This is a genomic window from Ensifer soli (genome assembly GCF_041928815.1).
Classification (GTDB): Bacteria; Pseudomonadota; Alphaproteobacteria; order Rhizobiales; family Rhizobiaceae; genus JBHFEI01.
In genome coordinates this window covers 1-55,393 of the sequence record NZ_JBHFEI010000020.1, presented here as the reverse complement: position 1 = coordinate 55,393, position 55,393 = coordinate 1, and the positions used below count along the sequence as shown (strand labels likewise).

General features: G+C 60.9%; 50 protein-coding genes, 9 pseudogenes and 2 other annotated features. Of the genes and pseudogenes, 45 read left to right on the top strand and 14 right to left on the bottom strand.

Features of this window, described 5'->3' with window-relative positions:
• Window positions 1–91: 91 nt before the first annotated feature.
• The 3 genes from ACEVQ6_RS21270 to ACEVQ6_RS21260 form a co-directional block, all read right to left on the bottom strand.
• The gene (locus tag ACEVQ6_RS21270; RefSeq protein ID WP_374891048.1) at window positions 92–718 is read right to left on the bottom strand and encodes a hypothetical protein; all 627 of its coding nucleotides are present in this window, start codon (window positions 716–718) and stop codon (window positions 92–94) included.
• Between the two features lie 91 nt (window positions 719–809).
• Window positions 810–950, bottom strand: coding sequence for a hypothetical protein (locus ACEVQ6_RS21265; protein ID WP_374891047.1), 141 nt, complete (start codon window positions 948–950; stop codon window positions 810–812).
• 11 nt (window positions 951–961) lie between these two features.
• Complete coding sequence (locus ACEVQ6_RS21260) at window positions 962–1,432, bottom strand: Hsp20 family protein (RefSeq protein WP_374891046.1); 471 nt, start codon at window positions 1,430–1,432, stop codon at window positions 962–964.
• A gap of 576 nt (window positions 1,433–2,008) precedes the next feature.
• On the opposite strand from ACEVQ6_RS21260, the pseudogene ACEVQ6_RS21255 reads away from it, so the two are divergent.
• The 3 genes and pseudogenes from ACEVQ6_RS21255 to ACEVQ6_RS21245 all read left to right on the top strand — a co-directional run.
• A pseudogene (locus ACEVQ6_RS21255) lies at window positions 2,009–2,766 on the top strand (ImuA family protein).
• The gene (locus ACEVQ6_RS21250) at window positions 2,684–4,198 is read left to right on the top strand and encodes a Y-family DNA polymerase (protein WP_374891045.1); all 1,515 of its coding nucleotides are present in this window, start codon (window positions 2,684–2,686) and stop codon (window positions 4,196–4,198) included. Before ACEVQ6_RS21255 ends, ACEVQ6_RS21250 begins: the two are co-directional and overlap by 83 nt.
• Window positions 4,195–4,464: pseudogene (locus tag ACEVQ6_RS21245) on the top strand (PHP domain-containing protein); the annotation flags it as partial. The gene ACEVQ6_RS21250 and the pseudogene ACEVQ6_RS21245, both read left to right, overlap by 4 nt.
• Here the strand turns inward: ACEVQ6_RS21245 and ACEVQ6_RS21240 are convergent.
• A complete protein-coding gene (locus ACEVQ6_RS21240; RefSeq protein WP_374891053.1) occupies window positions 4,450–4,683 on the bottom strand; it encodes an ABC transporter substrate-binding protein in 234 nt (77 codons plus the stop codon). The pseudogene ACEVQ6_RS21245 and the gene ACEVQ6_RS21240 overlap by 15 nt on opposite strands.
• 331 nt (window positions 4,684–5,014) lie before the next feature.
• Between ACEVQ6_RS21240 and ACEVQ6_RS21235 the strand changes: the two genes are divergently transcribed.
• The 3 genes from ACEVQ6_RS21235 (at window position 5,015) to ACEVQ6_RS21225 (ending at window position 7,227) form a co-directional block, all read left to right on the top strand.
• Window positions 5,015–5,650, top strand: coding sequence for a TetR/AcrR family transcriptional regulator (locus tag ACEVQ6_RS21235; RefSeq protein ID WP_374891044.1), 636 nt, complete (start codon window positions 5,015–5,017; stop codon window positions 5,648–5,650).
• Entirely contained in the window at window positions 5,647–6,102 is a 456-nt protein-coding gene (locus ACEVQ6_RS21230) for a cupin domain-containing protein (protein ID WP_374891043.1), read from the top strand. The genes ACEVQ6_RS21235 and ACEVQ6_RS21230 overlap by 4 nt, the downstream gene beginning before the upstream one ends.
• 540 nt (window positions 6,103–6,642) lie before the next feature.
• Complete coding sequence (locus ACEVQ6_RS21225; protein ID WP_374891042.1) at window positions 6,643–7,227, top strand: hypothetical protein; 585 nt, start codon at window positions 6,643–6,645, stop codon at window positions 7,225–7,227.
• A gap of 287 nt (window positions 7,228–7,514) precedes the next feature.
• Here the strand turns inward: ACEVQ6_RS21225 and ACEVQ6_RS21220 are convergent, their stop codons facing one another.
• The 3 genes and pseudogenes from ACEVQ6_RS21220 to ACEVQ6_RS21210 form a co-directional block, all read right to left on the bottom strand.
• Window positions 7,515–8,183 carry an NAD(P)-dependent oxidoreductase gene (locus ACEVQ6_RS21220; protein WP_374891041.1) on the bottom strand — a complete coding sequence of 223 codons (669 nt, stop codon included), beginning with the start codon at window positions 8,181–8,183 and terminating at the stop codon, window positions 7,515–7,517.
• A 70-nt stretch (window positions 8,184–8,253) separates the two neighbouring features.
• Window positions 8,254–8,726: pseudogene (locus tag ACEVQ6_RS21215) on the bottom strand (SRPBCC family protein).
• Window positions 8,727–8,764: 38 nt separating this feature from the next.
• Window positions 8,765–9,634: an SDR family oxidoreductase gene (locus ACEVQ6_RS21210; RefSeq protein ID WP_374891040.1), complete on the bottom strand. Its 870-nt coding sequence runs from the start codon at window positions 9,632–9,634 to the stop codon at window positions 8,765–8,767.
• A gap of 102 nt (window positions 9,635–9,736) precedes the next feature.
• On the opposite strand from ACEVQ6_RS21210, the gene ACEVQ6_RS21205 reads away from it, so the two are divergent.
• Window positions 9,737–10,627, top strand: a complete 891-nt coding sequence (locus ACEVQ6_RS21205) for a LysR family transcriptional regulator (RefSeq protein WP_374891039.1) — start codon at window positions 9,737–9,739, stop codon at window positions 10,625–10,627.
• 12 nt (window positions 10,628–10,639) lie between these two features.
• Here ACEVQ6_RS21205 and ACEVQ6_RS21200 read toward each other — a convergent pair whose 3' ends face one another.
• Window positions 10,640–11,542, bottom strand: coding sequence for an AraC family transcriptional regulator (locus ACEVQ6_RS21200; protein ID WP_374891052.1), 903 nt, complete (start codon window positions 11,540–11,542; stop codon window positions 10,640–10,642).
• A 97-nt stretch (window positions 11,543–11,639) separates the two neighbouring features.
• Here ACEVQ6_RS21200 and ACEVQ6_RS21195 point away from each other — a divergent pair, with 97 nt between their 5' ends.
• The 5 genes and pseudogenes from ACEVQ6_RS21195 to ACEVQ6_RS21175 all read left to right on the top strand — a co-directional run.
• Window positions 11,640–12,398 (top strand): SDR family oxidoreductase, encoded by a 759-nt coding sequence (locus ACEVQ6_RS21195; RefSeq protein WP_374891038.1) that lies wholly within the window; start codon window positions 11,640–11,642, stop codon window positions 12,396–12,398.
• Between the two features lie 39 nt (window positions 12,399–12,437).
• Entirely contained in the window at window positions 12,438–13,382 is a 945-nt protein-coding gene (locus tag ACEVQ6_RS21190; protein WP_374891037.1) for an alpha/beta hydrolase family protein, read from the top strand.
• Window positions 13,383–13,571: 189 nt separating this feature from the next.
• A pseudogene (locus tag ACEVQ6_RS21185) lies at window positions 13,572–14,314 on the top strand (IS3 family transposase); the annotation flags it as partial.
• Window positions 13,856–13,972, top strand: a sequence feature (AL1L pseudoknot). (Overlaps the previous pseudogene by 117 nt.)
• A 103-nt stretch (window positions 14,315–14,417) precedes the next feature.
• Window positions 14,418–14,906: pseudogene (locus tag ACEVQ6_RS21180) on the top strand (IS3 family transposase); the annotation flags it as partial.
• A gap of 37 nt (window positions 14,907–14,943) precedes the next feature.
• A pseudogene (locus ACEVQ6_RS21175) lies at window positions 14,944–15,120 on the top strand (IS481 family transposase); the annotation flags it as partial.
• Window positions 15,121–15,292: 172 nt separating this feature from the next.
• Here the strand turns inward: ACEVQ6_RS21175 and ACEVQ6_RS21170 are convergent.
• Window positions 15,293–15,552: pseudogene (locus tag ACEVQ6_RS21170) on the bottom strand (hypothetical protein); the annotation flags it as partial.
• 163 nt (window positions 15,553–15,715) lie between these two features.
• On the opposite strand from ACEVQ6_RS21170, the gene ACEVQ6_RS21165 reads away from it, so the two are divergent.
• The 3 genes from ACEVQ6_RS21165 to ACEVQ6_RS21155 all read left to right on the top strand — a co-directional run bounded on the left by ACEVQ6_RS21165 (window position 15,716) and on the right by ACEVQ6_RS21155 (window position 18,843).
• The gene (locus tag ACEVQ6_RS21165) at window positions 15,716–16,693 is read left to right on the top strand and encodes an AraC family transcriptional regulator (RefSeq protein WP_374891036.1); all 978 of its coding nucleotides are present in this window, start codon (window positions 15,716–15,718) and stop codon (window positions 16,691–16,693) included.
• Between the two features lie 335 nt (window positions 16,694–17,028).
• Window positions 17,029–17,988, top strand: coding sequence for an alpha/beta fold hydrolase (locus tag ACEVQ6_RS21160; RefSeq protein WP_374891035.1), 960 nt, complete (start codon window positions 17,029–17,031; stop codon window positions 17,986–17,988).
• Window positions 17,989–18,060: 72 nt separating this feature from the next.
• A complete protein-coding gene (locus ACEVQ6_RS21155; protein ID WP_374891034.1) occupies window positions 18,061–18,843 on the top strand; it encodes an IclR family transcriptional regulator in 783 nt (260 codons plus the stop codon).
• Between the two features lie 31 nt (window positions 18,844–18,874).
• Here ACEVQ6_RS21155 and ACEVQ6_RS21150 read toward each other — a convergent pair whose 3' ends face one another.
• Window positions 18,875–19,681: an IclR family transcriptional regulator gene (locus tag ACEVQ6_RS21150; RefSeq protein WP_374891033.1), complete on the bottom strand. Its 807-nt coding sequence runs from the start codon at window positions 19,679–19,681 to the stop codon at window positions 18,875–18,877.
• A gap of 170 nt (window positions 19,682–19,851) precedes the next feature.
• On the opposite strand from ACEVQ6_RS21150, the gene ACEVQ6_RS21145 reads away from it, so the two are divergent.
• From ACEVQ6_RS21145 to ACEVQ6_RS21070, 16 genes are all read left to right on the top strand, one after another.
• Window positions 19,852–20,241: a hypothetical protein gene (locus tag ACEVQ6_RS21145; protein WP_374891032.1), complete on the top strand. Its 390-nt coding sequence runs from the start codon at window positions 19,852–19,854 to the stop codon at window positions 20,239–20,241.
• 28 nt (window positions 20,242–20,269) lie between these two features.
• Window positions 20,270–21,118: an alpha/beta fold hydrolase gene (locus tag ACEVQ6_RS21140; protein WP_374891031.1), complete on the top strand. Its 849-nt coding sequence runs from the start codon at window positions 20,270–20,272 to the stop codon at window positions 21,116–21,118.
• Window positions 21,119–21,312: 194 nt separating this feature from the next.
• On the top strand, window positions 21,313–22,083 hold the full coding sequence (gene attM, locus ACEVQ6_RS21135) for an AttM family quorum-quenching N-acyl homoserine lactonase (RefSeq protein WP_374891051.1): 771 nt from the start codon (window positions 21,313–21,315) through the stop codon (window positions 22,081–22,083).
• Window positions 22,084–22,126: 43 nt separating this feature from the next.
• Entirely contained in the window at window positions 22,127–23,293 is a 1,167-nt protein-coding gene (locus ACEVQ6_RS21130) for an ABC transporter substrate-binding protein (RefSeq protein ID WP_374891030.1), read from the top strand.
• A gap of 88 nt (window positions 23,294–23,381) precedes the next feature.
• Entirely contained in the window at window positions 23,382–25,199 is a 1,818-nt protein-coding gene (locus tag ACEVQ6_RS21125; protein WP_374891029.1) for a sugar ABC transporter ATP-binding protein, read from the top strand.
• A complete protein-coding gene (locus ACEVQ6_RS21120; RefSeq protein ID WP_374891028.1) occupies window positions 25,196–26,593 on the top strand; it encodes an ABC transporter permease in 1,398 nt (465 codons plus the stop codon). Before ACEVQ6_RS21125 ends, ACEVQ6_RS21120 begins: the two co-directional genes overlap by 4 nt.
• Complete coding sequence (locus ACEVQ6_RS21115) at window positions 26,590–27,954, top strand: ABC transporter permease (RefSeq protein WP_374891027.1); 1,365 nt, start codon at window positions 26,590–26,592, stop codon at window positions 27,952–27,954. The genes ACEVQ6_RS21120 and ACEVQ6_RS21115 overlap by 4 nt, the downstream gene beginning before the upstream one ends.
• A gap of 47 nt (window positions 27,955–28,001) precedes the next feature.
• A complete protein-coding gene (locus ACEVQ6_RS21110) occupies window positions 28,002–28,703 on the top strand; it encodes a bacteriorhodopsin (protein WP_374891026.1) in 702 nt (233 codons plus the stop codon).
• Between the two features lie 48 nt (window positions 28,704–28,751).
• Complete coding sequence (locus ACEVQ6_RS21105; RefSeq protein ID WP_374891025.1) at window positions 28,752–30,425, top strand: flotillin family protein; 1,674 nt, start codon at window positions 28,752–28,754, stop codon at window positions 30,423–30,425.
• 60 nt (window positions 30,426–30,485) lie between these two features.
• Window positions 30,486–30,914 carry a hypothetical protein gene (locus ACEVQ6_RS21100; RefSeq protein ID WP_374891024.1) on the top strand — a complete coding sequence of 143 codons (429 nt, stop codon included), beginning with the start codon at window positions 30,486–30,488 and terminating at the stop codon, window positions 30,912–30,914.
• Window positions 30,911–32,824: a sodium:solute symporter family protein gene (locus ACEVQ6_RS21095; RefSeq protein WP_374891023.1), complete on the top strand. Its 1,914-nt coding sequence runs from the start codon at window positions 30,911–30,913 to the stop codon at window positions 32,822–32,824. Before ACEVQ6_RS21100 ends, ACEVQ6_RS21095 begins: the two co-directional genes overlap by 4 nt.
• Window positions 32,825–32,891: 67 nt before the next feature.
• On the top strand, window positions 32,892–34,052 hold the full coding sequence (locus tag ACEVQ6_RS21090; RefSeq protein WP_374891022.1) for an iron-containing alcohol dehydrogenase: 1,161 nt from the start codon (window positions 32,892–32,894) through the stop codon (window positions 34,050–34,052).
• Window positions 34,053–34,146: 94 nt separating this feature from the next.
• On the top strand, window positions 34,147–35,604 hold the full coding sequence (locus ACEVQ6_RS21085) for an NAD-dependent succinate-semialdehyde dehydrogenase (protein WP_374891021.1): 1,458 nt from the start codon (window positions 34,147–34,149) through the stop codon (window positions 35,602–35,604).
• Window positions 35,605–35,692: 88 nt separating this feature from the next.
• Window positions 35,693–35,989, top strand: coding sequence for a hypothetical protein (locus ACEVQ6_RS21080; RefSeq protein WP_374891020.1), 297 nt, complete (start codon window positions 35,693–35,695; stop codon window positions 35,987–35,989).
• Between the two features lie 24 nt (window positions 35,990–36,013).
• Entirely contained in the window at window positions 36,014–37,036 is a 1,023-nt protein-coding gene (locus ACEVQ6_RS21075; RefSeq protein WP_374891019.1) for an alcohol dehydrogenase catalytic domain-containing protein, read from the top strand.
• 62 nt (window positions 37,037–37,098) lie between these two features.
• On the top strand, window positions 37,099–38,187 hold the full coding sequence (locus ACEVQ6_RS21070; RefSeq protein ID WP_374891018.1) for an ABC transporter ATP-binding protein: 1,089 nt from the start codon (window positions 37,099–37,101) through the stop codon (window positions 38,185–38,187).
• Between the two features lie 131 nt (window positions 38,188–38,318).
• Here ACEVQ6_RS21070 and ACEVQ6_RS21065 read toward each other — a convergent pair whose 3' ends face one another.
• Window positions 38,319–39,014 carry a GntR family transcriptional regulator gene (locus ACEVQ6_RS21065; protein WP_374891017.1) on the bottom strand — a complete coding sequence of 232 codons (696 nt, stop codon included), beginning with the start codon at window positions 39,012–39,014 and terminating at the stop codon, window positions 38,319–38,321.
• A 345-nt stretch (window positions 39,015–39,359) separates the two neighbouring features.
• Between ACEVQ6_RS21065 and ACEVQ6_RS21060 the strand changes: the two genes are divergently transcribed.
• The 8 genes from ACEVQ6_RS21060 to ACEVQ6_RS21025 all read left to right on the top strand — a co-directional run bounded on the left by ACEVQ6_RS21060 (window position 39,360) and on the right by ACEVQ6_RS21025 (window position 47,866).
• Window positions 39,360–40,064 carry a GntR family transcriptional regulator gene (locus ACEVQ6_RS21060; RefSeq protein WP_374891016.1) on the top strand — a complete coding sequence of 235 codons (705 nt, stop codon included), beginning with the start codon at window positions 39,360–39,362 and terminating at the stop codon, window positions 40,062–40,064.
• Window positions 40,065–40,081: 17 nt separating this feature from the next.
• On the top strand, window positions 40,082–41,254 hold the full coding sequence (locus tag ACEVQ6_RS21055) for a mandelate racemase/muconate lactonizing enzyme family protein (protein ID WP_374891015.1): 1,173 nt from the start codon (window positions 40,082–40,084) through the stop codon (window positions 41,252–41,254).
• Between the two features lie 82 nt (window positions 41,255–41,336).
• A complete protein-coding gene (locus ACEVQ6_RS21050; RefSeq protein ID WP_374891014.1) occupies window positions 41,337–42,056 on the top strand; it encodes a cysteine hydrolase family protein in 720 nt (239 codons plus the stop codon).
• A gap of 79 nt (window positions 42,057–42,135) precedes the next feature.
• Window positions 42,136–42,696 (top strand): type 1 glutamine amidotransferase domain-containing protein, encoded by a 561-nt coding sequence (locus ACEVQ6_RS21045; RefSeq protein WP_374891013.1) that lies wholly within the window; start codon window positions 42,136–42,138, stop codon window positions 42,694–42,696.
• Window positions 42,697–42,796: 100 nt separating this feature from the next.
• Window positions 42,797–44,446, top strand: coding sequence for a GMC family oxidoreductase (locus tag ACEVQ6_RS21040; protein WP_374891012.1), 1,650 nt, complete (start codon window positions 42,797–42,799; stop codon window positions 44,444–44,446).
• Window positions 44,447–44,500: 54 nt separating this feature from the next.
• Window positions 44,501–45,196 carry a gluconate 2-dehydrogenase subunit 3 family protein gene (locus ACEVQ6_RS21035; RefSeq protein ID WP_374891011.1) on the top strand — a complete coding sequence of 232 codons (696 nt, stop codon included), beginning with the start codon at window positions 44,501–44,503 and terminating at the stop codon, window positions 45,194–45,196.
• A gap of 9 nt (window positions 45,197–45,205) precedes the next feature.
• Window positions 45,206–46,780 carry a sugar ABC transporter ATP-binding protein gene (locus ACEVQ6_RS21030; RefSeq protein WP_374891010.1) on the top strand — a complete coding sequence of 525 codons (1,575 nt, stop codon included), beginning with the start codon at window positions 45,206–45,208 and terminating at the stop codon, window positions 46,778–46,780.
• A gap of 6 nt (window positions 46,781–46,786) precedes the next feature.
• Complete coding sequence (locus ACEVQ6_RS21025; RefSeq protein ID WP_374891009.1) at window positions 46,787–47,866, top strand: ABC transporter permease; 1,080 nt, start codon at window positions 46,787–46,789, stop codon at window positions 47,864–47,866.
• Window positions 47,867–47,886: 20 nt separating this feature from the next.
• Here ACEVQ6_RS21025 and ACEVQ6_RS21020 read toward each other — a convergent pair whose 3' ends face one another.
• Window positions 47,887–48,063, bottom strand: a complete 177-nt coding sequence (locus ACEVQ6_RS21020; protein WP_374891008.1) for a hypothetical protein — start codon at window positions 48,061–48,063, stop codon at window positions 47,887–47,889.
• On the opposite strand from ACEVQ6_RS21020, the gene ACEVQ6_RS21015 reads away from it, so the two are divergent.
• Window positions 48,062–48,874: an ABC transporter permease gene (locus ACEVQ6_RS21015; protein WP_374891007.1), complete on the top strand. Its 813-nt coding sequence runs from the start codon at window positions 48,062–48,064 to the stop codon at window positions 48,872–48,874. The two genes, ACEVQ6_RS21020 and ACEVQ6_RS21015, sit on opposite strands and share 2 nt — an antisense overlap.
• A 14-nt stretch (window positions 48,875–48,888) precedes the next feature.
• Window positions 48,889–49,845: a sugar kinase gene (locus ACEVQ6_RS21010; RefSeq protein ID WP_374891006.1), complete on the top strand. Its 957-nt coding sequence runs from the start codon at window positions 48,889–48,891 to the stop codon at window positions 49,843–49,845.
• A gap of 23 nt (window positions 49,846–49,868) precedes the next feature.
• Here the strand turns inward: ACEVQ6_RS21010 and ACEVQ6_RS21005 are convergent, their stop codons facing one another.
• Window positions 49,869–50,738: an SMP-30/gluconolactonase/LRE family protein gene (locus ACEVQ6_RS21005; RefSeq protein WP_374891005.1), complete on the bottom strand. Its 870-nt coding sequence runs from the start codon at window positions 50,736–50,738 to the stop codon at window positions 49,869–49,871.
• A gap of 81 nt (window positions 50,739–50,819) precedes the next feature.
• Window positions 50,820–51,956, bottom strand: a complete 1,137-nt coding sequence (locus ACEVQ6_RS21000; protein ID WP_374891004.1) for a sugar ABC transporter substrate-binding protein — start codon at window positions 51,954–51,956, stop codon at window positions 50,820–50,822.
• 262 nt (window positions 51,957–52,218) lie between these two features.
• Between ACEVQ6_RS21000 and ACEVQ6_RS20995 the strand changes: the two genes are divergently transcribed.
• From ACEVQ6_RS20995 to ACEVQ6_RS20980, 4 genes and pseudogenes are all read left to right on the top strand, one after another.
• A complete protein-coding gene (locus tag ACEVQ6_RS20995; protein ID WP_374891003.1) occupies window positions 52,219–53,226 on the top strand; it encodes a dihydroxyacetone kinase subunit DhaK in 1,008 nt (335 codons plus the stop codon).
• Entirely contained in the window at window positions 53,223–53,894 is a 672-nt protein-coding gene (gene dhaL, locus ACEVQ6_RS20990) for a dihydroxyacetone kinase subunit DhaL (protein WP_374891002.1), read from the top strand. The genes ACEVQ6_RS20995 and dhaL overlap by 4 nt, the downstream gene beginning before the upstream one ends.
• Before the next feature lie 12 nt (window positions 53,895–53,906).
• Window positions 53,907–54,649: pseudogene (locus tag ACEVQ6_RS20985) on the top strand (IS3 family transposase); the annotation flags it as partial.
• Window positions 54,191–54,307, top strand: a sequence feature (AL1L pseudoknot). (Overlaps the previous pseudogene by 117 nt.)
• A 103-nt stretch (window positions 54,650–54,752) precedes the next feature.
• Window positions 54,753–55,241: pseudogene (locus ACEVQ6_RS20980) on the top strand (IS3 family transposase); the annotation flags it as partial.
• Between the last annotated feature and the right edge of the window lie 152 nt (window positions 55,242–55,393).

Genomic DNA, 55,393 nt, shown 5'->3' with positions numbered 1-55,393 from the left:
AGGTAGTCCGTATCGGCTCGAGAACAAGCCTATCGGGTGCCTTGCGAGGCAAACTCCTCGTCATCTCCCGGCATCATCATGCTTCAACTGATCATCGCAGCAGTCCATCGAGATCGAAATCCTCCCAGCCCCGGAGGCCGGGTGCGGGATCTTGTGAGGGCTCGTCTGCTTTTTTCGCTGGCTTCTTTTTCTTCGCCAGTCGCGTCACCTTTGCCTGATAGGCGGCCTTCGCTCTCTTTTCCGCCTTCGCCTCAGCATCCTCGACACGCCACTCGTCGATGGCGCCCCGGTCAAGAAGATCCTCGACAAGCTTTGGATCGAAGACGTGGAAGGTTATCTGGCGGGCGCGTCCTGCGAGCCTCACGGTCCTTGTCCCGGCGCTCGGAAGACGGCCGTCTGCCAGCCAGCGATGCCGCTCGCTTGCCTTCATGCCGAGGATGTCCTGGATCTCGCGCGGAATGACGGGCAGTGACGGCGCCTCTTCCACCGCCTGGGAGACGACAGATGCCGCTGCGGTAAAGGCGGGCCTTGCATCGGCTGGCATGGCGAGAACAAGATCTACACCTTCGAGCGACACAGCCTTCCTGGAGACAGCCGGAAGGCGTGCCTGTATCTCCTGGAGGAGGCCCTTGGCCCGCACGGAGGACCCCATGGTAATAGCCGCCGACAGGGTCCATGTCCTGATCAGCTCGATGTCGTTCTTCTCGTGTTTCGCCATGCCGCCTAGATGGTGCGATACATCATGGCGGTCAATACGCCCGACCCTAGTGCAAAACGATACAGGGAACGCCGAAGCGCTCCCTGCTGCTTCACCTCGAAGGCTGCAGTGAAACCTGCGCCTTCATCTTCTCAAGCACACGGGCGATAGGGTTTCCATCGGGGGCTGTCAGCTTGCGCCCTCGGCGTTTGCGGATTTTAACCACGAAGTTTTTGACGGAACGTTTCTTCATGGTGTCACGCCTCAGGCGACCTGCCGTTCCGCTTCTATCTGCAGTGGCGCGGTTTGTCCGGCCGACGTGCCGATCGTGATCTTGCGTGGCTTCATGGCCTCCGGGATCTCGCGCTTCAGCAGAATGCGAAGAAGGCCGTTTACCAGCGAGGCATCTTCTACCTTCACATGATCGGCTAGTTCGAAGCGACGCTCGAACGAGCGACCAGCGATCCCGCGATGCAGATATTCCCCATCCTTGGCTTCGGCCTTCTGACCTGTGACAATCAGGACGTTGCGTTCCTGCGTGATGTCGAGATCGGAATCGCCAAAGCCTGCGACCGCCATTTCGATCCGGTAGTCGTTGTCGCTCGTCTTGACGATGTCGTAGGGCGGCCACGTGTCGATCGCCTGCAGGCGCTGCGCGTTGTTCAAAAGATTGAACACGCGGTCGAAGCCAACGCTGGAGCGATAGAGCGGTGCAAAATCAAGATCGTTCCTCATAACCAAATCCTCCGTAAAGCGAGATGGAAAGGAGACGCGGAAACTTGCGTCCCCGGTTGTGTCAGCCCCTGTCGGCGACTGGCGAACTTGATCTGGTTTCGACGAAAACGCGCTTCAAGAGGGGTGATAAAAAAATCCATTGCGCGAAATCATGGAAGCTTCTGATGCGGGCTCGCGCGCCGGGGGCTGTCGGTCCCGGTTTCCGGCTTATGCCGTCGCTATGCTAAACCTCCTGCGGCAACCCTTTTGACCGGTCTTGCGAGAGGCGAACTGCCTTCGCGGTTCCCGCTTCGGCTGGTATGCCCTTCCGTTTGTTAGTTGCGGCGCGATCCGTAGCGACTGAAACGTCGCGGTGTCACCCGACTTTGAAAAAATGAGTCGCTTCAGATGCTTGCGGCAAGAAGGGCTAAAGCCATGATCCAAGAACGATTCTCGACATATTAGTTTACAGGCATCCGATCTACTCCGCCTGAGGGCAGCTTGACTCTTTCCTTCGGCCGGAACAAAAGAAGAACATTGGCAATTCTGCGGGACATGATGTCCTGTTCAACGCGAGCCGAGGGAGGTCCGTGAACGATGTCGCGTGTCCATAACCCTCGGATGATCGAGGAACTCAGGGATCGCATCGCCCACCTGGAGGGCGGTGTTGCCAGGCGACCTGCCGTCCTTCCGTTCGGCGTGCGCGACATCGACGACTGCCTGCCGGGAGGAGGTCTTTCCCATGGCGCCCTGCACGAGATCGCTGGTGGAGGTGGCGGCACGGTCGATGGCGCGGCGGCAGCGTTGTTTGCAGCCGGAATTGCCGCGCGCTCGAAGGGCAAGGTGCTCTGGTGCCTGACGCGGCCTGACCTCTTTTTCCCGGCGCTTGCGCGGCCGGTCTTCATCCGGACCGCGTGATCTTCTGCGAAGGTGACAAGGATGAGGACGTCCTGGCATCCATGGAAGAAGGTTTGTCATTCGGCGGACTGGGAGCCGGGGTCGGGGAGCTCGTGCGGCTTCCAATGGTCTCCTCGCAGCGGCTCCAGCTGGCGGCCGAGAAATCCGGGACGATGGCGCTTGTCGTGCGACGATGGCGGCGACAGACGGAGGCGTCGGACTTCGGCAATCCAACGGCCTCGACCACACGATGGAGGGTGAGCGTGCTGCCGTCGCAGGAACTGCCGGTGGCAGGGGTCGGCCGGGCCCGGTGGCTGGCGGAATTGATGCGCGTGAAGGCAGGCGAGTGTGCTGAGTTCGAGATAGGAGCCTGTGATGCCAAGGGTCGTGTGTGTCTACTTCCCTCATCTTCCCACCGACAGGATCAGGCGGCATGGCGAGGCAGCCGTGCCAGCTGACCAGCCGCTCGTCGTCATCTCGAGGTCAGGCTCGAAACGGTGGATCTCGGCTGCCGACACGGCCGCGCGCAAACTCGGCCTGAAGCTCGGCATGCCGGCAAGCAAGGCGCAGGCAATCGTGGCCGGCCTGACGATGATCGATGCCGATCCTGCTGCCGACGCTGCTGCTTTGGAGAGACTGGCGCTGTGGGCGCTGCGGCAATACAGCCCGGTCGTGGCCGTCGATGGCGTTGACGGGATTGTCATGGACACCGAAGGCGCCGATCACCTGCAGGGCGGCGAGGACCTCTTGATCTCCGGCCTGGTCAACGGATTAAGGGGGCGTGGCCTGACGGCACGTGCTGCGGTCGCCGATACCTGGGGCGCTGCGCATGCCATCACCCGCCTGACGTCGGCTGGAACGACAGTCGTTCCGGTAGGCGGCGTTGTGAAAGCGGTGACTGGCCTGTCGATCCACTGCCTGCGTCTTCCACCAGACACGATCCATGGGCTGCGGGTAATGGGTGTCGAGACGGTCGGCGAACTTTCCGCGATGCCGCGCGCACCGTTGACACTGAGATACGGTCCCGAAGTCGGCAGACGTCTCGACCAGCTGTTCGGCCGTGTCGCCGAGCCCATCGAGCCGCTGCGAACGCCGGAACTGATCGAAGTGGCCCGGAATTTCCAGGAGCCGATCGGTGCTGCGGAAACGATTGCAAAATATGTTCGGCGCCTCGTCGGCGAGCTAACGGCAAGGCTCGAACAAAAGGGTCTGGGTGTCCGGCGCTCGGACCTCGTGATCCATCGTGTCGACAACACGCGCCAGTCCATCCGGGCCGGCCTGGCAAAACCAGTCCGCGACCCCGCACGTCTGTCGAAACTGCTTTGCGACCGGATTGAAAAGATCGATCCCGGCTTCGGTATCGAACGGATGGTGCTTGTAGCGATCATGGCGGAGCCTCTGGAAGAGCGTCAGGTCGCTTCTTCGCTTGTGGCAGAGCAGGTGGTCGACGTCACGCCACTGGTCGACATTCTCGGCAATCGCGGCCAGCGCCTTTACCGTGTCACGCCGGTGGCCTCCGATGTCCCGGAACGGTCCATGCGGCGTATCGGACCAACAGACGACGAGACCGGCGCGACCTGGGCCGCAAAGTGGCCGCGACCATCGCGCTTGCTGGCGAACCCGGAACGGATCGACGTCACGGCGCTCCTCCCTGACCAGCCACCGGCCGTGTTTACCTGGCGGGGCAAACGCCGGCGCGTCAGACGCGCCGATGGTCCAGAGCGGATCTTCGGAGAGTGGTGGATCCGGCCAAGGGAACACGCGGCTGTGCGAGATTACTTCGTTGTCGAGGACGAGGGAGGCGAGCGATATTGGGTCTATCGCGCCGGCGACGGCGTGGACGCGGACACGGGATCGCATCAGTGGTTCCTGCACGGGGTGTTCGGATGAGATATGCCGAGCTCCAGGTCGCCACGCATTTCTCCTTCCTGCGCGGAGCAAGTTCGGCGGAAGAACTGTTTGCCACCGCGGCAGCCCTCGGGATCGATGCCCTTGGCGTTGTCGATCGCAACTCGCTCGCCGGGATCGTGCGGGCATGGGAGGCGGCAAAGACCACAGGCGTGAGACTGGTCGTCGGTTGTCGTCTCGATCTCTCGGACGGCATGTCGCTTCTGGTCTACCCCACCGATCGACTAGCCTATTCAAGGCTGACCCGTGGAACGCGGGTCCTGGTAGACGATCGCATTCTTGTATTCAGGTTTCAGGAGATCAGCCCAGCTCTGGGGCACGTTCTTGACCAGTTGCGTATTGACGAGGAAGGCAACCGAAAGCGTATGCACGGTAAACCACTGGCCATCTTTTTCACGCAGGGATTGGGGAAGACGGTCGAAGTTCACCGGCTTGAAGCCTTCGACGACGCCAGCTGCTCGCGCCATCCACTGATGACGTGCGGTCGTGGGTCGGACGATACAGATGCGCCGAGGGCGAATTGGAAGGGGCCGACGACGCGCCCGAAACGCTCGATGATCAGCTTGCCTGCGGTGAGATTGTAGACCACCCCGACATCGAAGGCGGGGCGGACGAAGCTTTCCGCGAAGCTGCCGAGTAGCATTAGGTCGACGCTAGAGCCGCCTGCTTCGCTGGCGGTCTCCTTGTTGGCGCACGCTCACGGATCACCGCCACATATTGGTGGCACATCGCGAGACATCAATTGACATGGCTCCAAATTCGTGACACATACTGAGACACGAATTTGGAGATTTTGCTTTGTCCCTGACGCGCGCCTACAACAGCCCAAAACGGGCGGCACAGTTCCAGGAAACCCGGGAGGCAATACTTTCAGCCTTGTTCTCCCTGATGGAGTCCGTGGAGAACCCGGACGACATCGGCATGGACGCAATCGCCGCCGAAGCAGGTGTGCAGCGTCGGACGATCTTCAGGCACTTCGAAAACAAGGAAGAACTGCTGCGGGCATTCTGGCCATGGCTCAATGCCCGCATCGGGGCCTCGATCAAACCGGTGACCCGGGAAGATATTTCTGACGGGCCGCGTCAGGCGTTTCCCCTTTTCGATGAACATGATGCCGCCATGCGGGCCGCGCTGCACTCGCGGACCGGACGTGAGATGCGGGCGGGCACTATTGCGAACCGGCGCCGCGACTTCTCGGCGGCCCTCGCTCCTGCCCTCGATAAATTATCGCAATCGGAACGCCAGAAGATCGAAGCCCTTGCGCACCTGCTCTACTCCGCCTCCGCTTGGGAGGTTCTCAAAGATTATGGCGGTCTCGACGGCACCCAGGCCGGAGAGGCCGCTTCCTGGGCACTCGAATTGATCCTGTCCGCGATCAACTCGGGCGAGACTGCGGCGGACGAAACCATCGCAGCCAAAGGAGATAAGCGATGACAATCGATGCAAATCCTCCCTCCAAGGCCGATTGCCGTTGGGTGGTCGCCGACAAGATACGCTTTTTGGGCAACCTCCCAGGTTCGTCAATCGAGCTTCTGGACATCGAGGTGCCAGCGGGATCTGGAACACCGCCTCACACACACGATTCAGCGGAGCTCTTTTACGTGCTGGAAGGCGAACTAACCGTGCGGCAGTTTGGTTCAGAAATGCCACCCGTGGTCATCCATGCTGGACCTGGAACATCGGTGAGGATACCGTCTCGCGTACCTCACAACTATGTCAATGAAAGCGGCAATCCGGTGCGCATGCTGGTCATGCTTGAGGCAAGCATGGTCGCTTTCTTTCGCGATATAGGATCGGCCGAGCCAGCAGGCGGCCCCCCGGACTTTCGGCGAATTGGCGCTGCAATGGAGAGACATGGCATCGAGGCACTTGCCAGCGCGGCCTGAAGCCGCGACGCTCTGATCACACCGGCACCAAGTGCCGGTGCGGATGCTTGTCGCCAAGATCTGCCGGCTAGTACGAGGCAATGGCTGTCAAAGCATGGGTCACACCGACCAGCCGTTTGGCGGCATTGAGTTTGAGGGCGCTTTGATCACGGCGATGATCGGCTCCGGCTTCCCACCTTGAAGCGTTGCACGGATAGAGTCTTCGATTGCGGTTGCATCATGCTGCCGTAAAACCAGATGTTCGGCCGGCACAGCCCCTCGGTTTTGCTGCGGTCTGACATGGACGCGTCCCGGTCAAAGGCCGTGTGCCACGCCGCGTTGCGGCAGGATCACCGCCTCGTTGCAAGGCAGGCTCGCGTCCGGCGCAGCCCGCCGGTGGCAGGCAGCACCATTCGCAAACCTTCCTCGCTCCTCCTGGCAATGCCCTGACCTTGGGCCGGGCCGCTGATTCCCATGTCCTTTTGCCCGCACCCGAGAGGCTGAGCCGGACGACAACCGGCACCCCGGGCTTCGCTGAAACATCGCTCAAAGGATCCGATCATGGCAACGCTCAACCGCTCCACCCAGAAGACCCGCCCCAACAAATCCCAGCGCGCCACCACCCTGGAAATGGTCAGGCACGCCTGCCCAGATGCAGCCCAGGCCCACCGCATCTCCGAAAGCTTCGGCCTCGCCCTCATCGACAGTGACGGGATCCGCGACCTCCACCGCGGCCAGCTGATCGAAAGCGCAGACGCGCTGAAGGACGGCCTCGCCGAAAAGGCCATGCAGATCCATATGCAGCGCATCGTCGGATCGTTCGTCGGTTCCGCCTACGGCGCCGGGCAATTCTACTCACGCGCGGTGACCGAGGCCCGCGATCTCACCGCGAAGCTTTCCAACGATACCAGGGACGAGGATCTCGACGGACCGGTTGGCTTCGACAGCCGTGCGCAGCGCAAGCGCGAGTTTGCAGCCGACATGGGCCTGCAGGCCCATGTGCTTCGCATGGCAGCCGAAGGTGTCGTCTCGGCCTACGAAGACATCATCGGCGAAACCTGGAAGCCTTATGAGCGCACGGTTGAGCAACCTGCGCAATCCGTCGACACACAAGCCGCAACCGCCCAGATGGCGGCTTTCGAATAGGATCATCGCGGGGCTTCGGCCCCGCCGTTTCCAATCCCGGACGCTGTCGCGACTTTTTTAGGAAAGAAAAAAGGGCCGACGGAAAACCGCGGCCCATAAAGTATGAAGGTCATGGACCTCCAGAGGGGAACAGCTGCTGCGGCGGAACTGGGAGGAAGCCGCCATCTGCATCAGCTGAGGGCACTATGCACACGTTTTGACCATGACGCACCTCATTTTTGTGCAGTTTAGCTATGCATCGGCGCTGTGCGCGGCCGTGCCTGATTGTTTGACGTCCGTCGCCAAGTCTACCAGGAGATGAGTGGCGTCTCATGAAGCCATTTGTCAGTGTCGCACTGATCGAGCACAAAAGTCGCAACGTCTTCTCGCGAGATCGAACCGCCGTGGAATGTGTCGAAGCTCGTCAACGCACGCACAGGCTTCCCGCCGGGCTTGTTGTTCAGGATGGAAGGGCGGACGATCGTCCAGGCAAGCTCGCTGTTCCGGATGATGGACTCCTGACGGTCCTTGTCGGCATAGACCTTACGCAGGAGGAGCGGGAAGATCAGATTGTCGAACAGGAAGCCGCCGTGCCCAGCGCTGTCGCCGGCGGCGATACCGGTGATGGCGACAAGGCGCTTCACCCCCTCTGCCTTCATCGCATCGACGAGTGCCCGGGTCGCAGTCGAAAGGAGCGTAACCTCGCGGAACGGACTAGCGGGTGTGCCAAGCGCACTGATGACAGTGTCGCGGCCTTTTACTGCCTGACACAGTGCCTCTTCATCGCGGGCATCGCCGACAACGATCCTGGCTCCAACCAAATCAGCGGCTTTCTCCGGCGAGCGAACGAGTGCGGTAACATCGTAACCACGAGCGACAGCCTGTCTGACGATTTGGCGAGCGGTCGGACCCGTGGCGCCAAGGATCAGGATCTTCGGCAGGTTGGTTGGATTTATTTCTGTTGGAGAGGTGAGCATGGAAGTGGTCCTCGTGAAAGGCAGGGCGCCCCTCATGAGGCCGCCTCATTGGTTTCGATGATGGTGGAATTCAGAGCCTTCCCTCTGCCACGAGTTCGCGGGTCCGCTTGAGCGTCGACAGCAGGGCCGATCTGTATCCCTTGTCGCTGTCGAACTGCGCCTTCTCGGCCTGCTCTTCAGGTCCGCCGGGCTCTTTGTCGCGCAATCCGAGATAGCAGTAGAATTTCAGCTGCAGCGCGCCTGCTTCATCCTCGAAGAGCTCGTTGATGATGGCGCCCTCGCGGGGTCCGGTCGCCTGAAAGAACGTGACCTTGCTCTGCGGTTTCAGGGTGATGATCTCCCTGATGTCAGAGCCCGCGATCGTCGCTTCACAACGAAATGGGTCGCACTTTCCTCGGCGACGTCGCAGCGGGTGCAGAGGCCCGGTGGCAAAAACAGGCGCGCGTCGCGCGCTTTCAGTTCAAGGCCCTTCCAGACCTGCTCTCGGGTGAGCGTGGTTTCGCCTTCAGGATTTACGGGAACGGTTGCGGTCGAATAGATCATGACGATGGTCCTTGTTGTGAGATGTGGGGCGGCCTGCCTCAGGCGGAGGCCGCGGTTTCCAAAGCGAAGGCGCGATAGGAGCGAAGCGGGCGGCCGAGCAGAGCCGTCAGGCGCTCGACGTCCCCCTCGTCATGCAGCATGCCGTCGGTCAGGAACCGCTCGCCCATCATGCGCATGTCGTAGGCCATCCAGGCGGGCATGAACTGCTTGAGGTTTTGCTCGAAGGCCGCTGTATCGCCACCGCCATAGCTGATGGGGCGTCCCAGGATGTTCGACCAGATGGAAGCGATATCCGCTCCGGTCAGTGTTTCGGGGCCGACCAGATTGATGCGGGTGAGGGGAAGGGGCTGTGCAGCCTGTTCGCGACGCAGCAGTTCCAGGGCAGCGATCTCGGCAATATCACGCACGTCGATCATGGCGAGGCCCTTGTCACCCACCGGCATCGGGTAAACGCCATAGCCGGTGATGACATCCTTGATCGTCAAATCGTTCTGGATGAAGTAGGCCGGCCGCAGGATCGTGGCGGCCATGCCCATTTGCTCGATCATGCGCTCCACGGCGAACTTGCCGGCGAAGTGCGGGACATTCACGTAGACGTCGGCATGGATCACCGACAGGTAGGCGATGCGCTCGATGCCAGCCGACCGCGCCACGTTGAGGGCGATCAGAGCCTGGGTGAATTCGTCCGGTACGACAGCGTTCAGGAGAAAGAGCGTAGAGACGCCGTCGAATGCGCCGCGCATCGAGTCCACGTCGAGGAAGTCGCCCTTCACGACGGCAACACCTGCCGGGAAGTCTGCCTTGGAGGGGTCGCGGACAAGGGCACGAACGTCTGCACCATTGTTGACGAGGTGCTGGATGACTTGCGCGCCGATATTGCCTGTGGCGCCGGTAACAAGGATGGTCATGGGAGTGTCTCCGGTTGTTTGCTTGACACCCCGAATATGGATGGTTCACTGTTGGCCCGATAGACGGTCAATTTAGACGCACTGTCCCACAGGTGGAACACTATGGACCTGCTCGCTCTTGCCGACTTCAACCTCGTCGCGCGCCATGGCGGCTTTGGCAAAGCGGCGCGCGCCACCGGGCGGCCGAAGGCAACCCTGTCGCGGCGCGTGGCGGAACTGGAGGCGGCCCTCCAGCTTCGGCTGTTCGAACGCGGCGCGCGCACGCTGAAACTTACGGAAGAAGGGCGCGCGCTTTCCGAGCGGACAGCCCGCCTGCTGACCGAGCTGGACGAAACTGCGGCGGCGATTGCTTCCGGTGCGGAAAAGCCCCGCGGCCGATTGCGGATCAGTGCGCCACTCCTCTTGTCGCAGACCGCGATGGGAAAGATCGCCGCGGGTTTTGCGCTGAAATACCCGGATGTAAGACTTGAAATCACCACGGAAGATCGCGCCGTCGACATGATCGAGGAGGGGTATGACCTCGTGATCCGCGTCAACCCCGCGCCTGACGAAAGCCTCGTCGGTCGCGCCTTTCTCCATGATCGCCTGGTTGTCGTGGCACGTCCCGATCTCGCCCGCCCGAAGGGCGGTCAATCAGTCCCGTGCGTCGTCCGGGGAGGGGCAGGCGCGGAGACCTGGAATGTCATGACCTCCGAAGGGCCTGCTAAGATCAGGGTCGATCCCGTCCTCGTCCTGTCGTCCCTCATTATGGTTCGGGATGCGGTGAGGGCAGGCGTCGGGGCCGCACGCCTGCCGATCTCGCTGGTCAGCCACGATATCGGTGATGGGACATTGCAGCACTGGGGCGACATCGAAGGCTCCGAGATCGCGCTCTGGGCGCTTTACCCGTCGCGGCGTCTCCTGAGCGCGCGGGTCTCTGCCTTCCTCGATTTCCTGAAGCAGGCCTTCCCGAAGGGAACACCCGAAGAACTGGCCGCTTATATCGGCGGATAAGGATCGGACGCGCTAAACCGCAGCAGCAACAGCGCGCGAATAGGCACCAGGCGGCATCCCTACATGCCGATTGAAGGCAACGCTGAAGGCGCTGGTCGATCCATAGCCGACGCGCTCGGCAATGTCCGCTATGGGTAAATCCTCGCGGAGGAACTCCTTTGCCAGTACCATACGCCATCCCGTCGCGTATTCCATCGGTGCTACCCCAACTTCCTTGCGGAAACGATCGAAGAAGGTCGAGCGAGACATCGCAGCCTCTTGGGCAAGCGTTTCCACCGTCATGCTGCGACCCGGATCTGCATGGATCCGGCGCAGTGTTGGTGCCAGCATCGGATCTGCCATGCCCCGCAGGAGGCCCGGCGGCGCTTTGGCGTTGGCTGCTGATCGTAGCGCGTCGATGAACAACACTTCGAGTAACCGGTGAAGCACCATCTCACGCGCGACACGGTCAGCTCGCGTCTCCTCATTGATCATTCGGACGAGAGTCATCAGTCGCTCTTCACCATGAACATGGATGACCTCCGTCAGCAGCGATACGAGAAGAGCCTTGTCATCCGAGCCGAACGCGCAATGCCCGACCAGTGCCTTGATCTCCGTCGGCGCCTCCGGGTCGCCCAGGCGAAACACACCGGGGCTGGTTTCCAGACGTTGTGCAAGGGCGCCGCGTGGCGGCGGCTCCATGCTGCTCATCGTGAACGAGAAGATCTTTGGGACCAGGACGAAGTCACCTGCAGTGAGCACCATTGGGTCACGACCGGCGATCGTCATCAGGCAACGGCCCTCGACCACGGCGCAGTAGAAAGGGCTTCCAATCTCCGTGCGCTCAACCAGCCACTGGCCACCGCCCGTGACCAGCTTCGAGATCGACGGGCTTGGCTTGAGTAGTGAGACAACTTCGGCGACAGGGTCGGTCATCATTCGGACTTTCGCTAAACACTCTCGGACATGCGCATATAGCAAGTCCGGGCGATCAGGTCCATCTTCAGCTCATTCAAATGTCAGGAGAAAGAACATGCCAAAGATCCTCATCACCGGTTGCTCATCCGGCTTCGGCCTCGCCATCGCACAGAAATTCGTAGATGCCGGGTGGCATGTCGTCGCGACCATGCGCACGCCGCGAACCGACTTGCTTCCGTCGAACGACCGGCTCGAAATCCTGCCGCTCGATATCACGAACCCGGATAGCATCGCGAAGGCTATCGAAGCCGCCGGCCCAATCGATGCGCTGGTCAACAATGCCGGCGTCGGCATGCTCAATGTGCTGGAAGGCTCGGAGATGTCGAAGATCCGCGAACTGTTCGAAACGAACGTGTTCGGTGCGATGGCGATGACCAAAGCCGTACTCCCGCAGATGCGGGCCCGTCGCTCAGGCGTCATCGTCAATGTCAGCTCCGCCGTCACGATAAGGCCGTTGCCCGCGCTCTCGGTCTACAGCGCCAGCAAGGCGGCCCTCAACGCATTCACGGAGAGCCTTGCGCTCGAAGCGGCACTGTTTGGCATTCGCGCCAAACTTGTTTTGCCTGGCTCGGCGCCGACGACCGGCTTCGGCAAGAATGCTGTCTCGCGCATGGGCATGGAAATTCCCGAGCCATATGCCGCCTTCGTCAACGACTACATGACGAAGCTGCGTTCGGGCGCGCAAGTCACCACGGCCGACGCGGTTGCAGAGGCGGTCTGGCGGTCTGTGACGGAGATCAACGCGCCGATGAAGATCCCCGCCGGCGCTGACGCGGAAACCTCGTTCCGCGAGGCGGGCAATCGACTCGCCTGAACATCACCATCCGAAATCCACCCTTGAAGGTCCAGACCCATGAACAATCTGATCAATCTCGCCAAGCATATTCCAACGCCTGAAGCCACGCTCACCGTGGCCTACACGCCGATACGCCTTCCGATGCCAGGGCGCCAGACGCTCGAATTGCGTCTGACCGCGCCCGCAAGCGGCGACGAGCTGCCGATCCTGCTGCTGTCGCACGGCTACGGCCCTTCCAACTATATCCCTTCAAAGGACGGTTACGCTCCCCTTGTCCAGTTCTGGGCGGAGAGAGGGTTCGTCGTCATCCAGCCGACGCATGCGAGTTCGCGGGTGGGCGGCCTGCCCTCGGATGCACCCGGTGCACCGTTCTTCTGGCGTGAGCGTGTCGAGGAGATGATGGCGATCCTGGACCAGTTGCCGGAGATCGAGCGGCAAGCGCCGGCCGTCGCCGGCCGGATGGACCATTCGCGCATCGGCGCAGTCGGTCATTCCTTCGGCGGCCACACGGTTGGGCTCCTGCTCGGCGCGCAGGTGGATGGAGAGGATTTTTCCGATCCACGCATTTCGGCAGGCGTTCTCCTGACAACGCCGGGGCGTGGCGGTAAGGATATGACGCCTGAAAGTGCTTTGCGGTTTCCGTTCTTCGACGTCGACTTCTCGACGCTCTCGACACGCGGCCTCGTCGTTTGCGGTGATATGGACAACCCGCACTTTACGACGCGCGGCCCTGAGTGGCATGCAGACGTGTTTCATGACGCGCCAGGCGCGGTCGCCATGCTGATGATGCACGGCGTCGGGCATGGTCTCGGGGGGATCGCAGCGCTCGACGCAAAGGAAACGGAGACGGAAACACCAGACGTGCTGGAAGCGACACGGCGTCTGACGCTCGCCTGGCTTCAAAGCGCACTCGGCGCGGACGAAGGCGCTTGGCCGAGAGCGTGCCTCGCACTTGAAAGCGAAGCCGCCCCGCTTGCGACGGTCACGGAGAAGCAGCTGTAGCCGCAGAGGCAGGTGGCTCGGTTGAAGCCGCGCCAGTGATGAGACATCGGGCGCCATGTACTGGCGCTCGATGCGATCTGCAGGATCCGCGGGTAGCGCGGCAGATCCTGACGTTCGGCTAGCTTGCCACGGTCTCTTCTGAACCGCGCCGAGTTTGCCGGAGACTCCAACTCGTGAGAAGTAGGGTCTATGACAAGCAAGACGACGAACAAGTTTTCTCCTGAAGTCCGCGCCCGCGCCGTTCGAATGGTTGTCGATCATGAAGCAGAGCATCCTTCGCGGTGGGCGGCCGTGTCTTCCATAGCCGCCAAGATCGGCTGCTCGGCGCATACGCTCAATGAATGGGTGAAGAGGGCTGAGGTGGACAGCGGCAAGCGAGCTGGCCTGCCGAGTGACGTCGCCGAGAAGATGAAGGCTCTGGAGCGGGAGAACCGCGAGCTTCGTCAGGCCAACGAGATTTTGCGCAAAGCCTCTGCGTATTTTGCGATGGCGGTGCTCGACCGCCCACTGAAGCGATGATTTCCTTCATCGACGAACACCGCTCGGTGCTCGGGGTCGAGCCAATTTGCAGACTGCTGCCGATTGCCCCGTCCACCTATTATGAGGTCATCGCCAAGCGCACGGATGTGGACCGTCTGTCGGCCCGCGCTCGACGCGACATTGCCATGAAGGTCGAGATACGCCGGGTGTTCAACGAGAACTTCCAGGTCTATGGCGTGCGCAAGGTCTGGCGACAGTTGCAACGCGAAGGTTACGACATCGCCCGCTGCACAGTCGCTCGGCTTATGAAGGCAATGGGGCTACAGGGCATAATTCGCGGCAAACCGATCCGCACGACGGTCAGTGACAAGACCGCGCCACATCCGCTCGATCGGGTGAACCGGCAGTTCTACGCTCCCGCGCCGAACATGCTGTGGTTATCCGATTTCACCTAGAGCATTTCTGGTGATCTTGGGATCACCTTCAACGCTCTATGCTCTTGTTTTTACCGTATTTTCCGACGCCGAAGCGATCACGCTTCGGCTGGAAATGCTCTATGTTGCGACCTGGCAGGGCTTCGTTTACGTGGCCTTCGTCATTGATGCCTTCGCCCGCCGGATCGTCGGTTGGCGGGCAAGCCGGACTGCCCACGCGGGCTTTGTGCTCGATGCCCTCGACCAGGCACTTCATGATCGGCGGCCCGTCAAACGTGGCGGGCTGGTTCATCACTCGGACCGCGGCTCGCAATATGTGTCCATTCGCTATTCTGAGCGATTGGCAGAGGCAGGCATCGAGCCCTCCGTTGGTAGCGTTGGCGATTCCTATGACAACGCGCTCGCCGAAACGATCAACGGCCTTTACAAAGCCGAGGTCATCCATCGCCGGGGACCATGGCGCAACTACGAAGCCGTGGAGTTCGCCACGCTCGAATGGGTGGACTGGTTCAACAATCGACGCCTTCTGGAGCCCATCGGCAACATACCCCCAGCCGAGGCAGAAGAACGATACTATGCCGTGCTGGACGCGCCAGCCATGGCCGCATAACTTAAACCAAACGGTCTCCGGTAAACTCGGTGCGGTTCAGTTGACCCGGGCAAAACATCCCCGGACGAATGGTCAGGTCGAACAGATGAACCGCGCCATCAGGGAGGCAAGCGTGAAGCGCTTCCACTCCGACGACCATGACCGGCTACGAACGCATCTGAAAGATTTTGTCGCAGCCCGCAATTTCGGCCGCCGTGTGAAGACCCTCAAAGGTCGGGACTGAACATCCGAGGATGGCGGCAAGTGCCACCTTCGTCTTGAAAGCCTGGCTATGGTTTCGGCGCAGTCGTCTCGTCATGGTCTCTCCTGTTCCCGGTCTCTAGGCCGAAGTCGGGCGGAAATTCCCCTTATCCTAGCTGCGCGGATTTCCCGAGCCGGCTCTGTTGCCATGTGTCGGCGAAACGTCCCCTTGAACGCAGCCGGACAGAACGGGCATCGTTTCGGCCGAACTTGGCAGCCCATTCCGCGACGGTCTGGAACGGGACTTCAATCCCGCGCTCGGCCAGCAAATCCTCAATTTGATGCAGGCTCGGAGGGGCCGGAAATACAGCCGAACGATCCCTGCGGGAAAACGATGGCGTGCGTAGCGGGACGTTGCAACGTCGGGCGGCGGGTCGGGCCCATGCCGGTCAGCACCGCCGTAAATGTCAAGGCGCGCTACCCAATTGGATGACGATAGTCTCGACTCTCCGCGAACGGTTCCATATATCTATGTCACGATGTGTTCACATAGGCACGTCGGCAGTGATTTCGCTCGGGGAGGGGCGGCTGCCGTCCGTGAAGGCGACGATCGGGGAGGATAATTGCAGATGCCGAGTAACCCCCATGCCAGCTACATCGCGCCAAACCCCGCGCGAGAAACCGGATTTCTCGGGTCAGGAAACAAACCTGGGGTCATGCTCGGCAGCAAATACGAGCTTGGCGGAAGCAGGTTGATAGCCTCATCTGTTGATCGGGGATGGGGAAGTTCGGTTGCGGCGGAAGTCCGGCGACACGAAGACCTTCACTGCACGGCCTTCGTACAGCAGGTGAATGAAGTCATCATAGCGCTTTCGGGCTTCGCCAAGATCAGGAGGCGGGCGGATGGACCGGAACAGAAATTCCTTTCCCGTCCGGGATCCGCATGTATCTGCCCACGGGGAGTGGCGGTCAAATATCTCCATATTCATTCCGGCTCCTTGGACATGCTCCACCTTTATTTGCCCCAGAACCTGTTCGGAAATCTGGAAAGTTCCGACAGCAGCTCGGTCGATTCCGGGTTGATGTACACCGGCGGTTTTTTTGACCCGTTGGTTCAGCATATCGGCTTGGCGATCGCCGAAGAACTGCAGGCCGAGCATTCCGCGGGCCGGATCGTTCTCGATTCTCTCGCTCTCGCGCTCGCCGCGCGCATGCTTCAGCACTACACGCGTCAGGTACCTGGCAATGTGTCTGGTTCATACATCGATGGAAAAGCGGCGGGTGCATTGGATCACGCCCGGCTAAACCGCGTGCTCGAGTTCATGTACCAGAACCTCGGCAACGACGTGACCCTTGAGGAGCTCGCTGGTGTGGCGTGCCTGAGCATCTACCATTTCGCGAGGGCATTCAAACTCGCGACTGGAAGCGCGCCGGTACAGTACTTCACAGACCTTCGTGTGGCGCGGGCCAAGTCACTTCTGACCGATCCCAGCATCACCGTCGAGGATGTGGCATTCTCCACCGGTTTCTCGTCCGGACCGAACTTCGCGCGCGCGTTCAAAAAGTCCGTCGGCTTGTCGCCAACCCAATATCGCAGCCAGCACTGAACCGGAGTCCCGTCTCCGAGAAGGTCCGTTTTATCGCGCTCGCGCGAAGGGCTTCTCTTTGTCGACGTTCATACTGGCCGGCATGCTGTTCAAAACAGCAAGAATTGCCATCGACAGAGCAATGCCGGAATTTGCGGTCTTTTCCAATCGCCATAGACTTCGGGACAGGGTTGTACGGCTGTAGGCCGGGGAGCCGCTCCAGGGGGAGGAAACTTCCGGAGGACGGAAAGCCGACGACACTGGTGCTGCTTCTGCGGAGAGGATCGCAGCCGGCGGCAAGCGCAGGCGGCGGAGCCGTCTTGCGGGAGGATTGGACGCAGTTGGGAGGCTACGTCATGAGACAATTTCGTGGGAATTTGAAACCGGATCCGCGTGATGAGCAATGGCTCACACCCCAGCTCGTTAAGACAGGAGCGGGCGATATCGAGGTGGCCGAATTTGGGAACCCCAACGGCCCAGCGCTGATACTTTTGCCGCACGGTCTGGGCGACTGGTCATCACTTAACAATATTGCGCTCGACCTGGACGCACTCAAACCCGACCTGCGATTCGTTTCTTTATCCCGACCCGGTTGCGGGAGAACGCCATGCGTCCGCGAAGGGATTTCGGATCCTTTGTTCTTTGAGGCGAGCAATACCGTCCCGGCTCTGATGGACGCACTCGGTATTGAAGCCGCGCACTTGGTAGGACATGCCGACGGAGCATCTGTTGCACTGATCTTCGCGGGGTTGTTCCCCGACAGGGCACTCAGTGTCGTTGGTCTGTCGGCCTATGGTTTTGCCGACGAATACCTTAGAGCAGCGCTCGAATCCATGTCTTCGCTGGCCGACGGGCCGCAGTCTCTAGCGAACTTTGCATCCGTCAAAGATCCGGAAACACGCTTCCTTCGCTGGCGGGAAGACCGCCTATGGGAGTGCGCGACGAATTGGAATGCCACGAGGTTCCTCCGCGGTGTTTCCATTCCATTCACTTTCATACAAGGCGCACGGGACGAGTTACTCAGCATTGATCAGGCGGCTGCGATAACCGCCTGCGTGCAAGGCGAGGTTTGCTGGATCACGCTGCAGAACGCAGGACACTTCGTTCACCTCGACAATCCTCAGCAAATCGTCATGCTCATCCGACGGCAACTGGAACAAGCGCGCGGCGCGGTCGTCCCATCGGTGGTGACAAGTGATAAAACCATTCTCAGGCCGACCTCGAAAAGGTCTGTGCCGGAGGTCGTCCGATCAAGTGTTCCTGCGCGTCCGCTTCTGGTTCAAGACGAAGCGCCAGCCTGGTTGTTTCCAGCCTAGACAGAGCATTTCTACCGGTTGTCTTCAGTGCCGTTGATACCTATAGCTGGGTGAAACGGATGCTGGTGTGCCATGGATCAAGACAAGTCGTTGCAAAAGCTGGTCCCGGCAGTCGAAAGGGCTGCCGAGATTTTGGATATTGTGAGTTCATCGAAGCGGTCCCTTACTGTTTCGGAGCTCTCCAGAGAGACGAGTCTTCCCAAGAGCACCGTGCATGGACTCTGTGGTACGATGGTACAGCTGGGATTGCTTGTCCGGCGGTCCGATCAGACTTTCGTGGTCGGTCCTCACGTCCTCCGTTGGTCCAACGGTTTCGATCGGCAGACAGATGTCGCCACTGAATTTGCCCTGCTTTGTGACGAGATTTCCATCCCGGAACATACGGCAGCATCTCTTTCGGTACCGGAAAATGCCGATATGGTCTTTATCGCCGCCCGGCAGGCCGTCGCTGGAAACCGTTTCGCGGCACGTCCCGGCATGCGTTTCCCCCTGGTGTACATAGCCTCCGGCAAGGCCGTTCTTTCGCTGTCTCCTGATTTCGAGGTCCGGCGGATGTGCGCAGGATTTTTTCCTGCTCCTCTCACAGATAAGTCGATTGGCGGGGTCGAAGACCTTTTGAAGGAATTGAGTCAAGGACGCGCGGAGGGAGTGTTCCACGAGGTCGGCCAATGTATCGAGGGGGTGACCAACGTCAGTTCACCGGTAATGAACGCGGTCAACAAACCTCTTGCAGCCGTGATGCTGAGTGCTCCGAGCGAACTCGTTGAAGGCCAGGCCTTTCAAGAAATTTCCGCGGTCGTCGCGTCACTGGCACAACGACTTTCACGTCGAATGGGAGCCGACATCCAGATTTGAGATCGTGGGAGATTACCTTCCTTGGCGGCCTCTAGGACCGCACCGGATTGGTTGGACCGTGCAGATCCGCTCCCATGCGATGGGAAAGCTGCGTGGCGATGCGCTTCACATTTGCGATCGCCTTCTTTTGAACACCTTCGTCGACCGACTCGTTCGGCAAGCTGACCGCAACGCCGGCGATCGGGCGATTTCGGGAATCCAGAACCGCTGCTCCGAAGCAGACAATCCCTTCCGCAACCTGCTCGTCGTCGCAGCTATACCCCCTCTGTCTGATCTCCTGGAGTTCTTTAAGCAGGTTGTCGACATCTTGAACGCTCCTCGGAGTCCGGACGGGAGGTAGTCCCTCGGGATATAGTCGACGAACTTCAAAATCGCTCATATGGCTGAGAAAGGCCTTCCCGGTCGCCGTGAACGCCGCCGGTAGACGCATTCCCGTGCGGAAATCAATCCGAGTGTTGCTCCATGCGGAATTGCGAGCGGCAATATAGATCACTTCCGCGCCTTCCAGCACCGTGAGAGTGATGGTTGCTCCCGGCAATTCCGTTTCATGATCCCAGATCGATGCGAATTCAGTCGCAACGTCAGACTGAAGCGAGAAAGCGTTCGACCATCTCATCACATGCGGGCCGAGCTGAAACGTTTGATCACTGCGACGGATAAGCAACTCGAGATTGATCAGTGTGTGACACAAGGTATGGACCGAACTCCGCGCGATTTTCAACTCGCGGGAAATCTCGGACAGGCTGAGAAAGCTCCGGGACCGTGCCACCAGGTCGAGAATTCGAGCGCCTCTTTCGAGTGCGGGTACGGGGTTTGACTTGCTTTTCAGTGAATCCATGACGCCTCCCGAACTTGTCATTTGCGGCCAAGTTTTCCTCTTGACAGCCGTATAGCCCAACGATTAGCGTCCTGTCTATCGAAAAGTGTTCAACATAGTGAACGAATATCGAGATGTAGACAGATTTCTGGCTCAATCATTTCGTAGTCGTGCTTCTTTGGGAGGTTTGCATGGCATTGAACGTCCGCGACTGGGCCGTGAAGTTCGGGGAGGCGACCGATCGCGATCCGACGATAGGGGCGATGGCGCGCTATTACACCTGCACGTTCCTCTGGGACATGGGGACGCAGAAGATCATCGTCGAGATGATCGACGGAAAAACATATCGGATCAACACCGATCCTCAGCCGCTCGATGCCTTCGATTTCGCGCTCCGGGCAAGCCCTGCGACGTGGCGCGAGTTCGCCAAGCCCATTCCCGACCCGATGTACCACGGAATCTGGTCCGCCAGCTTCAGACGCGACCTGAAGATCGAGGGAAACATCCTCGTGATGATGCAGAACCTGCGCAACTTCACCGTCCAATTCGAACTCCTGCGCAAAGTCGGCGTACCAGTCTGAAGCCCGTTTGACGTTAAGGAATATCTGAATGGCTAAGCATTCTCCTGTCATCGGCCGCTACGTCACGATCAACGTGGACGGCTACGAATACAAGGTGTTCTACCTTCGAAACGGGAGTGGTGTTCCCGTGATGTGCCAGCACACCGCAGGCTGCCATAACCACCAGTGGCGTGGTCTCCTCGAAGACGAGTCCATCACCAAGGACTATGACATCATCGCCTACGACCTCGCGCGCCACGGCAAGTCCGATCCGCCGCTGAACCGTGAGTGGTGGAAGGAAGAGTATACGCTCACCGCCAGCCACTACATGAACTTTATCATCGCCTTGTCCGAAGCACTGGAACTCGATCGCCCGATCTTCATGGGTTCGAGCTTCGGCGGAAACGTGGCACTGCAGCTTGCGCTGCATCATCCCGACAAGTTCCGCGCTGTCATTCCGGTCGAGGCCGCGGAACATGCACCTGGCTTCTATCTCGACTGGTGGCGGCATCCGCATGCGAACGCAGCGCAGGTCTGCGCAAGCGGTGTCTGGGATCTCATGGCTCCCCAAAGCCCTGACATGGATCGCTGGTTGACCTGGCACTACTACAGCCAGGGCTCGGAGGTCTTCAAAGGAGACCTCTACTTCTACTCCATCGATCACGACCTTCGCGGGAAACTCGAGAACATCGATACGAAGCGCTGCCCGGTAATCATGATGACTGGCACCTACGATTACCTCACACCCCCGGAGGCGACCGAAAATACCGCCCGGCAGATTCCCGGTGGCATCTACATCGAGATGGAAGACATCGGCCATTTCCCGATGTCTGAAAACTATCCGTTGTTTGCGGTGTACCTCAAAGAGGCCCTCCGCATCATCGACGAGCGCACCTGAGCGACGAATAGCGACAACGAGGCTTACCTATGAAGATCATCGAGTTTGATGAAAAAGGGCGCCGTGTCGAGGCCGACGGAAAATCGGCGTCGTCGAAGACCAGTGGCTCGGCTCTGGCCCCCCGTCCCCAGTTCTCCCCGGCCGCGAAGGACGCGCCGCGATCCCGGCGCAAGTCTTCGGGGATCGAATTGCATATGTTCCAAACCGGAACCCTTCGAACGAAGGTGAAGTACATCAAAATGAATCAGGGCGACGGCGATATCGAAATCCCCGTGCCATGGTTCCTTATAAAGCATCCGCAGGGCAACGTCGTGATTGATGGTGGCAACGCGATTGAAGTCGCCATCGACAAGCATGGTCATTGGGGCAGGGTCGTGGAGGCATACGACCCCATCATGGCTATGTCCGAGAACTGCGTCGATCAGCTCAAAATGGTCGATGTGGCTCCCCATGACGTGCGCTACGTTCTGCAATCGCACCTGCATCTGGATCACACCGGAGCTATCGGCCGCTTTCCCCGTGCCCAGTATTTTGTCCAAAGGAGCGAATACGACTACGCGCTGAAACCACACTGGTTTTCCGCGGGAGCGTATATCCGTGCCGACTTTGATCGCCCTGGACTGAATTGGAAATTCCTCGGCGGGGAGGTCACCGACAACTACGATCTGTTCGGGGACGGTACGGTCCGGATGATCTTCACGCCCGGCCATTCCCCTGGTCACCAGTCATTTCTGATCACCTTGCCGAAGAGTGGTCCGATTCTGCTCACCATCGATGCCGCCTACACGCAGGACCACTGGGAGAACCGCGCCCTGCCCGGCCTCGTCGTTTCTTCTGCGCAAGCGGCGGACTCCGTGGCCAAGCTGCACCGCATCGCCGCGGCGACGGGCGCTACCGTCATTACAGGTCATGATCCACAGGCCTGGGCGGGCGTTCGAAAAGCACCGCACGATTTCTACGACTGACGCATCAACCGCAACGAACGCATATCAACTGGAGGAGTAAAATATGCTAAAGACTTTCGCGTATGCAGCAGCAGTGCTGGGAGCGCTCACAACGACCGCGCTGGCGGAGGGACTCGACGAGCTCAAGCCCGAAGTCGTCCAGCGCCTCTACAACAAGGATATGCTCGATCCGGCTCAGCCGATTGGCGTGAGCAAGTGGCGTGACTTCAAGGCGAAGAAGGGCCCGCCCTGGAAGATCGGCTATGCTTCCTCCTATGCAGGCAACACCTGGCGCGCAGCAGCAATGAACGAGTTGCAGAACGAGATCGTTCCGGAATGGCAGAAACTTGGCCTGCTTTCGGAGCTTGTCGTTACGCAATCGAACCTTAACGACTCGACTCAGATTCAACAGATCCGTCAGCTCGTAGACCAAGGAGTCGACGCGATCATTCTCTGCTGCTCGAACCCCACCGCCTTGAACGCATCCGTCAAATATGCGGCTGCCAAGGGCGTTCCGGTCTTTTCAATGACCGGCTACCTCACGTCCGAATACGCGATCAATTCGTCGGTCAACTACCAGGTGGGCGGCTACGAAATCGGCAAGGCGATGGTCGAACAACTCGGCGGAAAGGGTAATGTTCTTGTCGTGGAAGGCATTCCCGGAACATCAGGTTCAGACAGCCAGAACCGCGGCGTGCTCGCAGGCCTCGCGACTTCGCCCGATATCAAGGTGGTTGGCTCGGTCGCCGGCATGTGGACTGACCAGATCGCACAGGGAGAGGTTCAGAAGTGGCTTGCAACAAACCCGGGGAAGCTCGACGGCATTGTGGTCCAATCCGCCGCGGAAATGGGCGTCTTACGCGCCGTCCAGCAAGCTGGACGCGGTGAAATCCCGGTCGCCATCGGCGGAGAGCTGGGGGCCCTGTGCTACTGGCGCAAGAACCCCGACTACATCAACACGTCATTCCAACTGTGGCCGCCGGCCGACGATATGGGGCTGATGTGGCATGTCATGATGCGCACGCTGCAGGGACAGGGGCCGAAGGTCCAGTCCATCCTGGTCGATCCTGTCAAGATCACGTTCGAGGACCTCAAGAAGTTCATGAACGAAGATTGCTCGGTCGATAGCGCGGAGTGGCTGAAGGTCGGCGCCAAGGGTTGGGGCTACGACCCGTCATATCTCGATGACTTTTTCCTTCGCCCGGCGGACCCGCGCGCTTACAAGCCGTGAGAGGGACAGGGGCGCGCGAATGCGACCCCACCTCAATTTTCACAATCGAATCCATTTTGGTCGTCGCTTCACGCGGACGGGATGAATCATGATGTCTTCCGCCACAGAAACCACCCAGATCGCACCGCGAGACACGATCGTTGTTCGTGGCGTGAAGAAATATTTCGGGCCGACGCGGGCCCTCGATGGCGCATCCTTTTCCGCCCGTGCCGGCGAGATCCATGCCATCGTCGGCGGTAACGGATGTGGCAAGAGCACGATGGCCAAGGTGGTTTCCGGTGTGCTTCCCATCGACAGCGGGTCTGTGTCAATTCTGGGCGAGACACCCTCGACACCTGCTGAAAGCAGGGCGTTGGGCATCTCTACAGTATACCAGGAGGTTCTGGTCGCCGACGAAAGCTCCGTTGTCGACAACATCTTCATGGGTGCGGATCGCCTCTTCACAAAGACACTATCCCAGGAACGAAAAGTCAGCCGCGCCGCTGAACTGATGGAGGAGCTCGCCGGCGAGCCGGTCGATCCTCACGCTCTTGTTGGAACTCTGCCGCTTGGCCTGAAGCAATGGATTACGATCGCGCGGGCTCTGCTGTCGGAACCGAAAATCCTCATTCTCGATGAGAGCTCGGCGGCACTCGACTTTGATTCCACGGAGCGATTGTTCTCCAGGATGCGCGGCCTGCGGGACCGAGGAACGACAATCCTGATCGTTACGCATCGGATCGCGGAACTCGTGCGCATCTCCGACCGCGCCACCGTCTTTCGCGACGGACGCGATGTCGGCGTCCTTGAAAAGGCGGACATCACCGAGAAGAACCTTCTCGCGCTGATGACCGGTGAGGACCGCAGTGGACACAGCGCAACGGTCGCTCCGATCCCGAAGACGAGCGAACGCGCTCTGAAGGCCCGCAATGTCGCCGTTTGGCGGAACGGTAGAACGTTCGATTTCGATTTGAGACGCGGCGAGATCGTAGGTGTCGCGGGCCTTGATGGACAGGGGCAGGATGCCTTTGTTCGGGTCCTTGCCGGCGTGATCCCCGCGTCTAGCGGACTGGTCCAGGTGGCCTCCCGCAACGGGGCGTGGTCGCCGGTGCGCAATCTGCCCGAGGCCGTAAAAGGGAAGATTGCGTACGTGTCCGGGGACAGAAAGCGCGAAGGGATCTTTGCATCTCTGTCGATCTTCGAAAACATGGTGATGCCGCTATACCGCGAGAAGAAGCGGGGCGGAATCCTTGGATTTGTCGATCGTGGAACGCTTGGCACGATCTTCAAGCGCGAGGCGGAGAACCTGCTTATCAAGTTCGGGGTCAAGGAAGACCGGATCACCTCGCTCTCTGGCGGCAATCAGCAGAAGGTTCTGATCGGCCGCGGTTTCGCGATGCGACCCGACGTGATTATTCTTAACGATCCCGCGCGCGGTATCGATGTCGGGGCCAAAAGCGAGCTTTACAAGCACCTCCGGACATTTGCCGACGAAGGCAGGGCGGTTGTCTATCTTTCGTCGGAAATCGAGGAATTCCTTGGTTTTGCGACGCGCGTCATTGTCTTCCGTAACGGCACTCCTTTCGATGCCTTTGACGGCAGAAGCCTGGATCCGAAAAGGGTGCTTGAGGCCATGTTCGGCCAGACGGCCGGCGCCGGGCTCACCGCACCATTCGGTCTTTCACCGCACCGGATTTCCGGAGACAAGGCTGTTGCTTCGATCGGGGACGGCGTGCGCGTTACGGTGCAGGTCCCACCTGAAATAAAGGCCATGCTGAGGGTTGGGGATACAATCCCGATGTTTGGGCCGGCACCTACGGAACGCCTGGTTCCTCTTCCGCCATCCGAAAACAAACTCACCCCCAAGTCAATTCGGGTCGTTGAATTCGACGATCGCGGCGCCAAACGTCAGGGGATCCGGACATGAGCGCTTCCGTCCCCACCACAATATCCACGACAGCCAAGTCCGTCATGGCCGAAGCGCAGGGCGGGCGTTCCAATCCGTTTCTGTTGATGCCCATTACCCTGTTCTTTGCGCTTCTTTCGGTTGCCGTTCTACGAACACCGAGCCTCATGAGCGCGTCGGGCATCGGCGCGGCAATCATTGTCGTCACGCCTCTGATCCTTGCGACCTACGCCCTGATGGCGTCGACCATCGCCGGCCGCGGGACGATTGACCTGTCCGTCGGTCCGCTGATTGGCTTCATCAACGTCACGATGATCCAGCTTCATGCGGGCGGTCTTCTCGAAAACCCGATCCCGGTATTCCTCTATTGCATGGGCGTAGGCGCGGCCTACCAGTTGCTGTTTTCGCTGATCGTCATCTATGTCCGAGTTCAGCCGATCATTGTCTCTCTTTCGGGATATCTGGCGCTCTCGGGCATCAATCTCGTCATTCTCCCAAGACCGGGCGGCATGGCCCCTGCGTTCATGGAAGAATGGGGCTTCGGCATTGACATCTTTTCGCCGATCCTTGTCATTCTCCTGCTGGCGACGGCAGCTTGGCTTCTTTTCACCGCGACCGCCTTTTACACGCACCTGCGATTGATGGGTTCGGACGAACGTGCCGCCTACACCTCCGGCGTACCCATTACAATCGTCCGGATTGGCGCACATTTGATTTCCGGCTGCTTTGCCGGCCTCGCATCGATTTGCTTCACGGCTCTCATTTCGTCTGGCGATCCGTCCCAAGGCACCACCTATACCCTCATCGCGGTGACGGCTCTCGTTCTCGGCGGAGCGTCTCTTGGCGGCGGCCGGGGTGGGGTGTTCGGTTCGGCTTTGGGAGCTTTGAACCTCTATCTGATCACATACGTGCTTTCGTCGTTCAATTTCGGATCGGTCCAGAGTTTTGTTACAAACTTGGCGTACGGCGTCATTCTGGTCGTCTCCTTGCTGTTGACGCTACTTATTCCCGTCATCCAGCGCTACATCCGCAACTTCTCGCCGCTGCTCTACTTCGTCGCGCTGTCCGTCGTTGTTCTCGGCATCATTCTTCACGCGACGTTCGACTACGGCTCGCTCGGCGCGGTAGGCGCTTATGTGCCGGGTCCCTTCGACCTGCAGGCTTCGCTGATCGCGCCGCTCGAAACAGCATCGCTTTCAAAAGAGACGGAAGCCTTGCGCTTGGCGTCCGCTCCCTTCGTGTTCTCATCGATCATCCTGATCATCGTCGCCGTGTTCGTCCGCTTGGCTATCGGCCAATCGAACCGGCGCACGATCGGTCCCGCTGTCGCGGTTGTCGTCGCCGCCCTCGCACTCGCAGGGGCTTACGCGATCGCTGAGGGTGTATCCACCACGCAGACTGAGGTGACAAAATGATCGACAAGCTGCCTCAACTCAGCCTTCCAGCCCGAATTCTCGGTCTGGTCATCGGCATTGTGCTTACCGTGATCGGTGTCGGTTTCGGTTTTGCTCAGGCGATTTCGGTCCAGATCATCATTTTGTCGGCGATCGCGACGCTCGTGCTGTTCTACTGGGCGTGGCGCTACCTTATAGGCCAGTTTCTTGACGCCGAGCCAAGGCAGACGGACGGCCCAAGTCCGCTACGACAGGCGTGGCTTCAGTATCGTTGGCAGTTGTTGGGGCTGGGCCTGATCCTGCTAGCGTTTCTGCTGCTTTCTCTGACTGTCGAAGCGTTCTTCAACATCTGGAACGTGATCTCGCTCATCATTCTTCTTGTCATCCTCGTCCTTACCAGGACGCTTGGCCGGCAGTTCCAGCAAAACAGATCGGCGTTCATCGGCATCATGGTCCTTTCGGGTCTGTTCTCGGTCGGATCCATGAACATCGAAGGGTTCTCTTCGGGCAACAACATCAAGTCGATGCTCCTGTTTGCGTCGTTCCTTGGCATCGCTTCGATCGGGCAGACCTTGGTCGCACTGCTGGGGGGACTGGACCTGTCGATTCCCTTCATCATCGGGGGCGCGAATGTCGGGTTGCTCTATCTCATTGGCCTTGGGGTCCCGACGTGGCTGGCCGTGATTATCGTTCTTTCGATCGGCACATTGCTCGGTGTTATCAACGGTCTGCTGAGCTATCGCCTGCAAGGACAAGCCCTGATCGTTACGCTTGGGACGGGCTTCGCGATCTCTGGCGGCGTGCAGATCATAACGTCAATCGGTTCTGTCTACTCCGGAAACGTCTTCGGCACGGTACCTGCCTGGCTGTCGAATTTCTCCGCCATGAACGGATCGACCTTCGGTCTGCCCTTTCCGCCGGTGATCGCCATCTGGGCGGTGATCGCGATCCTTCTGATCGTCGGACTGAGGACGACCGTGTATGGACGCTATCTGTACGCCCTCGGCGTCAACCGCACGTCGGCCAGCCGCATCATGATTTCCGAACTGCGTTACTGGGTCATTGTCTACGCACTTTCCGGCTTTTTCGCAGCTCTCACCGGCGGGCTCCTATTGGGTTGGTCCGGCGGCGGCTTTATCGGGGTCGGTGACCAATACCTCTTCTTGACCTTGGCCGCAGTGGTCGTGGGGGGAACGTCCCTTCTCGGCGGCGCAGGTGGCTACGGCTTTACCGTCATCGGGGTGCTCGTCCTTCAGGTGCTCTCCAGCTTCCTCGTAGGCATCGGCCTCGATTTCAAGTGGCAACAGTTCATCTTCGGCCTGCTCATTCTGCCGATGGTAGCGCTCTACGCCCGTTCCCCGCACATCAGAACGCAGATTTGAGGAGGTTTGCATGAAGCGAACGTATTTCCGCGAAGGGAGACATTAAGATGGCCGTCTATCAGACAACGGATCTCACAGCGGCGAGCTATTCGGTTGCCCTGTTTGGTCTGGCCGCTACCACGGTGCTATTGCTCCTGGGAACAGCCTGGGTTGGACGCAACTGGCGACTTCCTGTTGCACTCTGCGCGATCGCCGCACTCATCGGTATACCGGCGGCATTCGAGGCGAGGAGTGCCTGGCTCGCGGGTGGCGGCGTTCCAATCGTCTACCACTATGTCGGCTGGGCGGTTTCGATGCCGATCCAGGTAATGGCGCTGTATTTCATGGCCATAACTGCAGGCAAACTTGGTGCTGGCCTCTTCTGGCGATTGATCGTGGTCGCAGTGCTCATGGTCTTCGTCAGATATCTTGGCGAGGCACAATTCATGCACCCGACGCTGGCCTTCCTTATCGGTCTGGTCTTCTGGCTCTACATACTCGGAGAGCTCTACTTCGGGCGCATGGACGATGTCGTGCGCGCATCCACCGGCGACCACCTCCGCCGCGGCTATTTCTGGCTTCGGCTCATCGTCACCATCGGCTGGGCGATCTATCCGCTCGGCAACTTCCTGACCGCCTTCGCCGGCATGGCCGACGATGGCAGCCTCTCGGTGGCCTACAACGTTACCGACATTCTCAACCGCATGGCCTTCGGGGTCGCGATTCTTGCGACCGGTGTCCTCGTCTCGGAGGAGACCAAGAATGTCTGAAGTTCATCGCTTGCCCGCAACCCCTGCTCATTCTGAAGGAAGACGTCCATGAAGGGTGCAGACGTAATTGCCATCATTATCCTGGCCGCGATCGTTATCGCCGTGGCCGCTTACCTTCTGCACTGGCTGTATCGCCGCTCCACGAAGGATGTCAGCTTCGTGCGTACCGGTTTCGGTGGTGAGAAGGTCGTCATGGGAGGCGGAGCGCTCGTGCTGCCGATCCTCCATGATCTGACGGAAGTCAACATGAATACGCTCCGGCTCGAAGTAACGCGGGCCAGAGAAAAGTCCCTGATCACCAAGGACCGCATGCGCGTCGAACTGACCGTCGAATTCTATGTTCGTGTGTCGCCCGAAGATGCAGCAGTGGCAACGGCTGCTCGAAGCCTGGGCAACAGAACCATGAACGCCGAACAGCTCAAGGACCTGATCCAGGGCCGGTTTGTCGATGCCATGGGGGGTGCCGCCGCGAAGATGACGCTCGAGCAGATCCACGAAAATCGGCAGGCCTTCGTCAAGGAAGTCAAGCAAGAGGTCACTGAGAGCCTCACGCTCGACGGTCTCGAACTCGAATCCGTTTCGTTGACGTCGCTCGACCAGACCGACATCAAGCTCTTCAACGCCTCCAATACGTTCGATGCCGAAGGTCTGACCTGGCTCACCGAGCAGATCGAATCCCGGAAGAAGAAGCGCAACGACATCGAGAAGGACACCGATGTCGCAATCCGCGCCAAGAACCTCGAGGCCGAGAAGAAGAGTCTCGCTATCCAGCGTGACAGCGAGTACGCGCGTCTCGCGCATGAAGCCGAGGTTTCGATCGAACGGGCGACCAAGAAATCCGTGATCGCGGCCGAGAACGCGACGCGTGAACGGGAAACGGAAGCTGTCAGGCTTCGTGAGCGTGAAGCCGTGGAGCGGGCGCGCATCGACATGGAGCGGCAGGTCGAAATGCTCGAGATCAAGCGCCGCGAAGTGACGCAGATCGAAGAGCAGGCCCGCGAGATCGCCGTTTCCGTAAAGTCCAAGGAGCGCTCGGAGGCCCAGGCCCTGGCCGAAACCGCCCGAGCCGCCATGGTCGAGGCGCAGGAGCGTGTGCAGACAATCCGCGACACCGAGATCGCCAATCGTCAGAAGGCGATCGAGTTGATCGATGCGCAGCGAGCGGCCGAAGCGGAAGCGGCCAAGGTTCGTATCCTCGCGGAGGCCGAAAAGGCTGCAGCCCAGGACCGCGCGGATGCCGATCGCATTGCGGTCGCGGCTCTCGAGGAGCGTCTGCGTGTCGAGGCGGCGGGCAAGGAAAAGCTGAATGCTGCGGAGAACCTCAGATCCGATGCATCTCGTCGTTCGGCCCTCCACAAAGCGCTTGTCGAAAACCTCCCGGCAATTATCCGCGAAAGCGTCAAGCCGATGGAGAAGATCGAAGGCATCAAGATCATGCATGTCGAGGGTCTGCCTGGATTGTCGGGGACTGCTGGCGGGACCGGCGTGACGGTCGGTGCGGACGGCCTTCCTCCGCGCGACGGCAATCTCGCCGAGCAGGTGGTCAGTTCGGCCCTCCGTTATCGGACACAAGCGCCTTTTGTCGACACCTTGCTGGGTGAGATCGGGTTGAGCGGAGACACGGTACATCGGGCCCATACGCTGAACGACCTTTCGAAGGTCGTCTACTCGGAACCTTCCGCTCCGGAACCGCGGACCGGCGGCAAGGGCCGGGCCAATTAAGCAAAAGGGACCGGGTTTCCGCCCGGTCCCAAACATCCCGTCGGAGCGCAGGAAACACAAATGACATCGCCAGTTCCCGTCGTTGAACGTTCCATCCTCATCTTTGCAATCTGGGCGGTGCTCGGATTTCTGGGTCTGGGCATCTTCCTCGAAGGTATGAAAACCGATTCCTGGCTCCTTTCCTCAGCAGGTGTCCTTGTCATCGTTTTGGCATTTGTCGCCCACATCATCGTGAACGGCATATTCGACACAAGCTTCTCACCTGGAGAAGCCGCGCTGGGTATCGGCGCATACGGACTTCTCGGACTTATCTTCGTCGCCGCTGCGGCCGGCGGCTCTCTCACCATGACCAACTACTATTCGGGTTTGACACTGTTTGGAGTCCTGGCGGCGGGCTTCCTTGCCTACCTCTTGACGCGGCACGGCCTACGCGGCGCGTTCTCCCGTTTCCATATCAAGCCAATGACTGAAAGGGAGCCTGGCAAATGATGTGGTTGCCTCTCTACATTCTCTTCTATGCCGCCGCTTCCCTCTACTGGGCGCGCATCGCGGCCCGGGCCAACGGAGACTACCAGACATATTTTTCCGCAAGTCATTCATTGCCGCCATGGATTTCGGCACTCGTTCTGTCGGGTGCAAGCATCTCCGGTTGGGCTGTTCTGGTTGGCGGCGAGGAAATCGGTCGAAATGGATTCGGCCTCGCCGCGATCCTCCAGGCTGGCATCGCTCTGGCGCTTCCGGGTGTGTTCTTCTTCAAGCGGCTATGGCTTCTCGGTCAGCGTTTCCAGCTCTCGTCACTGAGCGAACTGCTCCGGACATACTGGAATTCGGAATTTCTTGTGGCATTTTCGGCTGTCATTGCAACCCTGTTCGCCGTCGCATTCGCCGGCATCCAGATGGCCGCGCTTTCCCGGCTCGTCGGACTGCTGACCGACAACGCTGTCTCTGTACCGGCCGCAACGGCCGTCCTCGGCTTCATCCTCATCGGTTACGTGGTAATCGGTGGAATGAGGTCCGTCGGATATCTCGGCGCTGTTCAGACCGTGCTGGCCGGCGCCGCTATCGTTGGCTTCGCGGGGTTTTCCATTCTGCAGCTCGGCGGGTTCAGCGCATTGAACGCCGGGCTTCTGAAGCTCGCGGCTGACCCTGCGACCGGCGGAAAATTCATCGTTTCAGGGGTGATCCAGTTCACGGCCGGTGTTGGGCGCGAGGCCTCAGCCGGTCATGAGGGAACAGCGCTTGCCAGTTTGGCCATGGTGTTCGCGCTCATGGGACTGCAGTCCAGCCCGATGGCGATCAAGGTGGTTCTTTCGACGAAAAGCCCGAAGGCGATCGCGGCGGGACAGACCTGGGTGATGGCTGGGGCTTTTGGATTCATGATCGCGCTTTGCGTGGCGTGTTTTGGCGCCGCGGCGCTCATTGATCCGTCGAAGAATATTTCCGGCCTTCTGGCTTCGGTCTCCCCATGGTTCTCGGCATGGCTCTTCATCGGGCTGCTGGCGGGTGTTCAACTGATGGCCGGCCTCGCGCTTCTGTCCGCAGGCGAGACGTTGATCCGCAACGTCTACAAACCCTGGTTTCACAGCGGCCTGTCACGGCGTGATACGGTGACCGTGACGCGCGTTGCCATCGTGTTTCTCGTTCTTGCTTCGGGCTTGATGCAGGTGCTGACACCTATAACGCTATCGATGCTGGCTTCCCTCGCCCTTCCACTTTCATTTCAACTCTGGACCCCCCTTCTGGGGATGACATGGCTTCGCTGGTTCACCCGGCCAGGTGTCGTGACCGGCGTAGGTTTCGGGATCGCCGGGGTGCTGCTTACCGAACCGTTCGGCATCGCCGTGCTCTCCGCGTTTGGCCTTGAACTCCCCTGGGGCCGCGCTCCTTGGACGATGACCTCCGCAGCTTGGGGAATGGTTGCCAACCTGCTGGTCACAATGCTGGTCTCCGCCTTTACACAACGCCGCGCATTTGGCGACGAGGCGCAGGAGGCTCGCCGCTTCCTTTACGGCATCCTTCGGCCGGCGGGGCGTGTCCGATCGCTTCGCTCCACAGCCTGGTCGATTTCGCTCGCGTGGCTCTTCTTTGCCGCCGGTCCCGGCCTGATTTTCGGAAACTATGCATTCAACAAGGCGGATGGAGACTGGGCACTCGGCATGCCTTCGTTGTGGGGGTGGGGCCTCGCCTCGTGGGTTGCCGGGCTTGGGCTCGTTTGGTTCCTCTCTTACAAGATGGAGATGGCAAGCCCGCACAGCGAAGCAATCCCCCCATATCAGCCGCCCGCTCGTCTTCGCCCGGATCAGAGCCTCTCCGAACGCGAACGCCTGAGGGCACTGTTTGTGGCCATCGCTGTCGGATTCACCCTCGTGGTTCTGACGGTTCTCAGCTTCGGCCACTGAGCGGTCGAAGCCATAGAAACACACGCTTCACCGACGTCGAAGCGCCGAGACCATGGAGGAGATCGGAATGGATCCTTTTGTCTTCAATACGACTCATCAGATCGTTTTCAAACCCGGCGCGTCGGCGATGCTTGGCACTCTCGCCGGCGCTCGGCTGGGCCGGATTGTTCTTTTGGTAACAGATCGGGGCATTCGCAAACTCGGTCTTTGCGAGCCTGCATTGGAGTCGTTGAAGGCCACAGGTGTCGAGGTTGCGGTCTTCGACGCAGTGGAGCCCGATCCGTCACTGTCCATTGTCATGTCCGCGGTGGAATTCGCTCGTCAAAGAGGAGCGACAGGCGTGATCGGCATGGGCGGCGGCTCTTCTCTCGACGTGGCAAAATTGGTTGCACTTCTATGCGGTTCGAACGAGGACCTGAACGATGCCTGGGGCGTCGGAAATGCGAGGGGTCCACGGCTTCCCCTGGTGCTCGTGCCGACCACCGCAGGGACCGGATCGGAAGTCACACCTGTCACGATCATTACGGTGAGTGGAGACGAGAAACGCGGCGTATCGTCCCCAATCCTGCTACCCGACATGGCAATCCTCGATGCTGATCTGACCTTGGGCTTGCCTCCCTTCATCACAGCGGCGACCGGGATCGACGCGATGGTTCACGCGATCGAGGCCTTCGCGTCGAAGAACGCCAACAACAATCCGATCTCGAAAATGCTGGCCCGCTATGCGCTGCGGCTTCTGGGAGCAAACCTTCGACACGCGGTTGACGAAGGTAGCGATCGGTCGGCAAGAGGAGCGATGTTGCTCGGCTCGATGCTCGCGGGACAGGCCTTCGCCAACTCACCCGTCGCCGCTGTTCACGCTCTCGCCTATCCCATTGGGGGAACCTTCCATATTCCGCATGGTCTATCGAACGCACTGGTTCTGCCCCATGTCCTTCGATTCAATGCGACTGTAGCCGCAGGCAGCTATGCCCAAATCGCCGCCGATCCTTTTCCGGATCTTGCTGCAATCAAAGACGACAGTGAGCGTTGCGCAGCTTTCATCGACCGTCTCGCTGAGCTTGCGGTCGATGTGGGACTGCCAACGAAGCTGCGCGACGTTGGAATCCGGGAAGAAGACCTTGGGGGGCTGGCGCGAGACGCGATGAAGCAGACCCGGTTGCTCGTGAACAATCCGCGCGACGTGACCGAGATCGACGCGCTGTCGATCTATCAGGCGGCCTGGTGAAATCATTCGACACGGCTCACGACGGAACGAGGGGGGAACCCCGCGTTCAGCGCCAGAAAACAAGAAATCGAATCGCGACAACGAGGAAAATCGAATGGCGGTGCCAGCATTGAAGGATGAGACGCTTCTGCGTTCGGAATGCTATATCGGCGGTGAATGGCGGAGCGCTGAAGATCACAGCGTTATCGAAGTGTACAACCCCGCGGATGGTTCGGTGATCGGTTCGGTTCCGAATGTCGGGAAAGCCGAGACCGTGCGTGCGCTTGAGGCTGCCGAAAAAGCGTTGCCGGCCTGGAAGGCGTTGTCTGGCAAGGAGCGTGCGGCAATCCTTCGTCGTTGGTTTGAGCTGCTGATGGCCCATCAAGAAGATCTTGCCATCATCATGACCGCTGAACAGGGTAAGCCGCTTGCCGAGGCGAGAGGTGAGATCGCCTATGCCGCTTCGTACGTCGAATGGTTTGGCGAGGAGGCCAAGCGGGTGTATGGCGACACGGTCCCCGCGCCAACGCCGGACAAAAGGATTGTCGTGTTGAAACAGGCGATCGGGGTGTGCGCCGCGATCACGCCGTGGAACTTCCCCGCCGCCATGATTACGCGCAAGGCAGGACCGGCGCTCGCCGCAGGCTGCACGATGGTGATCAAGCCGGCAAGTGAGACACCATTGTCCGCTCTTGCCCTGTGTGTTCTGGCCGAGCGTGCAGGTGTTCCAGGAGGTGTGTTGTCGTGCGTGACCGGATCGCCGAAGGAAATCGGGCTGGAACTTACCACAAACCCTATCGTCAGGAAGCTCAGCTTCACCGGCTCGACCGCCGTTGGCAAGGGCTTGATCGCTCAATGTGCGTCGACGGTGAAGCGAACGTCCATGGAACTGGGAGGAAACGCGCCATTCATCGTATTCGACGACGCCGATATCGAAGCGGCCGTGAAGGGGGCGTTGCTATCGAAGTATCGCAATGCTGGCCAGACATGCGTTTGCGCCAACCGGCTCCTTGTTCAGTCCGGGATCTATGATGCCTTCGTCGAAAGACTGGCGCAGGCCGTATCACAGTTTTCAGTCGGCGACGGATTCTCGGCCGGCGTTCAGATCGGGCCGCTGATCGATCAAAAGGCCGTCAACAAGGTGGACGCGCTGGTCTCCGATGCAGTCGTTCGTGGAGCAAGGACGCTCACGGGTGGCCGCAGGCACGCGCTTGGCGGCACTTTCTATGAACCGACGGTGATCGTGGATGTCTCGCCGCAAGCCAACATCTTCAGCGAGGAGATATTCGGACCCGTCGCTCCTGTTTTCAAATTCGAGACCGAGGAAGAGGCGATCCGGCTGGCGAACGATTCAAGATTCGGCTTGGCGGCCTACTTCTACGGGCGTGACATCTCTCGGGTCTGGCGGGTCGCTGAAGCACTCGAGTACGGCATGGTCGGAATCAATGAGGGGTTGATTTCGACCGAAGTGGCGCCCTTCGGCGGAATGAAGGAGAGCGGGAACGGCCGCGAAGGCTCCAAGTACGGTATCGAGGACTATCTTGAAATCAAGTATCTCTGCATAGGGATTTAGTCCGCACCAGCATCCGATCCTTGCTGTCCACCGCTTTGGAAGAGCGTAGATCCGTGGGGGTGGCGATGTGCGCGCGAAGAGGTGGCGATTGAAGGCTGCGTCGAAAAGAACAACACAGCACCCCTATGCCAAGCAGAAAACAAACGTCTTGGATCTATCGGACTGCCCTTCAGAAAGTTTAGAAAGGCGCGCATTTCTGCCCCCAGATGGCGATGCCGTGGATGGGAGAGACACAGCTGTCGATTTGCGTTCGAATCTGATCGAAACTTGCGTTTCGCCGAGCTCCACTGCGGCCGGCATCATCGCCTTCGCGCCGATCGTCGTGCTCTTCCTCATCCTGCAGCGCTCCTTCACCCGCGGCCTCACGGCCGGCGCCGTCAAGTAATCAACGAGAACCCGGAGTGACTCCATGAAAGCTGTCTTTCTTCCCGGCAACAAGCGCGTCGAAATCCGCGCCGTCGAAGTGCCGAAGCCGCGTGAGGATGAGGTGCTGGTTCAGGTCAAGGCGTCCTGCATCTGCCGCAGCGATCTCAGCCTGTATTATGGCAATGCCGTTGTTGGCGGCGAGGCGGCGGGCCGCTGCATCACGGGACACGAGCCCGCCGGCATCATAGTCGAGGTCGGCTCCGCCGTCCGTCAGTTCAAGAAGGACGACCGGGTCGCGATCCATCTCGCGGTCGGCTGCGGCGTCTGCTCCTATTGCCGCGCCGGTCATTTCCATCTCTGCCACGAATGGACCTGCCTCGGCTTCACGGCCGATGGCGGCAATGCCGAATATATCGCGGTGCCCGAGCGCAACCTGCTGCGGTTGCCCGACGACATGTCCTATGTCGCCGGCGCGATCTCAACGGATGCGTTCGGCACGCTCTGCAGCGCCGCCCGCAAGCTCGGCGTCAATGGCCTGAGCACGGTCGGCATCTGGGGTCTCGGGCCGATGGGCTCGGCCGGGGTGCTGGCGGCCAAGGCGCTGGGCGGCAAGGTCGTCGCGCTTGATCCGATTGCCGAACGGCGGGAATTCGCGCTCGGTCTCGGCGCCGACCTGGCCATTGACCCGACGTCGCCGACCGCGCGTGAAGAAATCATGGATTTCTCCGGCGGCAAGGGCATCACGGCCGGCCTCGACTGCTCCGGCAATGGCGTCGCGCAGAACATGACGCTCGATGTCGCCGCCCCCTTTGCCAAGGTGGCTTTCGTCGGCGAGAGCCGCGAGACGACGATCAGGCCGAGCGACCAGCTGATCCGCAAGCAGGTGACGCTGATGGGGTCCTGGTATTTCGGCGTGGCGGAATATGAGGACATCCTGCGCATCGTCGAAATAGGCAAGATCGATCTCGAAAAGCTTGCGACGCATACGTTCTCGCTCGACGAGGCCGAGACCGCCTTCCGCCTGTTCGACGAGCGCAAGACCGAAAAAGCCGTCTTCGTCATGTGATCGACGTCGGACCCGCCCAGCCGGGATCAGTCCGGCAGCATGTTGCAGTGAGGAGAACAGAGATGGCAACCGTCAGTTTCGAGAGCGCGCGCAAGGCGTTCGGCGTCCATGAAGTGCTCAAGGGTGTTTCGCTCGATGTGGCCGACGGCGAGTTCGTCATTCTCGTTGGGCCGTCGGGCTGCGGGAAGTCGACGCTGCTGCGCATGCTCGCAGGGCTGGAACAGGCCAGCGATAGCGACATCCGCATCGATGGAAAAAGCGTGATCGGCGTCTCGCCGAAGGATCGCGACATCGCCATGGTGTTCCAGACCTACGCGCTCTATCCGCATATGACCGTTGCCGAGAACATGGGTTTTTCTTTGAGGCTTGCCAAGGCGCCGAAGCAGGAAGCCGATGCCCGGATCCGGACGGCCGCCAACATGCTCGATCTCGGGCAGCTGCTGGATCGCTACCCGAAGCAATTGTCCGGTGGCCAGCGCCAGCGCGTGGCGATGGGCCGCGCCATCGTCCGCGACCCCAAGGTGTTTCTGTTCGACGAGCCGCTTTCCAATCTCGATGCGAAGCTTCGCGTGCAGATGCGCGCCGAGATCAAGGCGCTGCACCGGCGACTGAAGACGACCAGCATCTATGTCACCCACGATCAGGTCGAGGCGATGACGATGGCCGATCGCATCGTGGTGATGAACGGCGGCAGGATCGAGCAGGTCGGCACGCCGCTGGAACTCTATGACAACCCGGCCAACCTGTTCGTCGCCGGTTTCATCGGCTCACCGTCGATGAATTTTCTCAAGGGATCGATCGAACGGCAGTCGGGCACTGCGGTTTTCCGCTCCGAGGGCGGCTTCACGCTGCCGCTGCCGCCCGGAGCTGCCGGTGCGCAGGCGGTGCAACAGGTCGTGTACGGCATCCGGCCGGAGCACATCGAAATTGCCAGAAATGACCAGGAGTTTCATTTTTCGCCGCTGATAGAGGTCGTCGAGCCGACGGGTTCGGAAACCGTCATCGTTGCGGAACACGCCGCCGGCACGATCACCGTTTCGCATCGCGGCAGAGGCAACTACCGGCCGGGCGATCCCCTGCCGCTCATCATCGAGCCTTCGGTCGCACATGTTTTCGATCAATCGACAGGCAGGCGGGTCGCCGACAACTGACATTCTGCGCCTGAAAGCGTCGATGGCCGCAACCGCATAGTGCCGGGTGGAAAATGGGGCATGCCATGTCGAACACAGTTTCGCAATGCGGTCGCATCGGGCCCGATCCGCCTTCAGGACTTGCGAGGGCCTCACACGGTCGCCGAAGTCGGCGCAGTCTCCGGTGGATGCGCTTTCAGCCATTCCATGATCCGGGCGAGCGAGTTTTCCAGATGCGCGCGCATGGCGCGCTCGGCCGCATCGCCGTCGCGCCGGACCAGCGCTTCGCAGATCGCCAGATGCTCAGGCAGCGTGGCATCATAGGGTTCGGGCACATTGCGGATGATCGTCTGCTTGCTCCAGAAGATCAGGTCGCGCACGCTCTCCATCATCTTCCGGAGACGCTTGTTGTTGCAATATTCGAACGCGATGTCGTGAATGGCATCGTCCACCTCGCGCAAGCGCGCGATCCGCTCGACTCCGCCGGCAGCGCCGGCCGATCGGTATTTCTCCAGGACCGCGCGTGCAATCTCGTCAGGGACGTTGCGCGCCGCAAGGCGGATTGCCATCCCCTCGAACGCCACCCGCAATTCGAATGTCTCGGCAAGGCCCGCTTCGTCGATATCGGCGACAAACACCCCGCGGCGCGGATGAATGGTCACGAGCCCCGTCGTTTCCATATGCTTCAGCGCGTCGCGCAGAGGCGTCGGGCTGATCGACCACTTCTGCGCGTATTCATTCAGGTCGATGCGGTCGTTCGGCTTCAGTCGGCCGGAGATGATCTCGTCTTTCAGGGCGTCGCGGACCTGGTCGGCGAGAGAGGTGTGATTGAGTACGGACGTCTTCAAAGTCTGCGGCCCCTGTAGCGGCTGAAAGGCTTGGGAGGACGCTTTTCCACTCGCAAGCGCCCGTCATTGCTTCTGATATATTTCATATCTTTCCGTCGTCAATGGCCTCTGGGATTTTCGCCCAGTTTCATGTCCGAGCGCCAGGTCGGAGGCTGGCGGCTGCCTGAGGCTGTATCGAAGCGAAATATACCCGCTGCGGCTGCGTGTCGAGTTCCATCGAAATAATGTCCTCAAACCTCAAGGAGGCTCTTGTCTGAAACAAAATATCTGATACATTACACTTCAGAAAGCAACGAGGGCACGATTAACGCCACTCCACGCTGCACAGAAATCAGGGAATGAACCGTGGAAAGCGGCGCGATCTTCAATCGCTACTCCCTTGCGGAGCAGGTCGAACGCGCCCTGCGAGAGGAGATCATCACGAACAGGCTGGTGCCGAACCAGCGCATCGACGTGACGCACTATGCCAACAAGTGGTCGCTGAGCCCCACACCGGTGCGCGACGCGATCAAGGCACTGGAGGCGGCGGGATTTGTCCATGTCTCGCCGCGCCGAGGCGTCAATGTCGCCGAACTGGATGAGGCGGCATTGCGCGAGATCTACGAAATCCGGATCGCCATCGAGTGCACGGCGATCAGGCGGGCGTGCGAGACCGTCCCCGAGCGCGTGGCTCTGGATGCGCTGGCGAACTACCGCCTGGCTGGCGAAAAGGAAGGTGCGGCGCGCGATGCGATGCTCATGGAGATCGATCTGGTCGTCCATGAACTGGCGCTCGAATATTGCGGCAACCAGCGCCTGCGCAAGATCATGAGCGGGTTGAACGATCTGGTGCGGTGGTCGCGCCTGAGCGTCATCCGCAACCTGCCGCAGGCCTATGACACGACTTTGCCGGAACACATCCGGATTTGCGAAGCCCTGTGCGAACGCGATGGGGAGCGCGCGGCAATGGAGATGTTCAGTCACCTCAGCAATTCGCTCGACAGGATCTGCAAGTTCCTCGGCGATGCCAACAAGAACCAGAACAGGACCGACCAAACGGTCCGCGCATAAGACAGGGAGAAGACATCATGCGGATCGTGTCGGTCGAGACATTCGTCTTGCGCGTGCCCCTCGGCGGCAAGACATTCTATTCCTCGCAGGCGAAGTTCCCGGAACGCAACAGCCTGCTCGTCAAGATCACCGCCGACAATGGCCTGGTGGGCTGGGGCGAGGGAGGCCAGTACGGCCCGCCGGAGCCGGTATCGTCCTGCGTCAACGATGTGCTGGCGCCGATCCTGATGGACCTCGAATCCGCAGCGCCCGTCGTGACATCGGAGCGGCTCTACAGCTATTCGCGGGATTTCGGCCAGAAGGGGACCTACATAGAGGCGATCAGCGCTATCGATATCGCGCTCTGGGATCTCTGGGGAAAGTCTCTCGGCCAGCCCGTGCATGCGCTGATGGGGGGTGCCTTTCGCAGTTCCGTGCATGCCTATGCCACCGGTTGCTACTATCCCGACAAGCCCTGGGACCGGGCGCAGATCATCGCCGACCTGGAAACCGAGGCGGCCTCGTATGTCAGCAGCGGTTTCGACATCCTGAAGATGAAGATCGGCCTGCTGTCTGTCGATCTCGACATCGAACGTGTTGCCGCCGTTCGCCGGGCGATCGGCCCAGGGATCCGGCTGCTGGTCGACTGCAACCACGCCTACAACGCCGTGACCGCGATCCGCATCGGCCGCGAACTCGAAAATTTCGGCGTCCACTGGATCGAGGAGCCGGTGGTACCGGAGGACAAGGCGGGATACCGGCGGGTACGCGACGCGATCACCGTGCCGGTGGCCGGCGGCGAGGCCGAATTCACGCGCTACGGATTCCGGGACCTGTTTCTGGAGCAATGCGTCGACATCGCCCAGCCCGATCTCTGTGTCTGCGGCGGCTTTTCCGAATGGCTGAAGATCCAGGCCCTGGCGTCGTCCTTCGGGGTGATGACCGTGCCGCATGTCTGGGGTTCGGGGATCGCGCTGGCCGCAGCACTGCAGGCGCTCGCCACCATTCCGCCGATGCCGCACACCGCCAATCCGGTGGCATTGCAGAACGAGCCGATCGTTGAGTTTGACCGCAAGCACAATCCCCTGCGCGACGATCTGCTGATCGAGAATTTCACCCTGAAGGACGGCTTTCTCGATGTTCCGCAAGGCCCCGGCCTCGGCGTCACCGTCGATGAGGACGTCATGAGGAAATACCTGGTCCCGGCCTGAGCCGCGAACTGGCCGCCCACGGGCGCCATGCATTCCGCCCCATCAGGTGCGGGTACGTCAAACGAGCAAAAGGAGGAAACCCATGTCATCGCTCGACTATACCTATGAGAACCTCGAAAAGGTGGTTCCGCGTCACTTCTTCGGCCAGAAGAACATGCTGGTCGAAAATTCCCTCGACCCGAAAAAGACAATGGTTCTGGCGCTCGACATCCAGAAGCTGATCGTCGATCCGACGGGTGCGGGCCATGTGCCCTCCGTTGGCGGCGCTCCGGCTGGCACGGACACCGTGCAGCCCTGCATCGATGTCATCGAAGCCTCCCGCAAGGCCGGCATCCCGGTGGTCTATTCGCTCTGGGGCCTGCGCGGCGATCATCGTGACACCGGCAGCGCCGGCGCCAAATGGCCGCCCTTCCAGTGCGGCACACCGCAGTCGCCGGGCAGCTGGGGCAATCGCGATGCCGAACTCGATGACCGCATCAAGCCGCGCGCGGACGAGATCGTCTTCCAGAAGCACCGCTTCTCGTCGTTCTACAACACGCCACTCGACGAATGGATGCGCGAAGACGGCCGCGACACGCTGGTCATCTGCGGCGTCACCTCGGCCAACTGCATGCACGCCACCTCACTCGACGGCTGCAACAAGAACTACAAGATAATCGCGCTGGCCGATACGACGACGGCCGTTCCGAACATGCTGGAAAACGTCCCGCTCGGCTACGGCCAGCATTGGGAAGCGCTGCGCAACATCCAGATGAACTACGGCGACGTGCGCACCAGCCGCGAATATTTCGAAATGATCTAGGGAGGCGCGCGCGCTCCTTTTCGAGCTTGAACACGATCGCGGATGGTCCGCCATCCGCGACATTCCCACCCAACCCTCAATGGAGGCCGACATGAACCTGAACAGCAAGCGCGTGGCGCTATTGATAGAGGATGACTACCAGGAAATGGAAGCCTGGTATCCCTTCTACCGCCTGACCGAGGCGGGCGCGACCGTGACCGTCGTTGGACCCGGCCACAAGACCACCTTCGCGTCCAAGCTCGGCTACGAGATGGAGGCGACGCTTTCGATCAAGGACGCCAGGATCGCCGATTTCGACGCGGTCGTTGTCCCGGGCGGCTTTGCGCCTGATCATATGCGTCTTTGCCGCCCGATGATCGATTTCGTCCGTGACATGGACAAGGCCGGCAAGCTGGTCTCGGCCATCTGCCACGGCGGCTGGATCCTGGCCTCGGCCGGTGTCTGCAAGGGCCGCAAGATCACCGGCTATACGCCGATCAAGGACGATGTCGAAAATGCCGGTGGCACCTGGATCAGCGACCAGGCGGCCGTGATCGACGGCAACGTCATCACCGCGCGCACGCCGCCCGACCTGCCGGCATTCGCCGCGGCAATCGTCGATTATCTCGCCGTCGCGCAGCCCGCGCGCAAGATCGCCTGAACGTGCGGGCCGGCGCGGGTGATGCCGCGCCGGCCATCTGTCTATCCAAGAGCCTAGCGCCCGAAGGGCCGATGCGCCCGCGGAATTGGGGAGGAAAACCATGAACTATGCAAAGAAACCAGATCCCGTCGACGTGGTGATCGTCGGCGCCGGCGCGTCGGGAGGAACCGCAGCCAAGGTGCTCGCGGAAGCGGGCCTCAAGGTCGTCGGCCTCGATCGTGGCCCCTGGCTGAAGCCCGAAAAGGACTATTCCGGCGACGAGCTGAAATTCGTCAACCGCGATTTCCTGTGGCCGGATCCGAAGCTGAAGCCCCGCACGGTGCGTAAGGATGCCGACAGCCCGAGCGAGATCTTCCCGTTCTCGCCGTTGCCGCAACTCGTTGGCGGTGGCACCGTGCACTGGGCTGGCTGGGTGCCGCGCCCCACCGAATCCGATTTCAAGCTCAAGTCGTTGCATGGCGACGTCGCCGGCACGAGCCTGGTCGACTGGCCATTCACCTATCAGGATCTCGAACCCTATCTGTCGAAGGTCGAGTGGGAATTCGGCGTCTCGGGCCTCGATGGCGCCGACCGCAACATCCCACCGCGCAGCACCAAGTATCCATCCAAGCCGCTTGATCCGACCCGCTACGGAAAGAAGTTCTACGAAGGCTGCAACAAGCTGGGGATCAACGGCTTTCCGATCCCGCACGCGATGGTGACCAACAATCACAAGGGCCGCGTCGCCAACAACTATACCGGTTTCTGGAACCAGTACGGCGACCCGTCCGGCATGCGCTCCAACGCGGCCACGACCTTCATTCCCGAAGCGCTGGCAACCGGAAACTACGAGCTTCGCCCGGACTGCTACGTCGTGCGCGTCACCACCCATGCCAACGGCACCGCCAAGGGCGTGGTCTATATCGACGAGGACGGCAACGAGATCGAGCAGGAAGCCCGGATCGTCATTCTCGGGCTTGGTGCGATCGAATCGACCCGCATCCTCCTGATGTCCAAGTCGCCGCGTTTCCCGGACGGCCTGGCCAACAGCTCCGGCCAGCTCGGCAAGAATGCGACATTCCACGAATATCTCTTCGCCGTCGGCCTGTTCGACCGCGAGGTGGATGCGCCGCTCGACGGTTTTGCAGGCCATTACATCAGCGGCGGCTCGATGGACTTTTACGAAACCGACGAGAAGCGCGGCCATATCGGCGGCTGCATCATCTCGGCCTCGCAGGTCTGCCATCCGATCAACTGGAACTTCCCGGGCCGGCCGCTCTGGGGAAGTGCCGCCAAGGATGCCGATCGCGATTTCTATCGCCATGCGATGAAAATCGGCCTGATCCTGCACGACATGCCGGTCGAGAGCAACATGGTCGATCTCGATCCGGAGGTGCGCGACGCCTGGGGCATGCCGGTCGCGCGCATCACGCACAAGCCGCACCCCAACGACATTCACATGGGCAAGTGGCAGGTCGACAAGAACATGGAAATCCTGGATGCCGCCGGCGCCAGCAAGACCATTCCGGTCTATCTGGAGCGCTCGACCGGCAATACCTGCCACCAGCACGGCACGGCCCGCATGGGTCGCGATCCCTCGAAATCGGTGCTCAACGAATGGTGCGAAGCCCATGACGTGCCGGGCCTCTATGTCGTGGACGGGTCGTGCTTCCCGACCGCGCTCGGCGTCAACCCGACGCTGACGATCATGGCAGTCGCGTGGCGGGCCTGCGAGCATATCGCCGAACGCCATGCAAAGGGCAGACAGTAAAAGTGGCACGCCGGGCATAGTCCGGCGCAGCCCCTCACATCAGGGAGCGAGATTATGGTTGCGAAAACAGACTGGCCGGTGATTGCCCGCAATGTGCACGGCGAACCGCCGAAATTCTTCACCCAGCATGAATGGGACACGATCGAGGCGGCCACCGCCCGCATCTACCCGACCGATGATCAACCCGGCGCCCGCGAGGCCGGCGTCGTCAATTTCATCGATCTCTATCTCTCGGGGATCGACTATATCTACGCCAGCGGCGACGGCTCGGGATTCCTGCAAATGAGCGGCCGGCTGGCCGACGCCTGGCGGGAGCGGATCGGCGACATGCAGGCCAAGTATCGTGACGGCATCCGTGAGCTCGACGGGCTGGCGCAAGAGAACTTCAAGCAGGATTTCAAGGACCTGAGCGAGGCTCGCCAGGATGGCATCCTGGAGCTTCTGTCGGACCAGCCGAAGCCGGGCAAGGTGAGCCTGACGACGACGGCGCCGCTTGGCTCGGCACTGCAAGGCGTCGGCGACGACGGTCTCGATTTCTTCCACGCACTGTGCCTGCATACCCGCCAGGGCATGTTCTGCGATCCGGTCTATGGCGGCAACAAGAACCGCGTCGGTTGGGATTTCATCGGCTTCCCGGGTCCGAAATCGCTCAAGGACACGCTGGATTGCTCCTACAGCGTCAGGGATCGCTACAAGCTGGACATGCCCTGGGAAGAATTCGTGCCTTACCTCAAGACCAACAAGGCGTGAGACGCGGCCATGCTCGACAACGCTCAAACCGTACACGTCGTGCAGGTTGAAAACCTGCTGAAACGCTTCCCCGGAACGATCGCGGTGCGCGATGTCAGCTTCGCCATCCGGCGCGGCACCATCCACGCGCTCGTGGGGGAAAACGGGGCGGGCAAGTCGACGGTCATCAAGATGCTGTCCGGCGTCTACCTTCCGGATGCCGGACAGATCCAGGTGAACGGTCGCCCGGTGACGCTTTCCTCGCCACATGCGGCGCAGGAGAGCGGCATCAGCACCGTTCACCAGGAGCGCAACCTGATTTCGTCGCTGACGGCGATCGAGAACATTTTTCTCGGGCGCGAAATCCTGTCGTCGGGCCGGCTCGGCTGCATGGGCATGGTCGATCGCAAGGCCATGCTAGCGCGCGTCAACGGCCTGTGCGACGACTTCGAGTTCGACCGGCGCCTTCTGCAGCGGCCGATCGAGGAGCTTGACGCCTTGTCGCGGCAGGTCGTCGAGATCATCAAGGCGCTGGCCTTTAATTCCGAACTCATCATCCTCGACGAACCGACCGGCGGATTGAGCGAATCCGAACGCCGCAGCCTGTTCCGGCAGATGCAGCGGCTGCGATCGCGCGGCACCTCGCTTCTGTGGGTAACGCACCATCTCGAGGAACTCGTCGGCATGGCAGACGCGGTTACGGTCCTGCGCGACGGCGCGCTGGTCGATACCGTCAATGGCAACGAGGCCTCGCCGGAACGGATCGTGCGCATGATGGTCGGCCGCGATGTCGACAGTATCGAGAAGCTCGTGGCCGAGAGCAAGGCGGCCGGGACGGGGAACGCCGAAGGCAATGCGCTCGAAGTAGACAATCTCGGCAGCGTCGCCGGCCTGAGCGGCCTGAGCCTGACGCTCAAACGCGGCGAAATCCTTGGCCTCGGCGGACTACAGGGCGCCGGCTGTAACCGTTTGGTCGAAGCGATCATCGGCGCGACCCGCAAGACAACAGGTACGACGCTGCTGATGGGACAGCCGGTGCGCATCCGCCGCACGCGTGACGCCTTCAAGGCGGGGATCGCCTATGTGCCGAACGAGCGAAAGCTGCGCGGCATCTTGCCGATCTACACGATCGCGCAGAACATTTCGATTTCGTCGCTCGACCGCTTCTCAGCCGGCGGCATCATCCGCCGCCGCAAGGAAGACGAGGTCGCCAACAGCTTCTTCCGGTCGCTGCGCATCCGCGCCAATTCCGTCCACCAGCAGATCGTGCGACTGTCCGGGGGCAACCAGCAGAAGGCAATCATCGCCCGCGCGCTGACCACCGCGCCATCGGTCATCATCTTCAACGAGCCGACCGAGGGCGTCGATGTCGGTGCCAAGGTCGAGATCTACAGACTGATCCGCGATTTCGCCCGCAACGGTGGCGCAGCGATCGTCAAGTCATCCGACCTGATGGAACTGCTTGGCATCAGCGACCGCATCCTCGTCATGCGTCAGGGCAGGATCGCCGGCGAGTTGCCGGGCATTTCCGCATCGGACGATCGCAGCACGGCCACCGCGCTCGAGGAGCGCTTCATGTCGCTGGCAGCATCCTCACAGGAGTAATTCGTCATGCATCAGCAACTTGCAAGACTGCTGCGCCTGGAAGGCGCCCCGATCACCATCGCTTTGGTGGCGGTCACTGCGCTGCTCGGCTGGCTCAATCCCAACTTCCTGGGCGCCGGCAACCTCTCGTCGATCATCATCCAGTCGATCTTCATTCTCATCATTGCCGTCGGCATGACCTTTGTCCTGACTGCGGGCGCGATCGATCTTTCGGTCGGGTCCGTGCTGGGACTGAGCGGGGGCGTCACCATGCTGGCGCTGAGTTTCGGCCAGCCGACGGCAGTGGCGATCCTGGCGGGGCTCGCCGTGGGCGCGCTTTGCGGGCTGATCAACGGGCTTCTGATCACCGTGCTGAAGCTGTCCGACTTCATCGTCACGTTGGCGACGATGGGTGCCGCGGCGGGCCTCCTGCAGATCATGGCCTACTATCGACCCCTGCGTGGCGGTGAAACGGATGCGTTCACCTGGCTCGCCTACGGAACGCTGTTCGGCATCCCGTTTCCGATCGTCTTCGGCGTGCTGCTGGTAATCGTCCTGACCTTTCTGCTGCAGGCCACCACCTTCGGGCGGCAGGTCCGCGCGGCGGGCATGAGCCCGGAGGCGGCGCGCTTTGCCGGCATCGACGTCGACCGTGTCAAGCTGATCGTGTTCGTGCTGTCAGGACTGCTCGCTTCGGTCTCGGGCGTGCTGCTTGCCTCGCGGCTCGCCTCGGTGCAGCCGGCGCTCGGTCGCGGCTATGAGCTGCAGGCGATTGCGGCGGCCGTGCTCGGTGGCACAAGTCTCGCTGGCGGCCGGGGTTCGGTCGCGGGTGCCGCCATCGCGGCGCTGCTGCTGGCGGCCATCAGTGCCGGGCTGCAGATCGTCGGCGTCGATCCGACCTGGTATCAGGTGATCGTCGGTACCGCGATCCTGCTTGCGGTCGCGTTTCACAAATGGTCCGACCGCTTTCAGGAGCGCAACATCTTCCAGCCGCTGGCCGACAATGGCGCAAACGGCAAGACCCGCAGCGGGGAGAACTCCGGACCGGCTGGGCACGGCGGTTCACAAGCCCCCCGTATCCAGCAGGCCGCGATCGGCACCGAATAGGAGGAGAGAAACATGCATTCTCAAGCGCCCGCAAAATCACGCCGCCTTTCGTCCATCGTCAACCGCCCGGGCAGCGGGATGGTCATCTTCCTGATCGTCGTTTCGATCGCGATGTCGTTTGTATCCCCGTTCTTCCTGACCTGGATGAACTGGGCCAACATCCTCAACCAGTCGGCTTTGCTGATCCTTCTTGCCATGGGCATGACGATCGTACTGATCGGCGGCGGCATCGATCTCTCGGTAGGCGCGATCGCCGCGCTGTCGGCCGGCGTGGTCGCCTGGCTGATTGCCACCGTCGGCCTGCCGCTGTGGCTGGCCCTGATTGCCGGCATCTGCGTCGGGCTTGGACTCGGGATCCTCAACGGCCTGATCATCGCCGTGATGCGCATTCCGGATTTCGTCACCACGCTGGCGATGCTCGCGCTGATCCGTGGCGTACTGTTCGTCTGGACGCAGGGCGTGCCGCTGATCAATTATTCCAGCAAACCCTACATGATGCTCGGCGGACTGACGCGCCTGCCATTCAGCCTCACCGTGCCGGAATTCATCACGGCCGCGATTCTCATCGTCGGCATTCTGATCATGAAGGATTCCCGTGTCGCCCGCCATCTCAAGGCTACGGGAGAAAATCCTGACATTGCCCGCCTGTCCGGCGTCGATGTCAAGAGCATCAAGATCGGCACCTATGCGATTTCAGGCCTGCTGGCGGGTATCGCCGGCGTTCTGATGGCCGGCCGCTTGGGCACCGTGCAGCCCAACATGGCGAGCGGCATCGAGGTGCAGGCGCTGGCGGCAGCCATCATCGGCGGCGCGGCACTGACAGGCGGCAAAGGCAGCCTCGTGGGCGCGGCGCTCGGGGCTCTGGTGCTGGTGGTGATCCAGAACGTCATCAATCTCAGCGGCATTCCGCCCGTCTTCGAGACCTTCGTGATCGGCATGGTCATCCTCGTCGTGATCATCATGGAGCGCGCCTCGGCCATCTTCGCCGTCAGGGCACGCACAGCGTGAACCCGCAGCGAAGGATGGGCCCGGCATTCGATATTGTCGGGATCGGCGAATGCATGGTGGAATTCCATGCCGAGGAGCCGGTCCATGGCGCCGGCCTGTTCCGGCGGGGTTATGCGGGTGATATCGCCAACAGCCTCGTGCACGCCCGGCGTCTGGGTCTTTCGGCGGCATTCTTGTCCCGGATCGGCGATGATCTGTTCGGCTCCAGCCTTGTTGCCTTTCTCGAAAGGGAAGGTATCGACCTCGGCTGCGCGCCGATGGTTGCCGGCGACAATGGCCTCTATTTCATCGAGACCGACGATGAGGGCGAGCGCCGCTTTGCCTATCGGCGCGCCGGCAGCGCGGCTGCAGGCATCGGCCCTGAAGACCTCGATGCCGATCTGCTGGGCACTGCCCGCTTCGTGATCGTGTCCGGGATCACCCAGGCGATCTCGGCAAGCGCAGAGCGTCTGGTCGCCGTAGCCTGCGGGCTCGAAGGCGCGCCGGGCAGAACAGTCTATGACCCCAACTACCGGCCGATGCTCTGGAAGCCTCGAGGTGGGCTTGCCGCGGCGAAGGCGGCATTTCAGGCAATCTGCGGCCGGGTTCTATGGCTGATGCCGAGCTATCCGGCAGATCTGCCGCTGATCGATGCCTCCTACATGGACGAGATCGCCGCAATCAAGCGATTTGCAACGCTCAGCGGCGCCTCGGTCGCGCTTAAGCTCGGCGAGCGAGGAATCCTGCTGCTGCATGAGGGCAAGATGCAGCAGGTGCCGGCCGTCCGGGTGGACCGGATCGTCGACACCACAGGTGCCGGCGACGGCTGGAACGCTGCCTTCCTGCATGGGCTGATCGTGCAATCTGATGTCCGCGGCGCGGCTGCGGCGGCGAATGCCTATGCCGCACGGATCATCGGACATCGCGGGGCGATTGCGCCCACGGACCCACCGGTTGCTCGTCCGGCATCAGGATCGGCCATCGGCGCTTGAGACTGTGCTTATGACCGTTTCGCTCAGCCGCGAAAATGCGGTTCGGGCAGGCCCTCGACATCCGTTCGCATCTTGAGCACGGCGCCTGCGAGTGGCTCGCAGCGGCGCTGTTCGGGCGTGAGCTGGAAGAAGGCCGTGGTGATATAGAGCGTCCGGTAATCGGCGTCCCCGAAAGCGAGACAGGTGGGATTGCTGACGGGCAGGTCTACTTCCAGCAGGGTCTCTCCGGCCGGGCTGTAACGGACGATCCTGCCGCCGCCCCAATGGGTGTTCCAGAGGCAGCCTTCGGCATCGACGGTGGAGCCATCGGGCAGTCCCGGACGCCCGGACAGGCTGTGGAACGGACGAGCCGCCGCGAGCGGTCCGGCGCCGTCATAGTCGAAGCGCACGATGTCACCCGTCGGCATGTCGGAGAAATAAAGTGTTCGGCCGTCCGGGCTGAAGCAAGTCGAGTTGGCGCAGCGAATGCCCGTCATCACCGTCTCGACCCGGCCGTCCCGGCAGAGCCGGTAGAGGCCGCTGTCTGGCTTGCCGACGCCGCCTTCGTTGATCCCGCCGCAGAGGAAATTGCCGTCCCGGTCGCAGCGCCCGTCATTGAGGCGAGTATGCGGGAGTTCGGGCTCCACCTCTGCAACCGTCTCATAGCGGTCGGTGACGGGATCGAAGACGCCGAAACTCTTGGCAAGGCCGACGACATAGCCCGCGCCCTGGCGGAGGCCGACCGCGCCGATACGATTGGGCATGCTGTGTCCGACGAGCCTGCCGCTGCTCGCGTAGCGCCAGAGGCGGCCCCGGTGGATATCGACCCAGACGAGGTCCCCGGAGCGATCGTCCCACACCACGCTTTCGCCGAGTTCATGGCGAACATCGACCGCTATCTCGATTTTGTACATCGTCGCCTCCCCCGGATTTCGCACAGGCAAAACCGGGCGAGACAGGCATTCGCCCGCCGCGCACGGCCTGTTTCAGAGCCCTCAGAGTGCCTTGGCGCCGAGCGCCCAGGCCTGCAGGGCATCCACGCCATCGACATTGTCCTTCTGGACGAGGACAACCGGCACATTGTTGACCTTCGGCACCGTCATGCCGAGCGCGCGGATGGCGAAGGCCGTTTCCACTAGCCTGATGCCCTGTCCGACGCCACCAACCGAGATGGTCGCCGAAAGGCGGCCTTCCCGGATCGCCTGAAAGCCGGATTGCAATCCGTCGGCACCGATGGTGATGATGCCGTCAGTCCCGTCCCAGTGCTTCATCCCGAGCGAGTCGATGGCCTGCGAGGCGCCGAGCGCCATTTCCTCGTTCTCGCCGTAGATGGCATTGACGTCGGGATTGGCGGTGAGCAGGTTCTGGGCGGCGGCAAAGCCCTTGTCGCGCACATAGCCGCCGTCGGCGAGGCCCACGGACTTCAGGTCCGGATACTCGGCGAGCACCAGGTCGAAACCCTTCTGGCGGGCCTCCGACCAGATGGAGCCGGACGGGCCCCAGATTTGCAGCACCTTGCCCTTGCCGCCCAGCTTTTCGGCGATGAACTTGCCGGCGACATAGCCCGATTGCATGATGTTGTCATAGCCGACCGAGCAGGTATCGCTCACTTCGCCGATTGGCCACAGTTCGATCGGCATGTTGAACTGGATGATCGTGATGCCCTTGGCGCGGGCATCGGCGTAGATTTTTTGCGTATCCTTGTAGTTGCCGGCGGTGCAGACCATGATCACGTCCAGACCGGCGGTGATCCAGTTCTGGATGATGTTGTACTGTCCCTCGACGGAATTGAAATCGCCTGACGGCGAAGCCCGCTGCCACTCCCACTTGACGCCGAAGCGTTCTGAATAGTTCTGCGCCTGGCGGTAGGCGGCGTGTTCCATGATGTCGAAGAACTCCGACAGGATCGGCGGCGTGAAGCCGACCTTGATCACCTTGCCCTCGACAGCCTTGCGAATGATCGTGTCATACTCCGGCGTCGCGAACACGCCATCCGCAGCCATGGCCGGCGCGGCCGTCAACACATTCCCCGCCGTTATCATCGCAGCGCCCGCGATCGCCGCCGGAGCGCCCTTCAGCAGGCCCCGGCGCGACAGCGCCAATGCACTCCTGTTCATGTTTTCATCTAGCATTGCCGTACTCCTCCCAGATGGCCGTGCGGTTTCCGAACCGTCGGCCGGTTGCTGAATTGCGGCCGGTGCTCCAGCCCCCGGCCTCAAGCGTTTTCCGAAAGCCATTTCGGTCGCCAGACCGAGGCTGACAACAGGATATCCTGAACGCTGATTGATATCTTACATCTGATGTATTAGATATGTAAAGCGCGTTGTGCCACTCCGCTGGTGCTAAAAACGGGGCAACAAGGGGCGTGGTCTGTGGCTTGGAGGATGCAAGGTCTTGAAACGATTTATGAATGATCCCAAAACCGTCGTCACCGATTATCTTGAGGGCCTTTCGGCAGCGCATCCGCATCTGGTGAAATTCGATAGAGAGGCTCGGATTCTCGTCCGGGCCCGGCGCCCCGAGCGCCCAAAGGTGGCACTGATTGCTGGCGGCGGCTCCGGATGCGAGCCGCTGCACACCGGTTTCGTTGGCCCCGGCATGCTCGACGCGGTCTGCCCGGGTGCGATCTTCACTTCGCCGGTGCCGCGCCAGATCATTGCTGCGACCCGCGCGGTCGATTGCGGGGCCGGGCTCATCCACATCGTCAAGAATTTCACCGGCGAGGTGATGAATTTCGGCATGGCGCAGGAGATCATGGCCTTCGACGACATCACGGTCGAGACCGTGCTCATCAACGACGACGTCTCGATCAAGGATGACGACGACAGCGCCGGCCGGCGCGGCCTGGGTGCGACGGTGCTGGTGGAAAAAATCGCCGGCGCTGCGGCCGAGGCCGGCGCCGATCTCGCCACGGTTGCCGGCATCGCGCGGCGGGTGGCGGCGCGCTCGCGCACCTTCGGTGTCGGGCTCACCTCCTGCACGCCGCCCGAGCGCGGCCAGCCGATCTATCGCATGGCCGACAACGAGATGGATCTCGGCATCGGCATATCCGGTTCGCCGGGGCGCGACCGCGTGCCGTTGTCGAGCGCTTGCGACATCGCCGCGATCCTGCTGGACGAAGTGCTGTCAGACCGGCCGCCGGCGCCGGCATCGCCGCTTCTCGTGCTGCTGTCGGGGCTCGGCGGCACACCCGATGCGGAACTCTACCTGCTTTATGGTGAAATCGACCGGGCACTTCGGGCAAGGGGTCTGAAGCCTGCGCGCTGCCTGGTCGGAAATTTTGTCACCTCGCTGGAGCAGATGGGCGCGTCGCTGACACTTCTCGAACTGGATGACGAACTGCTGTCATTGTGGGACGCACCCGTTCATACTGCCGCAATGCGCTGGGGGATGTGCCCATGAAACGCTTTATGACGACGGCAGACATCGCCGCCTGGCTGACGATCTTTGCGTACCGGGTGGACGCGGAGACCGACCGGTTGAGCGAGCTTGATGCCGCCTCCGGCGACGCCGATCACGGCGCCAACCTCAGGCGCGGCGTGGCGGCGATACGCAGCCTTATCGACGCACAGGGCGACCAGGGGCGACCGGGCGAATACTTCAAACAGGTCGGCCTCACGATTGTCGATACCGTCGGCGGATCGAGTGGCGCGCTTTATGGAACGATCTTCCTCAGGTTTGCCGCGACTGTGGGTCCGGCCAGCGATGTCGTTGATGGCGAGACGATGGCGGCCGGACTTGAAGCCGCATACCAGGGCATTGTCGATCGCGGCCGCGCACGGTCGGGCGACAAGACCATGTATGATGCCCTCGAGCCGGCTGCGCGGGCGTTTCGGGCAGCGTTTGCTTCCGGTGAGGCGATCCAGGCCTGCTGGAGGTCTGCAGCCGACGCAGCGGCCGCCGGTGCGGCCGCCACCGCATCCATGCGCGCCCGCCGTGGCAAATCGAGCTATGTCGGCGAAAAGAGTATCGGCACGGTCGATCCCGGTGCCGCGTCGGTTGCCTTGCTGATCGCAGCGGCAAGCGAAGCTATGAACCGCGCCGAGTTTGCCGGAGACTCCAACTCGTGAGAAGTAGGGTCTATGACAAGCAAGACGACGAACAAGTTTTCTCCTGAAGTCCGCGCCCGCGCCGTTCGAATGGTTGTCGATCATGAAGCAGAGCATCCTTCGCGGTGGGCGGCCGTGTCTTCCATAGCCGCCAAGATCGGCTGCTCGGCGCATACGCTCAATGAATGGGTGAAGAGGGCTGAGGTGGACAGCGGCAAGCGAGCTGGCCTGCCGAGTGACGTCGCCGAGAAGATGAAGGCTCTGGAGCGGGAGAACCGCGAGCTTCGTCAGGCCAACGAGATTTTGCGCAAAGCCTCTGCGTATTTTGCGATGGCGGTGCTCGACCGCCCACTGAAGCGATGATTTCCTTCATCGACGAACACCGCTCGGTGCTCGGGGTCGAGCCAATTTGCAGACTGCTGCCGATTGCCCCGTCCACCTATTATGAGGTCATCGCCAAGCGCACGGATGTGGACCGTCTGTCGGCCCGCGCTCGACGCGACATTGCCATGAAGGTCGAGATACGCCGGGTGTTCAACGAGAACTTCCAGGTCTATGGCGTGCGCAAGGTCTGGCGACAGTTGCAACGCGAAGGTTACGACATCGCCCGCTGCACAGTCGCTCGGCTTATGAAGGCAATGGGGCTACAGGGCATAATTCGCGGCAAACCGATCCGCACGACGGTCAGTGACAAGACCGCGCCACATCCGCTCGATCGGGTGAACCGGCAGTTCTACGCTCCCGCGCCGAACATGCTGTGGTTATCCGATTTCACCTAGAGCATTTCTGGTGATCTTGGGATCACCTTCAACGCTCTATGCTCTTGTTTTTACCGTATTTTCCGACGCCGAAGCGATCACGCTTCGGCTGGAAATGCTCTATGTTGCGACCTGGCAGGGCTTCGTTTACGTGGCCTTCGTCATTGATGCCTTCGCCCGCCGGATCGTCGGTTGGCGGGCAAGCCGGACTGCCCACGCGGGCTTTGTGCTCGATGCCCTCGACCAGGCACTTCATGATCGGCGGCCCGTCAAACGTGGCGGGCTGGTTCATCACTCGGACCGCGGCTCGCAATATGTGTCCATTCGCTATTCTGAGCGATTGGCAGAGGCAGGCATCGAGCCCTCCGTTGGTAGCGTTGGCGATTCCTATGACAACGCGCTCGCCGAAACGATCAACGGCCTTTACAAAGCCGAGGTCATCCATCGCCGGGGACCATGGCGCAACTACGAAGCCGTGGAGTTCGCCACGCTCGAATGGGTGGACTGGTTCAACAATCGACGCCTTCTGGAGCCCATCGGCAACATACCCCCAGCCGAGGCAGAAGAACGATACTATGCCGTGCTGGACGCGCCAGCCATGGCCGCATAACTTAAACCAAACGGTCTCCGGTAAACTCGGTGCGGTTCAAATGTCCTTCAGTGGCGCCGCACTTGACTGCGCGCCTGGTCTGACCCCATTGGGTGGTCCGGTTTCAGTCTTAGTGCATGATCGGCTTTTCAACCATCGCCTGTGCCGATGAT

What these genes read in the sequence shown, in the direction of transcription:
- ACEVQ6_RS21030 (WP_374891010.1), top strand. Translation starts at nt 45,206, where the DNA reads ATGCTCGACAACGCTCAAACCGTACACGTCGTGCAGGTTGAAAACCTG.
- ACEVQ6_RS21250 (WP_374891045.1), top strand. Translation starts at nt 2,684, where the DNA reads ATGCCAAGGGTCGTGTGTGTCTACTTCCCTCATCTTCCCACCGACAGG.
- ACEVQ6_RS21015 (WP_374891007.1), top strand. Translation starts at nt 48,062, where the DNA reads ATGGGCATGACGATCGTACTGATCGGCGGCGGCATCGATCTCTCGGTA.
- ACEVQ6_RS21035 (WP_374891011.1), top strand. Translation starts at nt 44,501, where the DNA reads ATGGTTGCGAAAACAGACTGGCCGGTGATTGCCCGCAATGTGCACGGC.
- ACEVQ6_RS21220 (WP_374891041.1), bottom strand. Translation starts at nt 8,183, where the DNA reads ATGCTCACCTCTCCAACAGAAATAAATCCAACCAACCTGCCGAAGATC.
- attM (WP_374891051.1), top strand. Translation starts at nt 21,313, where the DNA reads ATGTTCCAAACCGGAACCCTTCGAACGAAGGTGAAGTACATCAAAATG.
- dhaL (WP_374891002.1), top strand. Translation starts at nt 53,223, where the DNA reads ATGAAACGCTTTATGACGACGGCAGACATCGCCGCCTGGCTGACGATC.
- ACEVQ6_RS21270 (WP_374891048.1), bottom strand. Translation starts at nt 718, where the DNA reads ATGGCGAAACACGAGAAGAACGACATCGAGCTGATCAGGACATGGACC.
- ACEVQ6_RS21150 (WP_374891033.1), bottom strand. Translation starts at nt 19,681, where the DNA reads ATGGATTCACTGAAAAGCAAGTCAAACCCCGTACCCGCACTCGAAAGA.
- ACEVQ6_RS21100 (WP_374891024.1), top strand. Translation starts at nt 30,486, where the DNA reads ATGACATCGCCAGTTCCCGTCGTTGAACGTTCCATCCTCATCTTTGCA.
- ACEVQ6_RS21260 (WP_374891046.1), bottom strand. Translation starts at nt 1,432, where the DNA reads ATGAGGAACGATCTTGATTTTGCACCGCTCTATCGCTCCAGCGTTGGC.
- ACEVQ6_RS21130 (WP_374891030.1), top strand. Translation starts at nt 22,127, where the DNA reads ATGCTAAAGACTTTCGCGTATGCAGCAGCAGTGCTGGGAGCGCTCACA.
- ACEVQ6_RS21190 (WP_374891037.1), top strand. Translation starts at nt 12,438, where the DNA reads ATGAACAATCTGATCAATCTCGCCAAGCATATTCCAACGCCTGAAGCC.
- ACEVQ6_RS21230 (WP_374891043.1), top strand. Translation starts at nt 5,647, where the DNA reads ATGACAATCGATGCAAATCCTCCCTCCAAGGCCGATTGCCGTTGGGTG.
- ACEVQ6_RS21085 (WP_374891021.1), top strand. Translation starts at nt 34,147, where the DNA reads ATGGCGGTGCCAGCATTGAAGGATGAGACGCTTCTGCGTTCGGAATGC.
- ACEVQ6_RS21210 (WP_374891040.1), bottom strand. Translation starts at nt 9,634, where the DNA reads ATGACCATCCTTGTTACCGGCGCCACAGGCAATATCGGCGCGCAAGTC.
- ACEVQ6_RS21195 (WP_374891038.1), top strand. Translation starts at nt 11,640, where the DNA reads ATGCCAAAGATCCTCATCACCGGTTGCTCATCCGGCTTCGGCCTCGCC.
- ACEVQ6_RS21110 (WP_374891026.1), top strand. Translation starts at nt 28,002, where the DNA reads ATGGCCGTCTATCAGACAACGGATCTCACAGCGGCGAGCTATTCGGTT.
- ACEVQ6_RS21160 (WP_374891035.1), top strand. Translation starts at nt 17,029, where the DNA reads ATGAGACAATTTCGTGGGAATTTGAAACCGGATCCGCGTGATGAGCAA.
- ACEVQ6_RS21105 (WP_374891025.1), top strand. Translation starts at nt 28,752, where the DNA reads ATGAAGGGTGCAGACGTAATTGCCATCATTATCCTGGCCGCGATCGTT.
- ACEVQ6_RS21140 (WP_374891031.1), top strand. Translation starts at nt 20,270, where the DNA reads ATGGCTAAGCATTCTCCTGTCATCGGCCGCTACGTCACGATCAACGTG.
- ACEVQ6_RS21145 (WP_374891032.1), top strand. Translation starts at nt 19,852, where the DNA reads ATGGCATTGAACGTCCGCGACTGGGCCGTGAAGTTCGGGGAGGCGACC.
- ACEVQ6_RS21265 (WP_374891047.1), bottom strand. Translation starts at nt 950, where the DNA reads ATGAAGAAACGTTCCGTCAAAAACTTCGTGGTTAAAATCCGCAAACGC.
- ACEVQ6_RS21205 (WP_374891039.1), top strand. Translation starts at nt 9,737, where the DNA reads ATGGACCTGCTCGCTCTTGCCGACTTCAACCTCGTCGCGCGCCATGGC.
- ACEVQ6_RS21155 (WP_374891034.1), top strand. Translation starts at nt 18,061, where the DNA reads ATGGATCAAGACAAGTCGTTGCAAAAGCTGGTCCCGGCAGTCGAAAGG.
- ACEVQ6_RS21115 (WP_374891027.1), top strand. Translation starts at nt 26,590, where the DNA reads ATGATCGACAAGCTGCCTCAACTCAGCCTTCCAGCCCGAATTCTCGGT.
- ACEVQ6_RS21005 (WP_374891005.1), bottom strand. Translation starts at nt 50,738, where the DNA reads ATGTACAAAATCGAGATAGCGGTCGATGTTCGCCATGAACTCGGCGAA.
- ACEVQ6_RS21225 (WP_374891042.1), top strand. Translation starts at nt 6,643, where the DNA reads ATGGCAACGCTCAACCGCTCCACCCAGAAGACCCGCCCCAACAAATCC.
- ACEVQ6_RS21075 (WP_374891019.1), top strand. Translation starts at nt 36,014, where the DNA reads ATGAAAGCTGTCTTTCTTCCCGGCAACAAGCGCGTCGAAATCCGCGCC.
- ACEVQ6_RS21125 (WP_374891029.1), top strand. Translation starts at nt 23,382, where the DNA reads ATGATGTCTTCCGCCACAGAAACCACCCAGATCGCACCGCGAGACACG.
- ACEVQ6_RS21095 (WP_374891023.1), top strand. Translation starts at nt 30,911, where the DNA reads ATGATGTGGTTGCCTCTCTACATTCTCTTCTATGCCGCCGCTTCCCTC.
- ACEVQ6_RS21070 (WP_374891018.1), top strand. Translation starts at nt 37,099, where the DNA reads ATGGCAACCGTCAGTTTCGAGAGCGCGCGCAAGGCGTTCGGCGTCCAT.
- ACEVQ6_RS21240 (WP_374891053.1), bottom strand. Translation starts at nt 4,683, where the DNA reads ATGGCGCGAGCAGCTGGCGTCGTCGAAGGCTTCAAGCCGGTGAACTTC.
- ACEVQ6_RS21000 (WP_374891004.1), bottom strand. Translation starts at nt 51,956, where the DNA reads ATGCTAGATGAAAACATGAACAGGAGTGCATTGGCGCTGTCGCGCCGG.
- ACEVQ6_RS21025 (WP_374891009.1), top strand. Translation starts at nt 46,787, where the DNA reads ATGCATCAGCAACTTGCAAGACTGCTGCGCCTGGAAGGCGCCCCGATC.
- ACEVQ6_RS21045 (WP_374891013.1), top strand. Translation starts at nt 42,136, where the DNA reads ATGGAGGCCGACATGAACCTGAACAGCAAGCGCGTGGCGCTATTGATA.
- ACEVQ6_RS21090 (WP_374891022.1), top strand. Translation starts at nt 32,892, where the DNA reads ATGGATCCTTTTGTCTTCAATACGACTCATCAGATCGTTTTCAAACCC.
- ACEVQ6_RS21020 (WP_374891008.1), bottom strand. Translation starts at nt 48,063, where the DNA reads ATGGCAAGAAGGATCAGCAAAGCCGACTGGTTGAGGATGTTGGCCCAG.
- ACEVQ6_RS21010 (WP_374891006.1), top strand. Translation starts at nt 48,889, where the DNA reads ATGGGCCCGGCATTCGATATTGTCGGGATCGGCGAATGCATGGTGGAA.
- ACEVQ6_RS21050 (WP_374891014.1), top strand. Translation starts at nt 41,337, where the DNA reads ATGTCATCGCTCGACTATACCTATGAGAACCTCGAAAAGGTGGTTCCG.
- ACEVQ6_RS21040 (WP_374891012.1), top strand. Translation starts at nt 42,797, where the DNA reads ATGAACTATGCAAAGAAACCAGATCCCGTCGACGTGGTGATCGTCGGC.
- ACEVQ6_RS21055 (WP_374891015.1), top strand. Translation starts at nt 40,082, where the DNA reads ATGCGGATCGTGTCGGTCGAGACATTCGTCTTGCGCGTGCCCCTCGGC.
- ACEVQ6_RS21120 (WP_374891028.1), top strand. Translation starts at nt 25,196, where the DNA reads ATGAGCGCTTCCGTCCCCACCACAATATCCACGACAGCCAAGTCCGTC.
- ACEVQ6_RS21165 (WP_374891036.1), top strand. Translation starts at nt 15,716, where the DNA reads ATGCCGAGTAACCCCCATGCCAGCTACATCGCGCCAAACCCCGCGCGA.
- ACEVQ6_RS21200 (WP_374891052.1), bottom strand. Translation starts at nt 11,542, where the DNA reads ATGACCGACCCTGTCGCCGAAGTTGTCTCACTACTCAAGCCAAGCCCG.